The organism is Paenarthrobacter sp. CC6 (genome assembly GCF_040560085.1).
Classification (GTDB): Bacteria; Actinomycetota; Actinomycetes; order Actinomycetales; family Micrococcaceae; genus Arthrobacter; species Arthrobacter nicotinovorans.
Window position 1 is genome coordinate 115,344 of sequence record NZ_JARDAN010000010.1, and the last position, 56,291, is coordinate 171,634.

Sequence of the window (56,291 nt, forward strand, 5' to 3'; positions counted from 1 at the left end):
CGTCGGGTCGTTTGCGTCGTCAGCGGAACGCGATACGGCCGCTGGTCCGCTGGAGTTGGTGGAGTTCGTGTTGTTCTCCGAGGACACGACGGCGGTCTTCCGGTCCGTGTTCGACGCCTGACGCCGGCTGCCCCGGGTTGCTTTAAGAGGGGTGGGCTTCGCTGAGTTCCAGCTGGCTCCGGTATTCCACGGGCTGCTTGGTGATGGGGTCCACGAAGGTGATGCCGCGTGCCAGGAGTTGGAGCGGCTTGCTGTAGTCGTCCGGGGCTTTGTCCAGCAGGTCCGGATAGAAGGCGTCATTGACGATGCCCAGTCCGAGCGAAGCCATGTGTACCCGCAATTGGTGTGTCTTGCCGGTGTGCGGCTCCAGCCGGTACAGCGCGTGCTGCCGGGGGCCGGCGTCGAACGTCCTTACCTGCTCTATGCGCGTTTCCGCGTTCGGTTCGCCGTCGATGACTTCGGCCAGCAGGTAGCTGCGGGACTTGGTCATGCGGTTGCGGACGGTGGCGGGAAATTCGACGACGGGAAAACCTGCGGCAGGTGTCGCGGCGGACACGCACTCGTATTCCTTCCGGACCTGGCGCTTCTCGAAGAGGACCTGGTACTTGCCGCGCGTCTCCGGGTTGGTGGAGAGCAGGAGCAGGCCGGCAGTCATGCGATCCAGCCGGTGCATGGGGATGAGGTCCGGGAGATCCAGCAGGTTCCGCAGCCGGACCAGGGCGGATTCCTGGATGTAGGTTCCGCCGGGAGTGGTGGGGAGGAAGTGCGGTTTGTCCACCACCAGGATGTGCTCGTCCTGGTGGAGGATGCTGATCTCCACGGGCAGCCGGGTTTCCGGGGGCAGGGTGCGGTAGTACCAGACGAAGGTGTGGTCCTCCAGCTTGGTGCTGCGGGTCAGCGGTACGCCGCCTTCGCCCACGATTTCGCCGGCATCAAACCGGTCCTCGATGCCCTGGGGGTCGATGTGTCCCCAGCGGTGCATCATGTAGTCCATCGCGGTGACCCAGGGCCCTTCGTCCGGGAGGCGGAGGCGGGTCGCGTTCACGCCGTCGCGCACGGGGAGGGGGGATTGCATCACCGGGCAATTCTACTTTGCCTGCGTTGTGAGGCCTGCTTTGCGTCCAATTCGTGGCTGAAAGCGCGCAGAAGAGGCCCCACAACGGATGCAGCTTCCGAACATAAAAAAGTTCTTGACCATAAAAGTTGTCGGTGGTCATACTGTAAGCATGTTGGACATCGAAGTGATTGAGGACCCGGCGGCGGCGGAAGCTTCGCTGGACCCCATCCGGACGCGGATCCTCCGGGAACTCGTCGAGCCGGCGTCGGCCACGCAACTGGCTGCCAAAGTCGGGCTGCCCCGCCAGAAGGTGAACTACCACCTCAAAGCCCTGGAACGCCACGGCTTGGTGGAGCTGGTGGAGGAGCGGCGCAAAGGCAACGTCACGGAACGGGTCCTGCGCGCAACGGCGGCCTCCTACCTGATCTCGCCCGTTGCCCTGGCTTCCGTCGCACCGGACCCGCGGCGGTTCTCCGACCGCTTCTCGGCGTTCTGGCTGTTGGCGCTCGCCTCCCGCACCGTCCAGGAGATGGGCAAGCTCATCTCCGGTGCGGCCCTGGCAAGGAAGAAGCTGGCCAGCTTCGCCATCGACGGCGAAATCACTTTCCGCTCCGCCGCTGAACGCGCGGCGTTCGCGGAAGAACTTGGGGTGGCGGTGACGCGCCTCGTGGACAAGTACCACGACGGCGGTGCTGCCGCAGTGGCGGGCGGCGGGCGCAAGCACCGGCTCGTCGTCGTCCTCCACCCCGCACTGAAGACCCCCTCGCAAACGGAAAAACCGGCAGATAAGGACCAAAGCAATGACTGACAACCGTAAATTCGAAATCGTGGCGGACACCGAGCTGCCCGGCACGCCCGAACGCGTCTGGAACGCCGTCACTGCCGACACAGCGGCCTGGATGTTCCCCACGGACCAGTGGCCCGCGGAGAAAACGGTGGAGGAGTACCCCACTCATTTGGTGTCGCGGATGGAGGGCCCCGACGGCTGGTTCAACCAGTTGGAACACGTCCTGGAGCCGTTGGAAGGTGGCCGCGCCAAGCTGCACTACGTCCACAGCGGGATTTTCGCCGACAACTGGGATGAGCAGTACGACGGCGCCAGCAAGCACACCCGCTTCTACCTGCACACCCTGGGCCAGTACCTGCAGTACTTCGACGGCAAGCCGGTGACGTTCACGGACATCCAGGCGCCGGCGGCGTCGCAGGTGCCGGATGGTTTCGTGCAATTGAAGAAGGCCCTGGGAGTCGACGGCACCGCTGCCGGGACTGCTGTTGACCTGGAGCTCGACGGCGTTGGGCGGCTGAGCGGCGAGGTGGACTTCTCTGATGAGAACTTCCTCGGCCTGCGGACGGCGGATGCCATGTACCGGTTCTTCGGCCGCAACGTTTTCGGGGCCCCGGTGGGGATGACCGTGCACGATTTCAGTGGTTCCGGAGATGCGGAGCTGACCGCGAAAACCTGGGGCGCCTTCCTGGAGAAGGTGTACGCGTAGGGTTCCCCTGCCTGGGTGCCTGGGTTCCCCTGTCCGGGGACTAGGGGGCCCAGGCGCGGGCCACCGATTCCAGGGCGGCTTCGTAAATGCCGGCCCAGTCGGTTTCCGGCGCATTCATCCGGGCCAGTTCCAAGCCCACCAGGCCGTGGACCTGGCCCCAGATAGCCATCGCCACCACCGTAGGGTCTCCGGCCCGGAGCCTTCCCGCTTCCTGCGCGGAGGTGACTGCCTCCACCAGGGGAAGCATCGAGTCGGAGGCGACTTCCGGCGTCGGAGTGCATTCAACGTACGCCGCCAGCGCGCCGCCGAACATCAGCCGATACAGCGCCGGGTGGTCCAGGGCCCAGGTCCGGTAAGCCCGGCCAAGGTCCAGCAGGCCGCCCGGAGCTGCCTGGCGCTGTGATTCGCCAAAGGAGCGGAAGCCGTCGTCGATGGCGGCCTGCAGCAGCTGGGCCTTGCCGCCGAAAAGCGAGTAGATGGCCGATGTCGACGTTTCCGCTGCCGTGGCGACGTCGCGCAGGGTGACGCGGGCGGGGCCCTCGCGGTCGACGAGTTCGGCCGTGACGGCCAGGAGTCTTTGCTGGACCAGATGGTCATGAACGATGGGTCTTGCCATGCCTTCCATTGTTTCATAACATCGTTTCATAACATTGTTATGAAACCGGACCTGAGAGTCCACAAAGCGAAGGAATGTCATGGCACAAAAAGTCTTTCCCGGCCGCTTCACCGCAGACATCGGCCGCAGCGACGTCACGGTCTTCCTCATCGGCATGCGGGCCAACAAGTGGTGGAAGATGGGCCAGGTAGCCAAGGTTGCCTCGGCCATGCCCGCCATGATGCAACACCTGGCCACCAACCCCGACGCCGGCCTGCTCGGGAGCGAACAGTGGTTTGGGCGCACCACCATCATCCTGAGCTACTGGGAAAGCCCGGAACACCTGCGGCGGTTCGCGGCGGACCGGGACTCGCCCCACCTTGGGCCCTGGCGGAAGTTCATGAAGGAGATCGCGGGCAGCGGCGACGTTGGCGTTTGGCACGAGACGTACCAAGTTCCCGCGTCCGGCATCGAAGTGGTGTACAACGGCATGCCGCTGTTCGGCCTGGCCAAGGCGACAACGCAGGTTCCCATCGGCCCCGGCACGAACACGGCCAAGCAGCGGATGGGTTCAGCCAAGCTCGCGGGCCAGTCGTAATAGCCTGGCGTATCAGCGCTGCGTAGCGGGCCAGCGAATGAAACCAGGGATCCAGACGCCTGGCCCAATGCACTGGGTCAATCAGACGCTGTTCACTAGCTCCTGGCTGCTTGAAGTGCGCGAATGTCATCAGCGACCGGCGCGCCATCACAGTCAAGTCCTGCAGCGATCAGTTCCTGGTAATGCTGGATCTTGGCTTCCAACGCTGCTTGAGCTTGATCAATCTTGCGACGGCGCTCCTTCAGCAACTCCCGGGCGCGCTCCAACAAGTCGATTCTGCGGCCGTGGCTCGCTGCACCCTCCATGAGCAACTGAACGAAGGTTTTCATCTTGGACGTCGACATTCCAGTGTCGCGAAGGGAGGTCAGCAGCAACACGAGATCACGCTCCTGCGGCCCGTACTGCCGCCGCCCCGAGGAACCACGGCGCACTGTTGGCAGGATGCCAACACGTTCGTACCAGCGGAGAGTATCACTGCCCATCTCGCCCTCACCGCAGTTTCCAGGTTCTCTCCTGGCGAGAGCCTGCTCATCCACGCCGGCGTCGGCGGACTGGGATCCCAATTCGCGCAGGTTGCCCGCGCACTCGGCGCAGGCCGTGTCGATGCCGTTGTCGGTACGCCAGCCAAGCAGGACATCGCGCACGAGCTCGGCTACGACCATGCCTATCTGCGCAGTGATGTGGCATCAATGGACGCTGATACCTACGACATTGTTATCGATCCCGTCGGGGGTGCGGCGACAAAGGCCGGGTTCGGCGTTCTACGCGCAGGAGGACGTTTGGTTCGCGTCGGCAACGCATCGCAATCTCCGGATGTTGCACTCAGCTCCATGGCTCACTGGATCGAGAACAAAACCACTGCAGGGTTCAATGTTGGCGCGTGGCTGGCCGAGCGGCCGGAGGAGGGCGCAGCCTCACTCCGGTGGGCTCTCGAGGCCGCGGCCCGGGGCGAGATACGCGTCGATCTGACACGAGTGGGCGAGGTCAACGAGGTTCCGGATCTCCTGGCCGCCTTGGAGCGGGGCGATACCACCGGCAAACTCGCCGTCCGCATGGCGGTTGGCCGACACAGTGAGATCTTGCTTTAGTCCGATTGGGACCCCTAGCGCTGTGGGAAGTTCTCCCCATTTGCTCGGACGGTGATCTGTCTTACAGTCGGGGAAGCGTCCAAAAGAGGGCAACTCAACATCGTCGGCGAGGTTGCCCTCGGTTTCAAATCCCAGGCAATTGCAAAATCATACAAACCGCTTCAGGAGTGAATATGAACTTCAAAAAATCCTTGACCGCAACCGTTGTCGCGTTGGGACTTGCCACTGGGGCAGGCTTAAGTGCCGCAGCCTCAGCCAACGCTTCGTCTATGTGGCAAACCAGGCAGAGTACCTCCTCGGCCTGCTGGAGTAGCGTAAATGCCAAAGTCGTTGACCTGTTGCGGCGTGGCAACAAGGTCGAAATGACGAACTGCTCCGGTGTCTCCGCAGCCGCTGGCGGCGGCTACATGGGGATCATCCTCTATTCACGAAAGTAGTTAGCCCGCTGGCCACAGGTCAGGGACGTCACCCTGACTGTGGGTGCCCTCCCTGACCTGTTCATGCCTTAGGCGACGGCGGCCGGGCGCCCGGGTTTGAGGGTCCGGCGTAGTTGCGGGGAAGTGTCGAGCTTGTCCTGGGCGGCGCGCAGGGCACCGACGGCAATCTCCAACTGAGCCGGGGGCAAGGTGTAGGGCACGCGCAGGTAGTGCTCGAACGCGCCTCCCACGCCGAAGCGCGGACCGGCGGCCAGGCGCACGCCGAAGTCAGGTGCCAACACCGTCAGGGCGGTGCTGCATGGACTCGGCAGCCGGCACCAAACAGTCAATCCACCCTTGGGCGTTTCCACCTCCCACTCGGGCAATTGCTGCCCCAGGAGTCGCAACAGTGATTCCCGGTTATGGCGCAGCTCCTCGAGGCGTGCGTCCAGGGGATCGGAGAACGACCTGATCAGGCGCGCCGCCGCCAGTTGCTCAACCACGGGGCCACCCAGATCCATGACGGTACGGGTCGCTATGAACCGGGCGACGAGGTCCTCGTCCGCCCGGATCCAGCCGGTCCGCAGGCCCGCCCAATGGGACTTGCTGAGCGAGCCGATGGAAACCACGACGGGACTGAAGGCGGACATCGGAGCTGTGCGGACGCCGTCGAGGTTCAACCCGCGAAGCGTCTCATCAACAACCAGCACCGTCCCCGCGGACGCGGCCGCGCGGGCCAGTCGCCGGCGCTGCAGATCGGACATGATGCGCCCGGTCGGGTTGTGGAAGTCCGGAACGAGGTAGGCCATCGCGGGCCGTTGGTGGTTCATCATGGCCACCATGGCGTCGATGTCCCACGCCGGAGAGGTTCCCGCAGGCAAGGCGACCGGGAGGATCCGGCATCCTGCGGCACGGATGGCATCCAGGGCATTGGGGTAGCTGGGGTGTTCCACCATGACCCGGTCCTGCTTGCCCGCCAGGGTCCGCAGCACGATGTTCAGCGCATGCTGCGCCCCGGAAGTGACAAGGATCTGGTCAAGGGTGGTGGGCACGCCTTCTGCCGAGTATTTGTCCGCGATCGCCTCGCGAAGGGCCGCTACGCCCACGGCGTCGTAACCGAAGCCCGGCAGGAGCGCCGGTAGCTCGGTGAGTGCTTCCGCGAAGGACCGGTGTACTGCTTCACCCGCCGCGGGCAAGGAGGCGTAGGCCAAGTCGAGGATACCCTCCGGTGCGGCCAGGCCAGGCATGCTCGCCGGCGTCGAGCGGAAGGGGATGCAGGTCCGCCCGCGGCTGCCCTGCCCGGCCGTGAGGAATCCTTGTTCCCGGAGGCTCGCGTACGCGGCCGTCACGGTGGTGCGGCTGACGCCCAGCGACTGGGCCAGCGCCCGCTCGCTGGGCAGCGCGACGTCCAGCGGGATGCGACCGTCCATCACGAGTAAACGCACGACGTCGGCGAGCTCGCGGTAGGCGGGCAGGACGCCGGCGTTCCACTGCCCCAGGAGACGGAGGAGGGCGGTGGGATTCAGTGAGGGAGCCATAAGACCAGTATTCCAAACTGGCTATGGAATACAAGGCCAGTTTTCTTGGAGGATGGAGAACATGATGACCCGCAGAATCACTCAACTCCTGATCGGCCTGGCAATGTACGGCATTTCCCTGGCCATGTTCATCCGGGCCGGCCTTGGGCTGGACCCTTGGGATGTGTTCCACCAAGGCCTGTCCCAGAAGACCGGCTTCAGCATCGGCGTAGTGGTCATCGCGGTCAGCTTCCTGGTTCTCCTGCTCTGGATCCCGCTCCGGCAGATGCCCGGCATCGGTACCATCGCCAACGCGGTCCTGGTGGGCCTCTTCGCAGACCTTGGACTCTGGCTTATCCCGTCGTTCTCGCACCTCGGCGGGCAGATCGCCATGCTGGCCGGCGCCGTGATCCTCAACGGCATCGCCTCCGCCTGCTACATCGGAGCCCGCTTGGGTCCCGGGGCGCGTGACGGGCTCATGACGGGCCTTGTCCGGCGCACCGGGTGGTCCGTGCGACTGGTCCGCACCGGCATCGAAGTAGTGGTCCTGGCTGTGGGGTTCCTGCTGGGCGGCTCCGTGGGAGTGGGCACCGTGGTCTACGCCCTGGCCATCGGTCCGATCGTGCAGGTCCTGCTGCCGAAGTTCATGGTCCCGGAGCGGCCAAAGGCAACGGCCCCCACGGAAGCCGTGGAGGCCGCAGCCGCTGCGTGAGCCTAGTCCTCCCGCCTAGCGGCACGCCTCCAAGTCCTCGCCGTAGCGCAACCAGTCCGGCAGGTCCCGGGCCAGCGCGTCACGGATGGTGGGAGATCCTGCGCTCCTCCAGTCGACGTCGTCGTTAATCTCGATCTCGTACTTCTTCCACTCGAACCAGTTGATCATTTTCAACTGCGGATACTTTTGGTGGGTTTCGGCGGAGAAGACCTGGCGCCACCATGCCTGCTTGACGTCCAGCTCGGAGGCCCCGCTGCGGGCAGGAGTGAAGATCGCTGCGGTCTCCGGGATGGCCACAGGGCGGTTATGGTCCACACCGTATACCTGGTAGAAATCCGGCACGGCACTGTCGTTACCTGCTGTGCCGCTGTACGTGCCCGTGAGCATGGCCAGGAACTTGCCCGGTTCGGCAATGTCGTTGTTGCCCCAAGGCCGCTGGTTGCCCCAGTGGTAGAGCGAGACGCCCACCCAATCCACGGCGTCATCCCCCGGATAGTAGGGAGCGTAGGTGTCATCGGACATCGTGAGCGTGCCATCGTGGTCGGTGTCCAGCGCGGCAAAGTCCGGGGTGCCCGGACGGGCCGCGAACTGGCCACCCGTAAACGGATAGCCTCCGCCGTAGTTGGGTGCCCACATCATGGAGGTGCCGGGAGCTTGGGAATGAATGGCTGCCGCCACCTTCCGGAACACCTCCACGTAGCGGATCGGCTGCTGGCCCCACGAGTACCAGGAGCCGTTCATCTCATGCGCAAAACGCACGACGACGGGCGTCCCCTGATCGTTGATGGCCCGCAAGTCTGTGGCCAATTTCGCGATCACCTCATCGCTCATGGTCGCCAGGCCGCCGTGCGGCTCAAGGGTCAGGAGCAGCGCACCGCCCGTTGCCCGGACCTGGGTGACGGCGTTCGTGGTGTGGGACCACGTCTCGTCGTCGTAGGGGATGTCCGAGAACTGGACCACCACCGCGGGATCATGGCCGAGGTTTGCGCGGTGTTCGGCCAAGGTCTCTGAATCCCAATCCAGGTTGACCCCAAGAAGCACGCCATCTTTGGGAATGATGGATGCCGCATCCGCGGCCCTGCACAAGGACAACGCCTGGACGATGGGGACCACTTCCCTGGAAGCGAACCCCAAACCGGTGGCGGCCAGTGCTGTTACCACGACGGGAACAAGAAGGCTTGCACGCCTCCGTTTGCGGTCAGGATGGCCAGTGAAGGAAGGCGGAGCCGGCTTCTGGCGCGGCGGCCGTGGCGGAGACACTAATGTCCGGGCCATGTCAGCCCCAACCAAGAGTGCGTGGACGTCGGGTGAACACGTTGAGCCAGGCGAACCTGGACGTCAGGCGGCGTGCACGCACGAGTGTCCGACCACCGTCTACGGCTTCCTCGCGTGTCTCGTAGACACGGGCGACCTGCCCCAGATGGGCCTGGAGGCGGGTGGTTTCGAGCGCCAGGGAGTTACCGAAAAGGCGAAGATCTCCTCCGCGGGCGCGCAGGAAGTGCAGCACCTCCAGAAGACCGACGACGCCGGACGCGCCGATGGTGGTCACTGCGGTCACGTCGAGCAGGACCAGCACGGGCCCGTCGGTTGCTGCCTTGGCTGAGTCCTGCCGGATGGCCTGAACGGTTGCCGCGTTCAACGCACCGGTGAGGGTCAGGTCGACGTGCGCCAGTGATGTGGGGACGATGTTGTGGACACGGGAAAGTGTGGACATGGTGGTCGCTCCTGGCTGGGGGTTGGAACGGCGGTCGTGGGGAAAGGTAGCCGGTCAGCTCTCACTGTGCGGCGTTGTGATGTGCGGTGCTCAGGTGTGTGGCCCTGCGCTGTGCGGGGCTCCAGCGGAATCCGGCCCGAGGACCTCAACGAGTTCCCTGGGGACGGGCACGGGATCCTTCAGGTCATCTCCGGGACCCCGGTACCTTGCGGCGCCGATCACCACACTCAAAAGGGCCAGGTCCAAGGCCACCCAGGCAAGGGTGATGAGGGTGGGGTACAGGGGAGCTTCGCCGGTCGCTGCCCTGGCTATCCCTATGCCCGAACACAAAACCAGGACGGCCATGGCCCCGATCTGGAGCCGCACGTGCTGGAAACCGCGCCCAGTGGCCTGTTTGCTTTTGGCAGTGACCGAGAACGCCAGGTGTTTGCCCAGAAAGACGGCTGCCGCGCCGGAACATGTCGCCGCGATCCACGTGGGGAAGAGAGCAAAGGACCACTGCTGGCCGCGCCAGAGACCCTTGGCTCCGTTGCCCGCCACCTGGAAGAGCAGCTGGCAGGAAATGAAGAACGGCAGGAACAAACAGAAGAAGACCACGGGGCTCGCCGTGAGGGGGTAGGTTCCCGCGACCAGGAAAACCACCGGCGCCGCAATGTAGCTCAAGGCGGCGAAGCCGTTGAGGTAACTGGTCATGGTGCCCAGGTACATGAGGCGCTGTGCCAACGTCAGGCCGCGAAGGAACAGCGGATTGTCTTTGAAAAACACCTGCATGGTGCCGGCTGCCCAGCGGTGGCGCTGCGACAACATGGTGGACACGTCCTCCGGGGCCAGCCCGTGCACCAGCACTTCATGGTGGTAGACGCTTCCCCATCCCATGGCGTGAAGGTGCATGGCGGTTGCCATGTCTTCGGTGATGGTGGTGGTGTCCATCGGGTGGATGGCAAGTGCCTGGTCCGTGTGCGCCACATCCACCGATTCCAGCACCGCGTCAAGTTCAGGCACCACATCGTCCATGGCATCGGGGTTCCCCAACGCCGCAGCATGGAAGGAGACGCGGAGTTCGAAGGTGATTTCCGCCAGGACATCGCCCCTGCGGACCTGATGTTCCGCGCGGGTGATCGCCTCCAGCGCCTGCTCAACCACCGGCATGGCCGCCGGATGCCGCCTGCCCAGCTCGCCAAGGAGATCCTGCAACCGGGTGCGACCCCTGCGCAGGGCGCTCCATGTATGTTCGGTGGCGGTCCGGGTGTAACGCGTCAGGCCCAGGGCCATGAGGGCTTCCCTGCGCAGGACAGCATTGGAACCGCAGAAGAACGCCGCATCCCACCCGTCCTTGCCCTGCTGGATAGGTCCGTAGAACAGCTCCGCCTGGCTGCCCAGGGGATCACGGTCAGGAACATTCCAAAAGTGCTGCGGCGTCTGGACGAACGCCACCTCTCCGGCATCAAAGTAGCCAAGGACACGGTCCAGGAACCGGGGTTCCGGGACTTGGTCCGCGTCCAGAATGGCCACGAATTCACCGGTGGTCATGGAGAGGGCATTATTGACGTTGCCTGCCTTGGCGAACCGCTGCCGGCCATCCCATTCGGGGCCCCGCCTGATGTATCCGACGCCGATCTGCCGGGCTGCCGTGGCGAAGTCGCTGCGGTCGCCATCGTCCAGGATCCACGTTTCGTGCGGGTATTCCATGTCCCTGGCCGCGATGGCCGTCCTGAGGACGAGGTCGAGCGGCTCGTTATAGGTGGCGATGAAAACGTCCACGGTCCTGCCCGGCAGGGCAGGAGGGGGAGGCGGGCGCCGTCGTGCATTCCACATGGTGGCCGCGTATAACGCCGATTCGCCCAGGCTGTACGTTTCCGCCGCAACGAGGGGCAGGGAAATCCACCACGCGTCCCACGCAACGGTGCCCGACCAGCGCCAACTGATGTAGATCAATCCAAAGGAAACCACCAGGACGGCAAGGATCCTTACCAAAATCTGCTTACGAATGCCCATTTTTAGCCTCCGGGTAACTGCTGGGGAAAAGGCAAAGGCACGTCAGTCTGTCCGGACGCCGCTAGGCGAAAGTTGGGAAGACACGGCTGACGCGCCTGGAGCATGCATCGTCGATGCTCAGAGGAAGGAAACACGTTGCGAACGGAATTTACCTGTCCTTATCCCACTCTCGCCCGCTCACATTTCGTCGCCGTTACGGACTTGATAAGTAATTTCGCGCGGAATATTTCCTCGCAGTGACGTTTTGCGTGTCGCTACAAAAAGCCTTGCGTGCGTGGCGAAAAGGCGGTCAGAGTGGCAACCATGAAGCGAAGACTCATGCCTTTGGTGATGGTCATCGTCGGACTGGCCGTCTCAGCGACACTCATCGCTCCTGAACCGCCGGCGCTGGCAGCGGCCGGCATGCCGGCTCCCGGTGCGTTGGTGTGGAGCGATGAATTCAACGGACCAGCCGGAACAGCGCCCGACTCCGCCAAATGGGTCCACGACACCGGGGGATCGGGGTGGGGTAACGGCGAACTCCAGTACTACACCGCCAGCACGCGGAACGCCGCCGCCGACGGGCAAGGCAACCTTGCCATCACCGCGCGGCGGGAAAACCCGGCCGGAAATCAATGCCATTACGGGGCATGTCAGTACACCTCCGCGCGCCTCTTGACGGCGGGGAAGTTCAGCCGCACCCAGGGCCGGTTCGAAGCCCGGCTCAAACTGCCCAAAGGACAAGGAATGTGGCCCGCGTTCTGGATGTTGGGCGACAACGTTTTCACTGATGGCTGGCCCAACAGCGGCGAGCTCGACGTCATGGAAAACGTCGGCAAGGAACCCGGGACAACGTGGGGAAGCATCCACGGTCCCGGGTATTCAGGTGCAAACGCCGCCAACGCCAGCTACACCTTGCCGCACGGTGCCGCGTTGGGGGACGCTTTCCACACGTTCACCGTGGATTGGGCGGCGGATTCCATCACTTGGTACATCGACGGGGTCCCGTACTCACACAAGACCAAGGCCAACACACCCGGGCCATGGGTATTCGACCACAACTTTTTCCTGCTGCTGAACCTGGCCGTGGGTGGTTATTGGCCCGGAGCGCCGGATTCAGGCACCACTTTTCCGCAGGCGCTCCTGGTCGACTACGTCCGTGTGTACGAGCTCGCTGCGGCTCCGTCAGCGGCTCCCGCCAGTGCCAGGATCCAGGGCTACGCGGGCAAATGCATCGATGTTGCCGGACGCCAGGCCACCGACGGTGCCCAGCTGCAACTGTGGGACTGTGAGGCGGCTGCCTCCGAACAATGGACCTTCGCTTCCAACGGCACGGTGCAGTCGTTGGGCAAATGCATGGACGTGGCCTGGGGTTCCACCAGTAACGGCGCCCGCGTCCAGCTGGCCACGTGCAACGGAAACGCCGCGCAGCAGTTCGTGCTGAACTCTGCCGGAGATCTGGTACACCCCCAGGCGAACAAATGCGTGGACGTAGCCGACTGGTCGTGGTCGAATGGTTCACGCCTGCAGTTATGGGATTGCGCCGGGTCCGCCAACCAGAAATGGTGGCGGACGGTGTAGAAAACGTCCGACGGCGACGCGCAGCCAGCGCGGATCCGACGACTATTGCTGGGGCGGCTGGGGAGCTTCCTGGAGTAGTCGGCGCGGTTTGCATGGGGCGCGGCGCCGTCGCGGCGGTTGCCGCTGTGCCCGGCCGGGACGAATCCGACGTCTCGGCCGGGCCACGGTTTCACGGGTAGGTGTCCGGGAAGTGGGCTGGCAAGAGCCGGTCTCCAGGGACTTGGTCTCCAGGGATCCGGGGCTTCTAGGGAGCGGGTTGGCAGCGCGGGCAGAAGTAGATGTCGCGTTCTTCGGTTCCGTCCGGTCCTGCCAGCAGGCCACGGCGGATCGTGGCGCCGCATCGCCTGCAGGGTTGGCGTTCCCGGCCGTAAACCCAGTAACCGGGACGCAGGGCTCGTGGGCCCAAAGTGGTCCGGCGGCCAGGTCCAAGGTTTTCGCCGAGGAGGCGTTTGGCGTCGGTGACGGTCTTGGCCAGATCCGGGACTTCTCCGACAGGCAGGGCCGGGTGGATGCCCGAAAGGTAGCATGCCTCGCAGCGGTAAATGTTGCCGATCCCTGCCAGTTTCCGTTGGTCCAGCAAGGCGAAGCCGACCGTAACGTCCGGCTCGGCCTTCAGCCTGCGCAGGGCTTCTTCCTCGTCCCAGTCCGGCCCCAGGAGGTCGGGTCCGAGGTGTCCCACGATTTTGTCTTCCTCGGCGGTGGGCACGACTTCCAGGATGCCCAGGGAGAACCCGACCGCGTCGGCAGTTGCCGTGCGAAGGACGCAACGTGCCGTGTGGCCCGGCTTGGTCCATCGACCACCCGGCGGGTAAATCATCCAGTTACCCTCCATTTTGAGGTGGGAGTGGATGGTCAGTGCCCGGGGTTTCCTGCTGGCACCGGGCTCGTCGTCAACGGGGCCGGTCAAGCGCATGAGCAGGTGCTTGCCCCTGGGGACCACTTCGGTCATGGTCCAGCCAGTCAGGTTGAGGGTGGCGAAACGGGGCACACGGAAGTCGGAAGCTGTGATGACTTTGCCCGCCAAGGCCTCGTTGAGCCGGTTGGCGGCCCGCCAAATAGAATCGCCTTCAGGCACGGATCCGTAGTCCCTTCGGAGTGGAGTAGGCCCCGGCGGACGCCAAAGCAGCGGCAATCGGGGTGTCCAGGAGGTCGTGGCCGTTGACCTTCTCCATGAAGAGCTTGTCTACGGCTCCGCGACGCACCACATCAACCAGCGCCTGGGCGGCAACAGCCAACACGGGCTCTTCCTGGTTGAAGGTGAGCAGCGTCTTGCCGCCGCGTTCGACGTAAAGGACCAGGGCGCCGTCGACCATGACCACCAGCGCCCCCGCCTTGCGTCCGGGCCGGTGGCCGGACCCGGCGTCGACGGACAGGGCCGGCCAAGGGAGCGCTGCACCGTACGGGTTCGCGGGATCGGTTGCGGCCAGTGCAAGGGCAACGGGCTCCGCCTTGGAGATGCGGGCGTCTTCAGTGAATGACCTCAGCCGGTCCACCGTCGCGGGGACGGCGAACTGGGCCGCTCCGAGGTGCTCGATGAAGTAACCGCGGCGGCACCGCCCGGCTTCTTCGAGCCGTGCAAGGACTTTGTACATGAGGCCGAAGCCGCCGATGATGTTCTCCGCCATGACCGAACCGCGGGTCACCACACCGTACCTGTCCAGCAGCAGCTCAGCGGTGCCCCGGGCATGGATGGTGGGGTCCAGTTCGGGCGCAGGCAACGCCGACCACCGGCCCACAGCCGAGGGTGGTGCCGGTGCAACGCCGCCGCTAACCGAGCCGTAGCGTCCGCCGGTGAGACCGGGCGAGCCCAGCAGTCCGGTCCCGTGCGAGCGGCCAAGCCTGCTCATCCGCGGAGTCCTCGCCCTGGGGGCCTTGGCAACTTGCCGGTGGGCTGTCTTGCCGCCGGAGATCATGGCCCGCACGGGGGCGAAGGTATCGCCGGTGACGCGGCCGGCCCACACCAGGTCCCACAGGGCCGTCACGACGGCGTCGTCGCTGAGTACTGCGTCCATGCCGCCTGCCACTTCGGTAAGTTGCCGGAAGAAGTAGCCGCCTCCGGCGCTGAAGTGTTCCAGGAGCCGCTGCTGTGCGTCGCCCGGTTCAAAGTCAGGTGCGGGGTTGAGGGTCAGTTCTGCGGAATCGGCCACGTGCAGGCTGATCCAGCCGTCGTTTCCTGGCAGCGACCCGGCCCCGGACCAGAGGAGTTCCCCGGCCGCCATCAGTTCATCGAGCATGGCCGGTTTGTAGTCAGCCACGCGGCTCGCCAGCACCAGCGGTTCCCAGGCGGACGCGGGGATGGGTACTCCGGAGAGCTGGTCCACGGCCGTGATGATGCCGTCGAGTCCGCGGAGCGCCTGGCTGCGGGACTTTCCGGGGGTGGTCACGTTCTGCCATGCAGGAAGGAACCGTCCGTAGGCTGCTGTGTCCACGGGTTCCACTTCGGCCCGCAGCGCGGCGAGGGAACGACGCCGGAGCTTCCTGAGGACCTCGGCATCGCACCACTCGCTGGAGGGCGGTGCGTCAATGGTCATCAGTTCCGGTTCAACGGCTTCGGTGGGCTGCTCCGCCACAGCGTGCGGCCGGAACTCGCCTTCCACCACGCGGCCATCCCCGGCCAGGCGTTTCAGGGCGGTATTGACGACAGCGACGCCCAGCCCCAGCCTCGACGCTGCCTCCGCGGCAGTGAAGGGCCCATGGGTGCGGGCGTAGCGGGAAACGAGATCGCCCAGGGGATCGCTGACCGGTTCGATGAAGGCCAGCGGAACGCCCATGGGCAGCGGGACACCGATGGCGTCGCGGAGCCGGGCCGCGTCCTCTACCGCAGCAAAGCGTTCGACGCCGCCGATTGTCACTTTGAGTGCGCGGTTGGCTTTCTGCAGCGCAGCGAGGTGGGATTCGGCGTCGAACACTGTGCCGTGGGGAGCGGCCGGAGGTGTTTCCTCAACGTGGTCCGGATCGTCGGGGTCCAGCGGATGGTCCAGCGGCTGGTCCAGCGTGGCCGGTTGCAGGGCAGCCTCAGGCTGTTCCATCCCTTGCAGCCGCTCGGCCACCTCGTCGATGCTGAGTGGGCCGAGGAGTCGCAGCAGGTCAGCGGCTCCTTCCATCCCACGGACCCGGCGGTCCGGTGCAAGCCGTTGCAGCTCCATTTCGGTTGCGTCGATGACCGCGGCATCCAGGAGTTCGCGCAGTTCCACGCGGCCCAGGAGTTCATTGAGCAGCGTCGAGTCCAGTGCCAGGGCGGCAGCCCGCCGCTCTGCCAAGGGGGAGTCGCCCTCGTAGAGGAACTGGGCTACGTATCCGAACAGGAGTGACTTTGCGAAAGGCGAGGGCTGCTGGGTGGTGGTTTCCACGATCCGTAGTTCGCGGCGCTCCACGGATGCTGCGATGTCTTTCAGCGCGGGCAGATCGTAAACATCCTGCAGGCATTCCCGCACCGTTTCGAGCACGATGGGGAAAGAGGGGTACTTCCGGGCGACATCCAGCAACTGGGCCGAGCGCTGCCGTTGCTGCCACAGGGGTTGACGCTTTGCGGGATTCTGCCGGGGGAGGAGCAGGGCCCTGGCGGCGCATTCGCGGAATCGTGAGGCGAACAGTGCGCTGCCACCGACCTCTGCCGTGACAATCTGTTCAAGTTCTTCGGGGTCGAAGAGGAACAGCTCAGCTCCGGGTGGTTCGTCTTCCATCATGGGCACGCGGAGGACAATCCCGTCGTCAGCGGCCATGGCCGAGCCGTCCAGGCCGTAGCGTTGCTGCAGGCGTTGTCCGACGGCGAGGGCCCACGGGGCGTGGACCGGCATGCCGAAGGGACTGTGCAGGACCACCCGCCAGTCTCCGAGTTCGTCGTGGAAGCGCTCCACCACCAGGGTCCGGTCACTGGGAACGATTTCCGTGGCTTCCTTTTGTTCCCGGAGGTATTGCAGCAGGTTGCTGGCGGCAAAGGCATCCAGGCCGCTGGCTTGGCAGCGTTCCATGGCGGGGGCATCATCGGCAGCTGAGAGTTCCCGGATGAAGGCGCCCAGTGCTTTGCCCAAATCAACAGGACGGCCCAGGGAATCACCCTTCCAGAAAGGAAGCTTCCCGGGCTGGCCGAAAGCGGGGGAGACCAGCACGCGATCGTGGGTGATGTCCTCGATCTTCCAACTGGTGGCACCGAGGGCGAAGACATCGCCTACCCGGGACTCGTACACCATCTCTTCGTCGAGCTCGCCGACGCGGCGTCCGCCCTTCGCTGCGCGGGCAGAGGCCGTGGGTTCACTGCCGTCCGCACTGGCCGTGGAGGACGAGCCCTCAACTTCTGTGCCGATGATGTAGACGCCAAAGAGGCCACGGTCCGGGATGGTACCGCCGGAGGTTACCGCCAGGCGTTGGGCGCCGGGCCGGCCTTCGATGGTTCCTGCGTGCCGATCCCAGATGATGCGTGGCCGGAGCTCAGCAAATTCGTCCGAGGGGTAGCGGCCTGCCAACAGGTCCAAGGTGGCCTCGAACGCTGAGCGTGGAAGGCTGGCGAACGGCGCCGAACGACGCACTGTGCTGAACCACTCTTCGACGTCGATGCTTCCCAATGCCGTGGCTGCGACCGTCTGCTGGGCCAGGATGTCCAGGGGGTTGGTGGGTATGCTCAGCCGCTCGATCTGGCCACTGAGCATCCGCTCGACGGTGACGCTTGTGTGCAGGAGGTCAGCCCGGTGCTTGGGGAACAACACGCCTTCGGAGATCTCGCCCACCTGGTGGCCGGCACGTCCCACGCGCTGCAGTCCGCTGGCTACCGACGGCGGCGATTCCACCTGGATCACGAGGTCCACGGCACCCATGTCGATGCCCAGTTCCAAGGAGGACGTGGCAACGACGCAACGCAGCCTGCCCGACTTGAGGTCGTCCTCGATCATGGCGCGCTGGTCCTTGGAAACCGAGCCGTGGTGGGCGCGGGCGAGGACAGGATCCGCGCCGGTGGTACTGCCTGCCTGGGCCATCATGTGCGCGGGGGTTGACGTGGAGGCCGGAACGGCAGGGTTGGGCCCGCCCGCGTTGGACTCGGGGGCCGCCCATTCCCCACCTCCCACTGCCATCAACTGGCGTTCGGCATAGATCTCATTCAAGCGGGCCGTCAGGCGCTCCGAAAGGCGTCGGGAGTTCGCAAAGACAATGGTGGATTGCTTGGACAAAACCAGATCTACGATCTGTTCCTCCACATGCGGCCAGATCGACGCCTGCGGTTGCAGCCCTGACGCCGGGCCGGAATCGAACGCTCCGGCCGCACCCTGCAGGTCCGACATGTCCTCCACAGGCACAGTGACCGTGAGGTTCCAGTTCTTCTTTGACGGCGGCGCGACAATCTCCACTGGAGCCTGGCCGGCCAGGAACTGGGCCACCAACTCGCGGGGCTGGACCGTGGCAGAGAGCCCGATGCGCTGCGCGGGCTTGGGAAGCAACGCATCCAAGCGCTCAAGGGAGACAGCCAGGTGTGCCCCACGCTTGGTACCCGCAACGGCGTGCACTTCGTCAATGATGATGGTGTCCACTTCGCTGAGCGTCTCCCGGGCACGGGACGTCAGCATAAGGAACAGGGATTCCGGGGTGGTGATGAGGATGTCCGGAGGGTTGGTCAGCAGCGTGCGGCGATCCGCCGCCGTCGTATCTCCGGAGCGAACGCCCACCGTCACCAGTGGTGCCGGCAATCCCAAGCGCTTGGCGGTCTGCGTGATGCCGATCAGCGGTGACCGGAGGTTTCGTTCGACGTCGACACCCAGCGCCTTAAGCGGTGAGATATAGAGGACGCGTGTTTTGGTTTTCGGACGCTTGGCCCGCCCCTTGCCGTTCGCCGGCACGCTCTCCAGCCCGGGGAGCGTGTCAGTGGGGGTGGCGTGCAGTCTGTCCAGGGCCCACAGGAAGGCGGCGAGCGTTTTACCGGATCCGGTGGGCGCTACGACCAAGGCATGGGAGCCCGAAGAGATGGCATTCCAGGCGCCGTCCTGCGCAGGCGTGGGCTCGGAAAAAGCGCCGAGGAACCATTCCCTGGTTGCCTGGCTGAAACGGCTGATGGCGCCAACGGACGTCTGCGGCTCCTGCATTCATCCATCATGCCCCACGGCTCCGACAGAATAAGCCGGAACCGTGGGGGAGCGGTCAAACAGCCTGGAAGGCAGTGACTGTCAGCAGCTTGATCCCGGCGTTGCTGCACGCATCGTGCTGTTCGGCGACAAACAGCGAGGCAGTGTCATTCGGCGGGTAGATGCGCAGCCCGGCCGCAGGAACCTTGGTGCAGTCGCCGTAGTTGCCCGCCTGCGTGTAGCGGATTTCCGCCCACGCCGACTTGCCCGGAGCCAGCTCGATCTTGGTCACCGGGGTGGTGGTTTCGCGGGTTGCCGGTTCGCCGATCGGTTCGCCATTGGCGTCTGCCGTCAGGGATACCCCGGCGAAGCCCTCAACAATGCACGGAGCCGTTCCCGAGTTCGTCAGGATCAGCTTCTCGTAGACGCTGCCGGCTGCTCCGCCACCAGTGGCATCGGTGGCCGCAGTCAGGCTTGCGGCCTTGCACTGTCCAACGGCTGCAGGAGGCGCGGACGTGGTGGTCGGGGTGGGAGACTGCGAAGGCGTCGTGGAGGCCGTCGCGGAGGGGGAGGCCGACGTCGACGATGCCGAGGGTGTGGAAGAACTTGGCGGGGCACTGCTTGATTCCGCCGGGCTGGGGCTTGGCCCGCAAGCCGCAAGAAGCAGCAGCGAGGCGGCCGCCGTCGTCGTCACAAGACCGGTTTTGATGCGCTGAGTCCACATGGGCACCAGCCTTGCTTCGGCGGTGGCGCTAGTCAATTCAGCCACGGGTTACAGGGCAGATTGGCGCCCGGATCGTGATCTTCCGGGCGCCACCTGCACTGATTTACTTGGTGTCTGCCTTCACTGCGGCGGGCTTGGCCGAGCGGCTGCGGAAGAACGCCGCGCCACCGAGTCCGAGGCCCGCGATGCCTGCGATCAGGCCGGCCCAGCTCCGGGCCTGCGACCCGTCGTCGGTTACCGAGGACGCCTGCTCGGTGGAGACGCTGGCGGCAGCGTGGTGGTCTCCCGCAGCGTCCGCCGGGGTGATGGCGATGGCCGGAGCGGGCGACTTCAGGTCATCCTCGCTCTGGCCGTCCTTCGGAATCTCGATCCAGTCCGTCTTTCCCGTTTCGCACGTCTGGAACGTGGGGAAGTAGATGGTCTTGCCGGCAGCGTCAGGCAGCTTCACCGAGAGGACCAGGGCATCGCGCATGTGCGGATCCAGTGGCGCCTTGGCCGTGTACACGATCTGGCTGGTGCGCTTGGTGATGGACGTACCGTCGTCCAGCTTCTTGGGCTCGGCGAGGTTTTCCGTCACCTTCTCCACGTTCCAGTTCGGGTTGACGGTGGGGGTTGCGTCGGTCAGTTCCTCGGGGAGGCTGATGGCAATCTTGGTGGTGCCGGACGTGCCGCAACCGTGGGGAACGCTGAACGTCAACAGAGCGTAGGAGTTTGCCGCGGTCTTGTTGGGGTCGACGCCGACGTGGGCCGACGCCCCTGCGATACCGGCCATCATCAGGGCAGCGGTTCCACCGGCAACGGCGGTAGCGGACAGGGTACGGCGAAGCGAGGACTTCTTCATGGGGTTGCCTTTCGGGTGCGCCAAGTGAGGGGGCGCTGGGGTACGGGTTTGGGAGCCCGTCACCGTGCAAAGGCGTTTGCTGGCTTTGCAGCATTGGTGCTTTGCAGCTTGGGTGCCGGGCGGAACTAGCTAAGGACGACGACGGCGGGCGGGCCGCGGCGGCTGTCTTGCCTTAGGTTCCGCCAGGGGCGGGGGATGAAAACGTCAGGTGCGCCTACTGCGACAGGAGACGCACCGGCGTCGGGCCTGAACAGCAGCGTGGGCAGGGCAACCAGCGGTCGGAGCCACGCGGCCAGCTGCCAGAGCGCATCCTCGCCCTTGGCCAGGACCAGGGCAGACCCCAGGGTAGCCGCGACGTGCGCCATCAGCATCAGGACGCCCACGGTGGAACCAAGCTCGTGGGTATGTTCTGTCACCGTTTGCAGGGCAGGGTTCAGTGATTCGTTGCCGAGGTGGTGGGCTGTTCCTGGTGAGTCGGCAGCAACGGGCCCTAGGGCAGTGAAAGCCTCATGGAGTGCGAGTTGTCCTGCGCCGAGCAGCGCTGCCATGCTGACGGCGTTCAGCCGGAACCGGGTGGCCAGCGTGGTGGCCAGCGCCGTCAGCGCGAGCAAGGCCAGGAGCACCGGGGCCATCGGCAGCAATCCGCCGCCAATGACGTGGGCTCCGGCAGCCAAGCCAAGGATGACCAGCGCGATCGCGCCGGACCGCAAGGCGTGGAAGGGTGCCCGGGGCTGTGAAGTGCGCACGGGTCCTCCCTTTCTTCTTGCTCTTGTGTTCGCTTGTCGACGTGGACGGCAACGGCTTCGATTCTATCGGGAGTTCGGTGCCGGTCTGGTTCCGGATGGGTTCGCTGCCGCGTCTTGGGCGGCGGCTGCCGTCCGCCCCGCGATTGCACTGGCCGCAATGGTGATGAGCGCGCCCAAAAGCATCGCCGCGCCCTCGCCCGGTTGAAGAAGGTGCGACTGTGCGCCGATGGTCACGGCCGCTACGGGCACGCCGAGTTGGGATGCGGAGAGGACGGCCAGCGGCAGAGGCTGTCCAAGGAGCCGCATGGCGGCGTGAACCAAAAGGGTGCCCGCGCCAAGGCAGAGGCCCAGGAGAATCATTTGGGGGTTCGATCCGAGGTCGTTCAGGTTCAAGGACGCGCCAAGCCATACGAAGAAGACCGGTCCCAGGAAACCGTCACTCACTGCGAAAAGCTGATGGGCAAGCCGCCGGGGTTCACCCACGGCTGCCACGACAAGGCCAAAGGAGAACCCGGCCAGCATCACGGACACGTGCCCGAAAACGGCCAGACCTGCCAAGGCAAACAACAAGGTCAACTGGATTCGTAGCTCTAGCGCGAACTTTCTGTCTTCGGAGACGTCGTGCAGGCGGCCGCGTGTGCCGCGGCGTTCCAAGGCGCGAAGGATGACGTACAGGAGCAGCGCGCTGACTGCTACCGCGGCGGCGCCCAGAGCTGCGCGGCCCGCGTTGGGCGGATCGACCGCCAGGGGGAGTGCCACGATGCAGGCTATGTCGGCTATCGCCACCTGGGCGGTCATGGTCAGCACTTTGGGTCCGCGCAGTCCCAAGGAATCGACGATCGGCAGCACCAAGGCGGCCGAAGACGACGCCAGCAACACGATGTACACGGGCGCATGGCCGGTTCCGAAAACGGCAGCGATCCCCAAACCCGTCACGACGGCCAGTAGTGCCGCGGCCCCCGCTCTGGTCGCGCCGCCGCCCACGGCGGCCCTGATCGCTTTGTCCCGTATAGGGACGTGCGTGCCGGCAACGAACATGATCAGCGCGAAGCCGACATCGGCCATCAACGTAAACGCAGGGTCCCCGGGGTCCACTGCCTGCAGGCCTGTCCGGCCAATGACGATGCCCGCCAGCAGTTGGCCCAGGACAACAGGCAAATGCCATTTCCGTGGCAACGCGAGCAGCGGCCCCAAGAGGGCCGCTGCCGAGATCAGGGCGAGCTGAAAGAATGTCAACTGCTTTGCCCGGGCGTTGCTTTGCGCCGCGGAGTGAAGGTCGGACCCGGCGGTGCCGGTACGCGGGCCGGATCGGTTGTGGACCTACGACGGCGGAGCTCGAGTTTCAAGCTTTCCTCACCTCGGGCCATGGCCCAGTGATGGTTGGCGGAGAAGGCCGGTTTGAGGAGCCAGCTCAGCCTGCGTAGTAGCGGTTTGGCTGTGCTGACGCGCCAGTCGTAGGTGATGACAACTTCGGGGCCGTCGGTTTCGAACGTCCAGCGGCCGGTTCCATTCAGGTCGCCCTTGGCTGTGAGTGCGAAGCCGTCAAGGGTGACCGGTTCGGTGATGGTGAGCCGCCACCGCAAGGTGTAGGGGAGCCATCCCTTGGTGTGGAGGTCGAAGGAAGCACCCACGCCGTCGGGGCCGCCCGGGGTTACTCTCGTAACGTCCAGGTAGACCGATGGCCACCACTCCGTGAGGGTTCCGGCGTCGCCGAGGACGTCCACGACTTCCTCACGTGTGCCGGCCACTCGCCACACGGTGACGAACTCGTAGTCCGTGCTTTTGCCTTTTTGCTGTGATGACCTGGCCATTGCCGCCTCCACGGTCCGTGAGGTTCCGAGGGTGCCATGCGGCATCCGGCCTAAATCTACTCCTGGCCGCGGCGAAGGGTTAGATCCCGGCTCTTTGCCTTCGCGAAAGTCCCGAAACCTCGCCCCTCGACGCGCTATTTGCCGGTTTTCAGCAGTTTGTCCATGTCGAAGAGGGCTTCAAGGAGGCCCGCGGTCTCGGTCAAAGGCTGATCGGATCGGCCACCGCAGTTTTCAACTGACTTGGAGTAGCGTTCCCCGCCGCTGTCCCTGATGGTGATTTTCGATCCCGTGCCTCCCGTGCAACCGGGTTTGGGTTCGCTGATCTTGGCGGCACGGGAGGGCAGGGTTTTTGCCGAGTCCAAGACCTGGGTCCACGTATCGGCCGGCATGACACTGGTTTCCTGGCCCAGCACGTCGCCATATGAGTCCACGGTGATGGATGCCTCGTTTTTCGAAGCTTTGATCACGTAGCTGCGGTGGTACTGGGGCGGGACGGAGCTGTCGCGGAAGCTGTACTCGACAGTTGTGGTACCGGCATCCAACTGAAGAGGAGCGGAGCCGGCGCACGATGTGGCCATTCCCGCACAGAAGACCGCCAATGCGGCCAACACGATGCGTCGACGCATGTGGATTCCCCTTGTTTCGATGGCGGCAGTGGCCTTTCCGAAATGGCTTATTGGTGGACGACCACTGCTCGAAAAATACACCACAAAGACGCTGAGAATACAGAAAACCCCCGGTTTCCCGGGGGTTTTCATTGGCGGTGACGGTGGGATTTGAACCCACGTTGGCTTTTACACCAAACAACATTTCGAGTGTTGCACCTTCGGCCGCTCGGACACGTCACCAACTGAAATAGGGTACCGGAGTCGGGGCCGGTTCCCCAAAACGGGCCCGCGGGAAGCCGTCGGCAGAACCACCCCAAGCCCCGCGAAACAAGGTCAACTTCCATCCGAAGCGACCCACCGATAGATTCATAAGCATCATGACTATTCCTCACGATCAAGTGCACGAAGCCCACGCCTACTGGGTCACCAAGTCAGGCGATGGCGAACTACGCCCGGAGTCCCTGCCGCCGAGGCAAAAGGAAGAAGCCCTGGTCAGGACCCTGTACTCAGGAGTCAGCCGCGGAACCGAGCGCGTGGTCCATGAAGGCCGCGTCCCGGAGCGGGTCGCCGATCTGATGCAGGCCCCGCACCAGGAAGGCGACTTCCCCGGCCCGGTGAAGTACGGGTACCTGAGCGTTGGCACCGTCGAAGAGGGCCCGGAAGAATGGCGGGGAAAGACTGTCTTCAGCCTCCACCCGCACCAGGACTTTTACATCGTTCCCACCAGCCAGCTCACGGCTATCCCCGCGGACGTCCCGGCCCGCCGCGCCGTACTGACCGGTATCGTCGAGGTTGCCATCAATGCCCTCTGGGAAGCCGGACCGAGGCTGGGAGACCGGGTCGCCGTCGTCGGTGGTGGCTTGGTGGGTGGCGTCCTGGCGACGCTCCTGCGGAAGTATCCGCTGGGCCGTCTGCAATTGGTGGATGCCGACCCGGAGAAGCGCAACCTCGCCGAAAAGCTCAGCATCGAATTCGCCGAGCCTGAGGACGCAGCCAACGACAACGACATCGTCTTCCACTGCTCCGCCTCCAACGACGGCCTGAAGCTGAGCCTGCAACTGGCCGGTGATGATTCGGACGTCATCGAACTTTCCTGGTTCGCGGACAAGGAAGTGACGCTCCCGCTCGGCGAGGACTTCCACGCCCGCAGGCTGAACATCCGCTCCAGCCAGGTGGGCGCCGTCGCTCTCCCCAGGAGGCACCGGCGCACCAACGCCCAGCGGCTTCAGGAAGCGGTCAACCAGCTCAAGGATCCGCTGTTCGATACGTTCCTCAGCAGCGAATGCCAGTTCCAGAACCTGCCCACCACACTTGTTAAGTTGTTCGAACGGCCCGGCGGCTTCTGCCATGTGGTCGCGTACCCAAACCCGGAGGATTAGTACATGTTCAGCCTGACCGTCCGACGCCATTTCATGATCGCCCACAGCCTTCCCCGCGAAGCGTTCGGCCCCGCGCAGGGCCTCCACGGGGCCACGTTCGTTGCCGAAGTCAGCTTCCGCCGCCAGAACCTCAACGACGACGCAATCGTCCTTGACATCGGCGCAGCAGGCGGCATCCTCGAGGAAATCCTTGAAGACCTGAACTACAAGAACCTGGATGAACACCCCGCGTTCAAGGGCAAACTTTCCACTACCGAGGCGCTCGCAAAGCACATCGCAGACGCCATGGCCACCCGGATCCAGGACACCGAAGACGGGCCTGCGCTCGCCGGCATCGACGTCGTCCTCCGCGAGAACCCCGACGCCTGGGCCGGCTACTCGCTGGAGCTCCCGGCCAAGTAAGTGCACATCCGCTTCCTGGTTCCGGGGAACGTCAGGCACGGCTCCGGCGGCAACAAATACAACGCCAAACTCGCCGAGCACCTGACGGCCCTCGGCGCCTCCGTTGAGACGGTAACCGTCGACGGCGACTGGCCGGTTGGCAGCCCGGCGGACCGGCAGCGGTTCGCGCAAGCGCTCGACGCCGGCACCACCGTGATTGCCGACGGCTTGGTAGCGAGTGGGGCTCCGGAGGAGATCGCCGGCGCGGTCAAGGCCGGAACCAAGATCTGGATCCTCTCGCACATGGCATTGGCGGAGCATGGTGACCTTGAGTCGAAGGCGTTGGCGGCCGCGACCGGTATTATCTGCCCGAGCGTCCACTCCGCCGCTGAATTGCAGGCTAAACACGGCTCCCTGGACATAGCGGTGGCCACCCCCGGCGCCGAACCAGCAGACCTCAGCGCGGGTTCACAGCCCAAGCACATCGTTGCTGTCGCGGCGTTGCTGCCCAACAAGGACCAAGCACACTTGGTAGAGGCCCTGAGCCAGATAAAGGACCTGCCCTGGACCGCAGCGCTCATCGGTTCGGAGGAAGCTGACCCGGCGTACGCGGCCGAGGTGAGGGCCGCCGTCGAACATCACGCGCTGCAAAACCGCATCCGTGTCACCGGCGAGCTGACCGGCACCCCACTCGAAGAGCAGTGGCACCAAGCCGACCTCAGCGTCCTGCTTTCGCACTCCGAGTCCTTTGGGATGGTGGTGACCGAATCGTTGGCCCATGGTGTCCCGGTCCTTGTCCGGCAAGGGACAGGTGCGGTGGAGGCGCTGGGCGGTACTGGAGCGGGCGCGGTGTGGGATATCCGGGAAGCTCTCGCGGACACCCTCCGGAGCTGGCTGACGGACGTCGAAATCCAAGGGTCCTGGCATGAAAACGCCATCCTGGCCCGCGACAACCTTTCGGGCTGGGACAACACTGCGGCGATTGTTTTTAAAGCCGTGACAGCTTCGCCCTAATAACCGGGTGCAGAATGGGGCCATGACCAGCATCGCGCCTGCCGCAGACACCCTGACCCCTGAACGGCTCCGGGCCTGGGCCTGGCACAAGCAGGGCCTGGACGGTTCGCTCCAAGGCAAAACCTCAGAGGAAGTCTTGGACCACGCCGGTTGGGCCCGATCCGTAGGCGGCGCCAACCCGTACCTGACTCTGTTCGCCAGGGCAGGAACCAGTCGCGAACAAGCTGACAAGGACGTCAGAGCGCTCAGAATCCACGAACTCCCGACCGCCCGCGGATGCACGTACGTCCTGGGCCAAAGTGACTACCCGTGGGCTCTCCAGATCGGCCGCGACGCCGCGATTGCCCCGTTCAAGGTGCTGGCACGGCTCGGCGTGGAACGCGGCGAGATCACCCTCCTGGAGGGCGAAGTGGAACACGCCCTCAAAGAGTCCAGTGAGCCAATGGACCCCAAACAACTCAGGGACGTGCTGGGCGATTCGGTCCGCAGCCTGGGTGAGGAAGGCAAGAAGAAGGGCGCCTCCACCACGCTGCCCACCGCCCTGGGACTACTGCAGGCGGAAGGCCGCATCCGTCGCGTCCCGGTCAACGGCCGCCTGGACCAACAGCGCTACGCCTACACGAATTGGGGCCTGCCGCCCAGCGATATGGACGACGACGGCGCCCGCCGCCTGCTGCTGGAACGGTACTTGCGCTGGACCGGGGGAGCGACGTTCAAGCAGACCCAGTGGTTCACTGCCTTTACGGTGGCCCAGAGCAAGGCAGCGCTCGCCTCCATTGGTGCCATGGAGGTGACCACAGCCAGTGGAGATGTGCTCTGGATGCTGCCTTCGGACGTCGAGCGTTTGGCGGACTTCGAAGAGCCGGGTGACGAACAAATCCAGCTGTTGGCAGGCACAGATTCATTGGTCCTCCACAGGCGCAATTCGGGGGACATGTTCGCCGATGAGGACAAGGGAAAGAAGGTCCTGGACACCACGCTGGCACTTCAGGCCGACCTGCCGGACCACCCCATCCTGGATCGTGGGCGGATCATCGGACTATGGCAATACGATCCCGGTAAGGAACGGATCGCGGCGTGGACTTTTGACGCTCCCACTGCAGCTGTGAGCCAACGGATCGCCGAGGTGGAGGCCTGGATCCGCGATGAACTCGGCGATTTCCGTTCGTTCAGCCTGGACTCCCAGGCATCACGCCAGGTGCGGATCGACGCGTTGGACGCGGCGGCAGGGCGGTAGGGCGCGATCAGCCCGAACCGTACGGCCGGGTGATCGCCTCCAGAAAGTGTCCGTCGGGGTCCGTGAAATAGATGCCGCGGCCGCCGTCGTTGTGGTTGATCTGTTGCCCGCGGGAACGTGCAGGGTCGGCCCAGTAGGGCACGTGTTCTGAGGTGATCCTGAGGAAGATCTGGTCGAACTCTTCTTCACTGACCAGGAAGGCGTAGTGCTGCGGTGTGATGTCCCCGTCCGCGCCCAGGAAATCCAGTGTTACGCCGTTCTCGAAGGACACCGTGACGAAGGACCACATGGGCTTCGGTGCCGGGAGACCGAAGATCCGGGCAAGGAACTCTGCGGATCGCTGCTTGTCCGTGGCGTAGACGATGGTGTGATTGAACGAAACTGTCATGGCTTGCTCCCGTGAAGGAAGGGATCAGGATGGGCGGTGCTCTACAGCGTGTTCCGCCGGAGCGTGTCCTGCCGGAGCGCGATGTGAGGCGAAGAAGTCCTTGAGGAGCGCTGAACACTCGCCTTCCCGGACCCCGGCGTAGACCTCTACCCAGTGATTGAGGCGGCGCTCGCGGAGGATATCGAACACGGATCCTGCTGCTCCTGCTTTCTCGTCCCACGCGCCGAAAACGACGCGGGGAATACGGGCCAGGACAATGGCCCCGGCACACATGGCGCACGGCTCCAGGGTGACCACCAGGGTGCAGTCCTCGAGCCGCCAACCGTCGCCGCCTTCGCCCAATTCAAGCGCGTGCCGTTGCAGCGCGGCGGCCGCCTGGCGGATCGCCACCACCTCGGCATGGGCGGTCGGGTCACCGTGCGCCTCCCGTTCGTTGCGTCCGGAACCCAGCACGCCGCCGTCGGGCCCCAGCACCACGGCGCCGATCGGGACGTCGTCGGTTTTCAACGCCAACCGGGCTTCGTCCAGGGCAAGGCCCATCCAGGCCAGGTGTTCTGCGTGATACGGCTCGGTGGCGCTCATGTCTCAATGATAGTTTTGGGGGATGCGCACACTCGTCGTGGACCACCCGCTGGTCGCTCACAAGCTCACCGTTCTGCGGGACAAGAACACCCCTTCACCGGTCTTCCGGCAACTCACCGAAGAACTGGTCACCTTGCTGGCTTATGAAGCCACCCGCGAGGTCAAGGTCCAGCCAGTAGAGATCGAGACCCCCGTCACCAAGACCATCGGCACGGCTTTCACCAAGCCCACGCCGCTGGTGGTCCCCATCCTGCGCGCAGGGCTGGGCATGCTGGAGGGCATGACCAAGCTGGTTCCCACGGCCGAGGTCGGCTTCCTGGGCATGGCCCGCGACGAAGAGACGCTGGACATCATCACCTACGCCGAGCGCCTCCCCGAGGACCTTACCGGCCGGCAGATCTTCGTCCTGGATCCCATGCTCGCCACCGGCGGCACCCTGCGCGAGGCCATCAAATTCCTCTTCAAGCGCGGCGCCTCGGATGTCACGTGCATCTGCCTCCTCGCAGCCCCCGAAGGCCTGTCCAAGCTGGAAGAAGAGCTGTCTGACGCCAACGTGAAGATCGTCCTGGCCTCGATCGACGAGAAACTCAACGAAAAGTCTTACATCGTGCCCGGCCTGGGCGATGCCGGCGACCGCCTCTACGGCGTGGCTGGCTGACTCACACCCCTACCGGTTTCCCGGCGGCCCCGTTAGCCTGTGGCGCATGGACTGGAAACTTGAACTGGTATTTGTCCCTGTGTCCGACGTCGACCGCGCGAAGGACTTCTACGTCAACAAGGTCGGTTTCAACGCCGACTTTGACGAGCGTCCCATGGACGGCATCCGCTTCGTGCAACTGACCCCGCCGGGTTCGGCCTGCTCCATCGCTATCGGCGAGGGCTTGTCAGATGCTCCTCCAGGTACCGCCCCTAACCTGCAGGTGGTGGTGAGCGACATCAACAAAGCCCACGATCAGCTCAAGGCAAACGGCGTGGACGTCAGCGATGTCGACATCCAGGACTGGGGCCACTTTGTGTACTTCGCCGACCCCGACGGAAACAAGTGGGCCCTCCAGTACTTGCCGCAGCGGCCGAACGGCTAAGTCACACAGCAGCACCGCGTCCCGCGGGTGCGGCAGGATGGAACCATGAGCCATCCTGCCGAGCCTGCCTCCCCGCCGGTGCTGAATGCACGCGCCGTCCTTTTCGACATGGACGGCACCCTGGTCGATTCCACGGCCATCGTGGAACAGGTGTGGCTGGAGTTCGCCCAACGCTATGGCCTGGACTTCGACGAGATCCTCCGCACGTCCCACGGCGTCCAAGCAGGCGATACTGTTCGCCGCTATGCTCCCGCGGGTTCCGACATGGAGGCGCTGACTGCCGAGCTCGGTGAAATGGAGCGGTCCCGGACGGACGGTGTGATCGCGCTGCCCGGCGCCGAAGCGCTCTTGGCTGGCCTGCCGGACGAGGCCATTGCGTTGGTTACCTCCGCAGACCGCATCCTGGCAGAAATCCGCATGCAGGCCGCCGGGCTCCCCATGCCGTCCACCACCGTCACCGCAGAGTCCGTCACCCGGGGCAAGCCGCATCCGGAGGGCTACCTCAAAGCGGCCGCGCTGCTGGGAGCCGAGCCGGCCGACGTCGTGGTTTTCGAAGACGCACCGGCAGGTATCGCGGCTGCGCGGGCCGCGGGGATGCGGACTGTTGTGGTGGGCGACGCCGGCAGCGGCCTTGAGCCTGGCATGTGGCGGATCCCGGACTACTCAGCCGTGACGGTCACCGTCGTGAAGGATGACGACGGCGGCCACCTCCTGACGCTGACCCTCTAGCTTTCAATTCGTACTGTTCCAGCCCGTTAACCGGGCGTAGGCTGTGCGCATGTCTGCGATGCCGGAGGCTTACGGTGCTGCATTGGAACGGGCCATGGTCCATGCCGGTGCTTGGCTCACGTCAGTGCCTACCCGCCCTGTCCGTCCTTCGTCCGACGCCGACCAGGTGGCTAAAAGCATCCTGCCGCGGCTGCCTGATGAGGCCACCGATGCCGCCGAGGTAGTGGATGAACTCGCCGCTTTGGCTGAGCCCGGCCTCATGGCCATCCAGTCCGGCCGGTTCTTCGGATGGGTCATGGGCGGGACCCTGCCCGCAGCCATGGCCGCCGATTGGCTCGTGTCGGCATGGGACCAGAACACCGGACTCCGCTTCGCCACACCGGCGGCGGCCGCCATCGAGGAATCCGCGGCTGCCTGGCTGCTGGACCTTCTCCACCTTCCGGCAACGTCCGACGTCGGATTCACTACCGGTGCCACCACCGCCAACTTCGTGGGCCTGGCAGCGGGACGACAGTTTTTGATGGATGAGGCAGGCTGGGACCTGGAATCGTTGGGACTCAACGGCGGGCCGCGCATCACCACTTTTGCCGGCAGGGAGCGCCACGCCGCCGTGGACCTGGCGCTGCGGTACCTGGGTTTGGGAGCATGCGTCCCTGTTGAAGCGGACCGGCAGGGAAGGATCATTCCCGAAGCTTTGGCTGCGGCCATGGATGAGCAGCCCGGACCGTCGCTGGTCTGCCTGCAGGCGGGCAACCTGCACTCCGGCGCTTTCGACCCGATGGAAGAAGCCATCGCGGTGGCCCACGACCGCGGAGCGTGGGTCCATGTTGATGGTGCTTTTGGTTTGTGGGCAGCCGTCAGCCCCACCCTGAGGCCGAGGCTGGCCGGCGTCGAGGAGGCAGATTCCTGGGCCACGGATGCCCACAAAACCCTGAACGTTCCCTATGACTGCGGATTGGCGATCGTTTCGCGGCCGGAATCCCTCCGCCGCGCGTTCAGTGTCCACACCAGCTACCTGATCGCCACGGAAACAGGCCTGGGGGATCCGTTGGAGAAGGTTCCTGAGATGTCCCGGCGTGCACGCGGCATCCCCGTGTGGGCTGCGTTGCGGCAGCTGGGCCGCTCCGGTGTGATCGCCATGGTGGAGAGGCTCGCAGCGAACGCACGGGCGTTGGCGGAAGGCCTGGCCGCTATCCCTGGGGTTGAGATCCTCAATGATGTGGTGTTCACCCAGGTCTCAGTGAGCTTCGGCAGCGATAACCGGACCCACAGGATCACGCAGCGGCTCATGTCCGAGGGGGCGGTGTGGATGTCCGGATCTTCCTGGCGCGGCCGGGAAATCCTCAGGATCTCGGTGAGCAACTGGACCACGAACGCCGGGGACGTTGCAGCGTCCATCGCAGCCGTCCGTGGCGCGGTTGAGGCGGAACCTGAAGAATAGACGCCCGTTACTGTGCCCTGGCCTGCGGCAGCTCAATGCTGTGGGGACGGTGGGCGGACTTCTTCCCGCGCAGGACGACGCGTAACCCTGCGGCCACCCGGGCGGCCGATCCCGTCAGAACCAGCGCGGTCAGGGCGCCCGGCAATAAACCGAGGGGATTGGACGTCAGCAGGACCACAACGACGAAGACCGCAGCCCACCCCAGGGCGCGAAGTACTCTGCCGGGAATACCGCTTCCCGTTTCCGCCACCGCACCGAGCTCCCTCCTAAGCTCACGGACGGGGACCCGTCCCCGGGCGAGGTCGCGCATCAACCGCGCCATACCGCGCAGATCGGCAAAGGCTGTCCGTACGACGTCGACGCTTGAGTTGGGATCGTCAGTCCAGTCCACGGGGACCTCGTGGACGCGCAAACCGCAGAGCTCGGCGTCGATCATGAGTTCAGTGTCAAAGAACCAGCGGTCGTCTTTGATGTAGGGGAGGAGCTTGCGTGCTGCGTCGGCCCGGATGGCTTTGAAAGCGCACTGGGCATCGGAGACGTGGGCGCCCATGAGGGTCCGCAGCAGGGCGTTGTAGCTGCGGGAAATGATCTGCCGCTGCGGGCTCAGGTTCGTGTGCGAGGCCGGTGACAGCCGGGTGCCGACAGCGACATCCGAGTGCCCGGAGAGCAGCGGGGCCAGCAAGGGTGCCAAGGCGGAAAGGTCGGCCGGCAGCTCGGCTTCCATGTAGGCCAGAATGGGCGACGGCGAGTTTTGCCAGACCTGGCGGAGCGCGTTCCCACGGCCTCTGTCCTGGAAACGGACGACGAGAAGTTCGGGCAGTTCCCGGGCCAGGCGCTCGGCTATCCGAAGCGTACCGTCCGTACTGGCGTTGTCGGCAACAGTGATCCGGAACGCGTGCGGCAGTGACTCCATGAGGTGGCCGTGCAACCGGCGGAGGTTCGCCTCGAGCCGCGCTTCCTCGTTGCAGACGGGCACGGTGAGGTCCAGGACAGGAACCCGGGCGGGGACGCCCGCGCCCGGGTCCTGCGGGTGGTGGACTACGGTCCCTGGATCCGTGATGGTCATGGATCCAGAATGAAGGATCAGATTATGAACGCTTTAGGCGGAAGCTGTGACACTACTGTGAGCCCCGGCAAGCACCTGTGAAAACGAAAGAAGCCGCCCCGGTTCCCGCCATCCGCTCCAGTAAGAACTGAGGCAAACGGCGGAAGCCGGGGCGGCAATCAAACAGCTTGGCTTAGTACCAGTTGTTGGCCAAGTGGAAGGCCAGGGCAGCTGACGGGGATCCGTAGCGTTCCTTGATGTAGTTCAGGCCCCACTTGATCTGGGTCTGGTAGTTGGTCTGCCAGTCAGCGCCGGCAGAAGCCATCTTGCCGGCCGGAAGGGACTGGACAATGCCGTAGGCGCCGCTGGAGGCGTTGGTGGCAGTGGTCTTCCAGTTGGATTCCTTCTCCCACAGCGTGTTCAGGGCAGTCATTTCGGCGGCGCTCCAGCCGTAGCTGCCAAGAATGCTGGCTGCGTAGGCCTTGGCAGCAGCGGGGTCATCCACAGCCTTGGGAGCAGCTGCGGCGGCTGCGGCTTCTGCGGCGGCGGCAGCAGCGGCGTCGGCTGCCTGCTTTGCGGCAGCGTCAGCGGCGGCCTTTTCGGCGGCAGCCTTTTCTGCGGCGGCCTGGTCGGCTGCTGCTTGCGCGGCGGCCGCCTGATCTGCAGCGGCTTTATCGGCGGCAGCCTTGTCAGCTGCGGCCTTTTCGGCGGCGGCTTTGTCAGCTGCGGCCTTGTCGGCGGCAGCCTTCTCAGCTGCGGCCTTCTTGGCTGCTGCGGCTTCCTCAGCGGCCTTGTTGTTGCTGGCCTCGGCGGCGGTCCGGGCTTCGGCCACGCGGCTTGCCTCAGGGAGAGTAAGAGCTGCGTTGGCGGCGGTTCCGAGCGATGCAACGCCCAGTGCAGCGGCGATAACGCCGGCTACTACGGACATGCGTGCACCGGACTTGCCGTCACGGGCTGCCTTCTTGAGGACTGACTGCGACTTGGTCGACGGGTTGTCGTTATGGTCGCGGTGACGCGCGGAAGGGCGCGTCTGATCGTTAAATTCAGACATGTGTGATTACCTCTCAGCGCCTGCGGAGTTAGCTGTCGGGTTCGGATGAGGTCATCCGGCCGCGCATCACGCTGCGGCTTCACCCCAAGGGCCGGCAATAAATGCCTGGGCCCGGAGACTCTGGGTCCCCCGTCTCTGCCTCGGAGAAAGTACGGACTCCGGGAAGTGGCAGAGCTCGGCGCATCCCGGATGTGGGCCAGTTGGGGCGACCCACCCTTTCGACGGTACAGGAGGTTTCTGCAGAAGTCACATTTAGGTAACAGAGATCACGACGACGGTGAGTCGCCTTGCCGGGATCGTTACAGTTGTCCGCCGCTCACGGTTGGAAGCCTCACGGCGAATTCAGTACGACCCGGACGGGAGGTCACTTCGACGCTTCCGCCATGCGCTTCAACTATGGATTCCACGATCGAAAGGCCCAGGCCTGACGTTCCTTCCGACCCCGACCGCGCTGCGTCGGCCCGGGCAAAGCGGGAGAAGATCCGGCCTTGGAAATCGTCCGGAATGCCGGGCCCGTTGTCCGTCACGGTCACCACTGCACTGCCGTCGGCCGAGAGCATCACGCCGGTGACAACCGTAGTTCCGGGATCTGTGTGCTTCCTGGCGTTCGAGAGCAGATTGGCCAGCACCTGGTGGAGCTGCGTGGCATCGCCGCGGACGGTGATGGGTTCATCAGGCAACGAGAGCTGCCAAATGTGGTCCGGGGCCATGACCTTCTCGTCGCTCACTGTCTCAACCACAAGCTGGGTCAGGTCCACATCGGTGACCTTGACCGGTTGGCCTTCATCCAGCCGTGCAAGCAACAGGAGGTCCTCCACCAGCGTGGTCATGCGCTCGGACTGGCTTTGGACCCTGGCCAGCGACTTCCTGCCGTCGTCCGTGAAGTTTTCGGTCATCCGCAGCAACTCGGTGTAGCCGCGGATGGCGGTTAGCGGGGTACGCAGTTCATGGGAGGCGTCCGCTACGAACTGCCGCACCTTGGTTTCGCTTTCCTGCCGGGCTTCCAGTGCGCTGGATACGTTGTTCAGCATCTGATTCAGGGCGTAGCCGACGCTCCCTACTTCAGTGCCGGGATGGGAAGCCGACGCCGGGACCCGCACCGCAAGTGCCACCTCGCCGGCGTCGAGAGGGAGGCGTGAAACCTTGGTGGCGACTTCGGAGAGCTGCTCAAGCGGCCGCATGGTTCGCCGGATAATCACCGTGCCAACCAGGCCGATCACCACCAGACCGCCCAGCGATACCAGCACCATGGTCCAGACCAGGGACGCCTCGGCGGTCTGCTTGTCCGCCAGCGGCAGACCCGTCACGATCACGTCGTCGTAGTTTGTTGTCACGGCCACCAGACGGTAGTCGCCGTTGGACAGGGAACGGTCCACAGGGCGGCTGTCCCGGGGGAGTGTCAGAAGTACCTGCTCGTCAGCGTCCGAAAGGGAGACCCTCTTGCCCTGGGCGTCGATCAGGCCTGAACTCCGAACAGTTGATCCGTCGATCCGGGCGTTCAGCGTCCCGGCGGCCTGGCCGCGGGCCTCCAGCGGATCCGGCCTCCCGGACGGTGCGTTCGGAAAGCTCGACGGCGGCCTACCGAACTCGTTCGCGCGGCTGGAGGCCTGTTGAAGCTGTTGGTCCAGTTGCTTGTTGAACACCGCGTCCATGGAGGCGTAGCTGACGATTCCGACGGCGCTGCAGATTGCTACCAGCAAGGCCATGGCTACCAGCACCAGGCGGGTGCGCAAATGCCAGGTGGAGGGATTGAGCCAGCTGCGCCGGGAGCTCCTGGCAACTCCTGAAAGGGTGCCCAATGCCTAGTCCGCGGGTTTGATGACGTAGCCGGCACCACGGATGGTGTGGATCATGGGTGGGTGGTTCGCCTCGATCTTCTTGCGGAGATATGAAATGTAGAGCTCCACGATGTTGGCCTGGCCGCCAAAGTCGTAGTCCCAGACGCGGTCCAGGATCTGGGCCTTGCTGACGACGCGCTTGGGATTTTCCATGAGGTAGCGCAGGAGTTCGAACTGCGTGGCGGTGAGGGTGATGTCCTCGCCGGCCCTGGTCACCTCGCGGGTATCCACGTTCAGGGTCAGGTCTCCCACCACCAGTTCGGCGGTGTCCATGGCGGCAACGCCGGAACGCTGGACCAGCCGGTGGAGGCGGAGGAGGACTTCTTCCATGCTGAAAGGTTTGGTGACGTAGTCATCGCCGCCGGCCGCCAGGCCCACAATGCGGTCCTGGACGGCGTCTTTTGCGGTGAGGAACAGGGCGGGAACTTCCGGGGCGAAAGCACGGATGCGGTTGAGGACCTCGACGCCGTCGAAACCGGGCAGCATGACATCGAGCACCAGCACGTCGGGTCGGAATTCTTTGGCAAGCTTCACCGCCCCGGGACCGTCTGCGGCCACAGCTACGGACCAGCCGGCCATGCGGAGACCCATGCTCATGAGTTCGGCAAGGCTGGGTTCGTCGTCCACGACCAGTGCACGGATGGGGGACCCGTCAGGATGGGTGAGCTGGGGAAGGTTGTTGGTCATGGAGTGCGAGGAGGCCATGGGACAACTCTCTGTTCTGCTGGTTTGCCAGCGCTTTGCCGGTCCTGTGAAGACGCTGTGAACTCAACACTAGCGAGGTGGGACCCAGGCCGGGGTGGCACTTGGTCCTGAAACGGGGGACGATTTCGCCGTCTCTACCAGATTCCGGACAAAAAATTCGAGAAGTTGCCGGCCGACGATTGGACAACGAGTGTTTCAGAACGTGAGATTCCGAATCAGCTGCGATCGCGAACACGAGAGTGCGAATCATGCCCGATCAGCCGAAGAAAATTCACTGGAAGGCTAATATTTCTTCCTCGCAACGAATGAAATGGCGTTCATTTTAGGGGTCCACGGAATTGTGATTTGCAGCACAATAGACCTCTACGTCTCAAAATGTGGACGGTTCGGCGCTTTGTTACTTGCGTGTTGCCATTGTTACGTTGCACACTTCCAATGTGAACAAGAACTCAACAGCACCTGCAGCCGCAGCAACCTGGTCCAGCACACCCGCTGGCCATGATGACCGCTGTTGTCGAATGCAAGCCTAACTTTCCACCCCAAGAAGTTTCAGGCATTCGCCCCCTAGCCCAGCGTTGGGCGCCCCTCCCCAAACTCATTGCGGGGACATTCAGCATTCGAAGCCGCGATGACGGCTATTCACTTTTGAGGTAAGCACTCCATGTCAGTTGCATCTGGATACGTCCACATCTCCGTCCGTAACGCCAACAAGGCCGCGTCGAACGCAGGGCTCCGCCCCGGTTTTGGCAACCGCCCCGGCTACGCTCCCGCCCAGCAAGGCGCCGGCCAGCAGGCTCCCGGGTACGTGCCGCAGGGCTACAACCCCAACTCCTACGGCCAGTTGCGTGCAGTACCTGCCGCCGAGCCGGCACCCATGACTGCGCCCACGCCGGTGATCGCCCAGTCGGACAGGCTGCGCCCCGTCGCCAACGACAACGTGGCCCGCGGTTTCGTGCTCTACATGGGTATTGACGAAGAGACCGCAGCTGCGGCTGGAACCTCCATTGCCAAGTTGGCCCAGGAAATCCGTGCCTACGCGCAGTCCTTGGTGACCGGTGCCGAGAGCTACGCGGCAGTGGCCGTCGCTCCCGCCGGGGCACCCGGGTCCGCGCTCGACGTCGTGCGTTCCACCTTCGGCGACCCCACCGTAGCCTCCCGCCAGCGTGCGGAAGCGGCGCGTCCGGCACCGCAACAGGAAGCCCGCCCCTCAGGCGTGCTGATCGATCTTGCCCGTCGCGAAGTGCACCTGGATGGCGAGTCGTTGAACCTGACGTTCAAGGAGTTCGAGCTTCTCAACTACCTCGTCGAAAACGGCACCCGCACCGTGGGCCGCGACGAGCTGCTGGAAGGCCTATGGCGCAACGCCGAAGAGGTGCCGAACGAGCGCACCATCGACGTCCACATCCGCCGCCTCCGCTCCAAGCTGGGCCGCCTGGCGAACACCGTGCGTACCGTCCGTGGACAGGGTTACCGCTTCTACGAGCACCCCGAGGTCATCGTCTGGGCCGCTCCGGAATACTCGATCTAATCTTTTGACTGCGAAAGCGTCCGCCCTCCAGGGCGGGCGCTTTCGCGTTGTCCGGCCAGTGAGAATTGGCCTCCACGGTCAAGGGGACGGATAGGGTTGATCTATGAGTGACCATCACATCAAGCGGCTTGTGATCATGCGCCATGCCAAGGCCGACTGGCCCACGGGTGTGCCGGATCATGAGCGTCCACTGGAGGAACGCGGACACCGCGAGGCGCCGCTGGCCGGCAAGTGGTTGCTCGAAAACGGTGTTGTTCCGGACTTCATCCTCTGTTCCTCAGCCCTGAGGACGCGCCAGACCTGTACCTGGGTGTGCGACGAGCTCGGGGAGAAGGCGCCCACGCCCAAACTTGAGGACGGCCTGTATTCCGCCTCGGCCAACCGCATGCTGACGGTCATCAACCACGTGCCGGACACGGTGACAACGCTCATGGTTATCTCGCACATGCCGGGGGTGCAGGATCTTGCCATGCACCTGGCCTCCCGGGGTTCGGATCACGACGCCTACATGGATGCCGCCACCCGCTACCCAACCAGCGCGCTGACGGTCATGGAAACGGAAAAGTCCTGGGCTGAGCTCGACGGGCAGGATGCGCGGCTGACGCACTTCACGGTGCCCCGCCACTAGCTGCTGCTATTCAGTCAATTCCTCAGCGGCCACTTCACGCAGCAGGCGGACAACGTGCCGGATATTGGGGCTGGCAGTCATGGTCTTCCTGTACACGATTCCCACGGATCGCTGCTGGGCAGGCCTGACCACGGGAATGGCCACCACGCCGGGCGGCAGGGTAGGCCTGCCCAGGCGGGGGACCAGTGCAATCGCCACCCCCTGTTCGACCATGGCGATGTGGGTAGAGAAATCGGGATCGTAAACGCGAATGTCCGGGACGCGGCCCAGTCCGGCGAAGATCTGCAAAAGAGCCTCATTGCAGATGGCTCCTGCCGGGGTGCTGATCCACGTCTCGTCCAGCAGGTCCTCACGCTCGACGGCGGTACGCGCCGCAAGCGGGTGCGTGCTGTTGACCAGGACATCGGCCTGGTCGATGCAGAGGTCCTCGTGCACGACGTTATCCGGTATCACCAGCGGAACGGAGTTCCAGTTGTGGACCACCGCCAGTTCGGCTTCGCCTGACGCCACGCGCTGCACAGCTTCGCGCGGATCCTCCGCCAGGACGGTGATGTCCAGCGCGGAATGTGCGGCTGCCATTCGTCCGAGGACCGGTCCCACCAGGCCCCGGCAGGCCGTGGAGAAAGCCACCAACCGCAGCAGCCCAGACGGTTTGGCGGGATCGGCGAGGAGGGTTGCCTGGAGTTCCTCAAGTTCGCCCATGATCCGCCGGCCGTACCCTGCCAGCGCCAGCCCCCGCTCAGTCAGCAGCACTCCACGGCCGTTCCGCTCCAGGACGGCCACGCCTGTCTGCTTCTCCAATTTCTTGATCTGCTGGGAAACCGCTGAGGGGCTGTAGCCCATGACGTCCGAGGCAGCCACTACGGAACCGTGCTGTTCCACGGCGACCAGTGCGCGCAAAGCCGAGATATCGATCATGAAGCAAATCTACTTGGTTTGTTGCTGAATTCAACGCTGGTGCTTCAAGGAAAAGGGCGTCAGAGTGTACTTGTGAACCTTCGCCACTCCTTCCTTGCCGTGCTTGTCGCCGTCCTCTGGGGCGTCAACTTCGTCGCAATCGACCTCGGACTCCACACGAACGGCCGGGACGTCCCGCCGCTGCTCTTCGTGGCCATGCGCTTCCTCCTGGTGGTCTTTCCTTTCATCTTCTTCATCCGGAAACCGGACGTCGGCTGGAAGGCGATTATCGGCGTCGGACTCTTCATGAGTGCCGGGCAGTTCGGTCTGCTGTACCTCGGCATGGCGCTGGGGATGCCTGCAGGCCTGGCGTCCCTGGTACTGCAGGCGCAGGTGCTGTTTACGGTGCTGCTCGCCGCGCGTTTCCTCGGCGAGAAGCCAAGCCGGAGGCAACTGGTCGGCGTGGCGCTCGGTATCGCAGGCTTGGCCGTCGTGGCGCTGGGACGCAGTGCCGTGGCGCCCGTGCTGCCGCTCATGATTGTGCTCGCGGCGGCATTGTCCTGGGCCGTGGGGAACGTGGTGGCGCGTCATTCCAAAGCTGCATCGGGCCTGGGGCTGGTGGTGTGGTCCGGCGCTGTGGTGCCGCTGCCGTTGGCGGGGTTGTCGCTGCTGGTGGACGGGCCCGGGGTCGTGTGGGGCACGCTCACGGATCTGCAGCCGGCCACCGTCCTGAGCGCGGTCTACACGGCGGTGTTTGCCTCGTTGGTGGGTTACGGCATCTGGAACCGGCTGTTGTCGCTGTACCCGAGCTCCGACGTCGTGCCTTTTACGCTGCTGGTTCCGGTGGTGGGCATGACGGCTGCGTGGCTGGTCCTGAACGAAATTCCCACGCCCGCCGAAGTCATGGGTGGCCTGATCCTGCTGCTCGGCGTTGCGACGGCGGTGCTGGGAATCCCAAGGAAGCGCCCGGATGTTCCCGTTGTGGGGCCCGCTCTGCGCGTCTAAACCTGGCGTAAGCGCGTAGAGCAGGCCTCGCAACGCAGGGGCGTTAGCGTTTGGGCGCTGCCTTGCGTTGGTTTGGAGCGTTCGACGCCGGCCGCTTGGCTGCCGTGGTCTGCGTGCGGGATGGGGCGGGGCGCTTCGCAGCAGCCGGCTTTGCAGTGCCCGCGGGGCGTTGGGCCGGCGCAACCGGACGCTTGGACTGCGTCGCCTTGCGGGTAGTTGGCGTGCGCGCTGCCGGCCGTTTCCTTGCCGCAGGGACGGGCCGTTTCGCGGGAGCTGCAGCCCGCGAACCAAACGAAGGCACCACGGCTCCGAGGAACATGACGGCCAGTGTTCCCACCCCGGCGGCCACCGCTAAGTAGAAATAGATGTCAGAGTCCTTGGTGCTCACCGCACTGCCCAAAGCGTTGGCATCCTGGGTGAACGCGATGCCCCACATCCGCAGGAAGGCGATGCTGCAGCCGATGAACAGGCTCGTTCCGATGGCGCCGAGCAGGATCACAAAGTACCGCCGCCGGTTGAAGACCTGGACCAGGGACGCCAGGTAGCAAAGCAGCACGCTGCCCAGGAACAGGTACAGCACCAATTCCTCGAGCACGACGGCGGCCATGACCAAGAGTCCGAGGGACACAAAGGCGGCTACCACCGCAAGCTTCCCGCTGTTCCCCATGTGACGCATGAGGTTAATCATCGCCGACCATGTGGCCGCGCCACGCCGTCGTACATTGCAGTTGCATACCGTTGCGGGGCCTGCTGAGCAGGCTATGAGCGCGTCATGCCACGCAGACCGGGCCTCACAACGTGCTTGAAGCTACTTGATCACGTAGCCGTGCATGATGGTCATCACTGCGGCCACGCTTTGCTCGCGGGTCCGCTCCGGGTTGTACGTTTGCCGGTCCAGGCCCACCACGAAGATGGCCCCGAAGATGGCTGCTTCCAGGCTGCCTCGGACAATGCTTTGGTCAACCTTGTAGCCGGCGGCGACGCGCTCAACTGCGGAACCGATCACGGCCAGCAGCTCTGCGCGGAGTTCGGTGAACACAGCGCTCCACTCGCCGGGTGTCCGCCAGTTTTCGCTGACCCACAGCCGGGCGAAGGACGGGTAGTCGTCCATGAATTCCATGGCCTGTGCCACCATGTTCTTCATGGATTCCAGCGGATCACTGCTTTGCCCCTGGACGTCCTGGAGCCTGACCAGCATGATGTCCACGCCGTGCCGCAGGAGCTGCGCGATCAGGTCCGACTTGCTGCCGAAGTTGTAATACACAGTCCCCTTGGACACTCCTGCGGCGGCCGCGATCTCGTCAACCGTCACTCCCGCTGCACCACGTTCGCCGATCAGCTCCATGGACGCTTCGAACAGGCGCTGCTTGGTGGCGTTGGTGCGACCCGGTCGCAGTTTCTTTCCGGTATCGCCGGAATCGGATGGCTGGGTGGTGCTCATACTGCGATCTCCGGCTTCAGGGTCTTCAGGGTCCACATCTTGTGCTTGCGGACTGCCAGCGTGGACAGCGCCGCTCCGAGCAAAGTGTATCCAAGCAGGCCCAGAACCGTCGGCCAGATCATGCTGAGTTCACCGCCATAGATCAGGTGCCGCATGCCAGTGACGACGTAACCCATGGGCAGGACCTCATGCACCACATGAAGCGGCATGGGGGTGGTCTGCCAGGGGAAGGTACCACCGGAGGAGACCAGCTGCAGGACCAGCAGGATCAGCACAACGAACTTGCCGGGCGTACCCATCAGCGCCACGATGCCCTGGATGATGGCACTGAACGCCATCACCGCGGCCAGCATGAACAGCCACATCCCGATCGGATGGGCCGGATTCAAGCCAAGTCCGAGGTCCACCACCAGGGTGAGGATGGTGGCCTGCAGCACCGAGACCACGAAGAACGGCAGCCAGCCTCCGACGGCGATTTTCCAGGCGGGGGCGTTCGACGCCAGGGCCCGCTGGGTGATTGGCCGCATGGCCTGGACCAGCATGAAGACACCGATCCACAGGGCCAAGGTCAGGAAGAAGGGCGCCAATCCAGCGCCGTAGGAACCTGCCTTCGCCTGGGAGACGTTGTTCACCGAAACGGGGTCGGCGATGACCTTGGAGACGTTGCTCTTTTGTTCATCGTTCGGGTTGGGGATCTCACCCGCACCCTTCGCGAGCTCCGTGGCCAGCGTGTGCGAGCCATCGGAAGCGGTCACTGCACCACTGGCAAGTTGTCCCGCGCCGTCGTCCAGTTGGCGGGCGCCGTCGTCGAGCTTTACTGCGCCGTCCAAAGCGGTCTGCTGGCCGGCGGCCAGGGTTGCTGCGCCGGAATTCAGCTGCCCGGCACCAGCCGCAGCCTGCGAGATGGCATCGGTCAGCGTCGGCGTGGCGCCTGCAAGCTTCTGGGCGCCTGCGCTCACTGCTGCCGAACCGTCCGAGAGCTGCTGGATCTTGGCCGCATCACCGGAGATCTTCGCCTTGGCATCGGTGACCGGGCTGGATGCTGCGGCGGCATCGAAATCTGCCAGGACCTTATCGGCCTGCTCCTGTGTCAGCACGCCCGCCGTGACGAGCCGTGCGTTCGACTCCACGACGCGGTTGCGCAGGCCCTTGTCGGCGGCGTCCAACTGTCCGACGACCTCCTGGACCTTGGCGTTCAGCTCCGCATTTCCAGCGGCCACCTGGGCTGCACCGTCCGCGAGTTTCTGCGAATCGGCAGGCAAAGTGGCGGTTTTGTTCTTCAATTCCGTGAGGCCGGAACTCAGCTGGCCGGCACCCGTGTTCAGTTGCACGGCGCCATCCCGCAGCTGGGTTTGGCCGGACACGAGCTGATCCGCGCCGGTGACCAGCTGGCCGGTGCCCGTGTGGAGGGTCGCGGCGCCGTCGCTGAGTTTTCCGACGCCCGTGGCCAGCTCGGACGCGCCGTCGGCTGCCTTCACGATCGACGCGTGAATGGTGCCGAAACCGGTGAGGAGCTGGTTGGCCGTTTCCTCGCCTACTTCCTTGGCCACCGTCGAGTGCACGGCAGTGGTGAGTTTGTCCACGATGGTGCTCAGGAGGTAGTTGTTGGCGTCGTTGGTGGTGACGTGCAGCATGGCCTGGTTTGCGGCGTCGAAGCTGCCGGGCGAGACCAGGTTTGCTGAGAAATCCTTGGGGATCCGCAATGCGAAGGCGTATTCGCCCGTCCGGACGCCGGCGTCTGCTTCTTCCGCGCTGGAGACCTGCTTCCAGTTGAAGACATGGCCTTCTTCCAGGCTGTCGGCCACCTTCTTGCCGGCCTGCAGCTCGGTGCCGTCCTTCGACGTCGCTCCGGTATCTTCGACCACCAAGGCAGCGTCGATCTGGTTCAGGTTGCCGTACGGATCCCAGTTCGCGTACAGGTACACGGCGCCGTACAGCAACGGAACCATGGTCAGGGCGAGGATGGTCAGCTTGGGCAGGAGCCCGCCGGTCATGCGCTTGAGTTCGGAGCGGGCAAGCCGCAGAACAGTCACTTTGCAGTCCTTTGGAGGTTTTCGGTTTCAGGTTCTTCGGTCACGTCCGGCGTTGCGCCGGCGGCGTGCTTGGCTTTGGGTTCGACCGCCGGTTCGACGACGGCGGCCGGCTCGGCCGGTGCCGGCGCGGGCTCCGCTTCCCGTTCAGGGGGATGGGTCACTGAGTTGCCGATCACGGCTGCGGCGCCCGTCCAGTTGTCCGGGAGGGCACCGACGACGGCGACGACGGCAAGCGGCCGCCCGGCGTCGGACGCCAATGCCTGGAGCCGGGGCAACCAGGTCTCAGGATCCGCGCTGTGTCGGTCGGGGGAGTCGATGACCAGGAGGTCCGTGGCAGGGTCTGCCAGGGCGAGGGCCGTCAGCAGTTCAAGGCGTCGGCCGGCGGGAAGTTGTTCGATCCAGAGGCCGGCGATGTCCTCGAAGCTGTTCACTTTGAGCCAGGGTTTGCTCAGCAGCGCACCGCGGTAGCGTCGCGGGATAAGGGAAAGGTCTTCGGTGACGAGGTCGCGGACGCTGAGGTGCTGCTCCGGTTCGTTGACTCCGGGGGAGTCCACCAGGGCGCTGGCAAGCCTGATCTTCTTTGTTTTGGTGGTGTTGTCCCAGCTGAGGACGCCGTTGCTGGGCTTCATGCGGCCGCTCAGGGCCAAAGCGAGGGCGGTCCGCTGGTCCTGGCCTTCCCCTGCAACCAGGAGGAGTTCGCCGCGGTGCACCTGGAGCGAGGTTGCCGGGAGGAGATCGTCCCGGCGGCCGTTGATCTGGAGTTGCTGTACGGACAGCACAATGAAGCCTTTCGCAGAACTGTTGTCTGCTGAAAGTCTAACTGAACTGACTGGTCAGTTCAAATAAGAATCAGAGGCCATACTTTTCCATAAGCCGCAGCCATACCTCGCTGATGGTCGGATACGACGGAACCGCATGCCAGAGCCGGTCAAGCGGCACCTCCCCAACGATGGCGATCGTCGCCGAATGGAGGAGTTCGGCGACGCCCGGACCTGCGAACGTCGCTCCCAGGATCACCTTCCTGTCCTCATCCACCACAATCTGGGCCCACCCCTTGTAGTCCGGGGAGTACAACTGTGAGCCGCTGACGTTGATGGGAAGTTCTACCCCCGTAACGTTCTTGCCCTGCAGGAGTGCCTGCTCAAGGCCCTGACCCACGGACGCAACCTCGGGGTCGGTGAAGACGACGCTGGGCACCGCGTGATCATTGGCGGTATGCGCCCAGGGGCTCCACGGCTGCGGACTGCCTTTCAGTTCGCCCTTGGCCCGGGCCACGATGGCGTCCCCTGTTGCCCTCGCTTCGTATTTGCCTTGGTGTGTCAGGAGCACCTTTCCGGCAGCGTCTCCGGCGGCATAGAGCCACGGTCCGTTGCTTTCGCCGCCGGATGGGCCCTCGACGAGCCCGCTGGCATCCGTCGTGAGCCGGAGCGCTTTGCCGTCCCGGGCTTCAAGGCCAACGCTTTCCAAGCCCAGACTGGCCAGGGCGGGATGCCGTCCAGAGGCGACCAGCAGCTGGTCGGCAACGAGTGTTTTGCCGTCGAGCGCCACGGTGATGGAACCGTCGTCGTTCTTCTCCACCTTGTGGACGTCGCTATGGAGGTGGACCGCGACGCCATCGGCGCGAAGGCCGGCCAGGACCAGGTTCGCTGCTTCCTCCGCATAGCTGCTCAGCAACCGCCCCCGCGCCACCAGCGTGACGTTGGAACCCAAGCGGGCGAATGCCTGGGCCAGTTCGACACCGGCCACGCCGCCGCCGAGGACGACGAACCGCTTCGGGACTTCCTTGGCTGCTGTGGCCTCCCTGGTGGTCCAGAAAGGTACGTCCTGCAGGCCTTCGATGCCCGGGACGGTGGGCTTCGAGCCGGTGGCGACCACTACGGCGTGGTGGGCCTTGAGGGCGTAGCTGTTGCCGTCAAGCCCATCCACGTGAACCTCGCGGGGGCCGGTTATCCGGCCGCGCCCGCGAATCAGGTCAATGCCGGCGCTGTCCAGCCATTCAACCTGGCTGCCATCCTGCCAATTGTTGGTGAACCAGTCCCGGTGCTTCAAAGCTGCGTTGGCATCAATTGTCCCGGTAACGGCCTCCGTCGCACCCGGAATTCCCTGGGCGGCATGGAGGACGCTGCCGGGGCGGAGAAGTGCCTTGGAGGGGATGCAGGCCCAATACGAGCATTCGCCGCCAACCAATTCGCTTTCAATGATCACTGCCGAGAGGCCGCCCCGAACCACCCGGTCCGCCACGTTTTCCCCAACGGCGCCTGCGCCGATCACTATTACGTCGTATTCGCGGGAGCTCTCGGCAGTCATGGGGAAAGCCTACAACCGCTCCGCTGGCGTTGTGAGGGCAGGAGTTTTGCATTGTCCATATATTGATATCCATATCTCAAAATATGGATTGATTGATTAGGCTGCCGAACATGAACGAACACCCGAGGCCGTTTGTTGATTGGAAGTGGTGTGCGGGGCGCCGTGAGGGCATCGTCCTGGCGGACACCCGATGGTATCTCGACGGCTCGTCCGGGCGTGACGAGTACCTGCGCGGGCATCTCCCTGGCGCGGTGTTCATCGATCTGGACCGCTGGCTATCCGGTCCGGCGTCCCCTGAGGCCGGGCGGAACCCGCTGCCCGATCCCGAAGTGTTCGCCGAGGGGATGCGGGCCGCCGGTATCAATGACGCGGACACAGTAGTTGCCTACGACGACGCCGGTGGAGTCATCGCGGCCAGGCTCGTGTGGATGCTCAGGTCGACGGGGCACAAGGCAGCGGTCCTGCAGGGAGGGATGGACTCCCATCCAGGCCGACTCACCGATGAAACCGCGCCAAGGCCGCGAGGGAACTTCACGGCCCGGGCATGGCCGGCGGGCCATCTCGCCGATATCTCGGACGCTGCTTCCGGGAGGTACGTGACGGTGGATGCCAGGAACCGTGACCGTTTCGAGGGCAAACAGGACCCCATCGATCCTCGTCCGGGCCACATTCCCGGAGCCGTCAACGTCCCTTGCCGCGGCAACCTCGACCCATCCGGGCAGTTGCTGCCCGAACTCCGGATCCGTACAAACTTCGAACGGGCAGGCATCAACTCCGCAGACAACACCATTTCCTACTGCGGCTCCGGGGTGACTGCCTGCCACAACCTGCTGATGATGGAGCACCTGGGAATGGGCCGCGGCAAGCTGTTTGTCGGCGGGTGGTCCCAGTACGGACAGGCGCTGGACAGGCCGGTGGAGACGTCCTGGGGACAGGTCCGTGGAGATTCTGCTGGATCATCGCCGTCCCGAGCGGGGTAACCCGCGCCATGCGGGGCACACACAGGGTGGGTCCACGGAATGATCCAGCAGAAAATGCAGCTACGCGTGCATCGCACCCTTGAACCAGCCCGTGATGCTGGCCGGGTGGGTGATGGCGGTCCCGACAACCACGGCGAAGGCGCCGGCGTCGAGGGCTTGGCGGGCTTGGGCGGGGGTGTGGATGCGGCCCTCGGCGATCAAGGGCTTTCCCAAGCCGGCAGAAGCGATCCGTTGCAGGAGCTCCAGGTCCGGCCCGTCGGTCTTGGGGCGCTCGCCGGTGTAGCCGGCCAAGGTGGTCCCGATCAGGTCCGCGCCCGCCTCAACGGCGGCGACGGCGTCGTCGAACGAACCGCAATCAGCCATGACCAAAGCATGGGATTCCGCATGGATTCCGGCAACGGTCCCGGCGAGGGAAAGCCCATCCGGTCGGGAACGCCGTGTCCCGTCAATGGCTACAACGTGTGCACCGGCATTGGCCACAGCGAGGGCGTGCCGCAGTGTGGGAGTGATGAAGACACCGTCGTGTCCGTCCTTCCACAAGCCAATGACAGGGACCTCGACGGCGGTGCGCGTGAACTGCACGTCGGCCAACCCCTGGACACGGATCGCCGCAGCCCCGCCGATCACGGCCGAAGCGGCCACCTGCCCGGTGGTCCGGGGATCGCGCATGGGCTCGCCCGGGTAGGCCTGGCAGGAGACGATCAGTTGGGCACGGAGGCCTTCGAGGCCTGCTGGAGTGAGGATCAAGATGTCTTCCTTACTGAAGGACGAGTTTCGCAGCACCAACAATGGCAGCGCTGTTGCCGAGGGTTGCCCGGACTACCGGCACGGAAAGCAGCGGCGAGAGCAGTTCCCGGCGCAAGGCAATCTCCATGGGCTTCCACCAGAGGCCGCCCGCGTCGGCAAGGCCGCCGGAGACCACGACGGTTTCAGGGTCCAGGATATTGATGAGGCCACCGACGGCTTGCCCGGCGGCGGCAGCGCCGAGTTCAACGGCTCGGGCCGCGGCGAGAGTGCTCGCGGTGGCTCCCTCGGAGTTGCTGTCAGGTTCGGCCAGCGCGAACACGCCACGGGTGTCAGCGGCATCCAGGGCAGAACCTCCCAAGCGGAGGTAGGACTCGTGGATGGCAGGTCCGGAAGCGATCGCCTCCACGTGCCCGGCAGAGCCACAGACGCAGGCCAGGGGAACGCCGTCGAACGTGGCGTAAGGCGAAGCGAAGTGCCCTACATGCCCGCCGACAAACCGGTGGCCAAGAACAGGGGTGCCGTCCAGGACAAAGCTGCCTCCGACGCCGGTCCCGAAGGCCACCATGAGGGAACTCGACGATCCCGCGGCGGCACCCAGCCAGGCTTCGCCGAGGGCATGGGCGTGGACGTCGTTGACGGCACGCACGCCCAGGCCGAGGCGCGCCGACAAGCCTGCGGCAAGCGCCGTCCCGGCCCAGCCGAGGATGGCATCCGTCGCCGACACCACGGTCCCGGAAGCGGCGTCGATAACCCCTGCGGAGCCCACACCGACGCCGGACACGGTATGTCCGGCGTCGGCAGCGCGCTCCACCAAGCCCGCGATCAGCGCAGCGGTGGCGTCGAGGATCGCTTCACCACCTGCCCGGTTCAATGTCGGAATGGTCTCCGACATCAGCACAACACCAGTGGAGTCAACAACCCCGGCAGCGGTTTTGGTGCCGCCGAGGTCAACGCCGATCACGTGGGTCGCTTGGGCTAGGGGAGCGGTCATGAATGCTTAGACCAGCCCGTTCCGTTCAAGGATTTCGCGGATCGCAGCAGTCTCGGATTCATTCAGGGACAGCATGGGCGAGCTCATGGTGTTGGACTCGATCACGCCCATCACCTGCAGCGCGGTCTTGAAGGCACCCAGGCCGGCGGCACCGCCGGAGACACGTCCGTTGGGGGTGTAGACGATCTCGAAGACGTCGGCCAAGCGGTCCTGCTCGCGGGCCGCACCTGCCCAGTCGCCTGCCTGCGCGGCGTCGAACAGGCGGCGGTAGCCTGCCGGGTCAACGTTGCCAAGGCCCGGAACAACGCCCTGCGCGCCGCCCAGGAGGGCGCCGTCCACCACAACTTCGTGACCGGTGAAGATGTCGAAGTCGGGGATGTCCTTGGCTGCGAGGAGCAGCTGGCGGAAGGAAACGTCGTCGCCCGAGGAATCCTTGACACCGGCAATGACGCCGTCACGGCCGAGGCGGACCAGGAGGTCGGTGGGCAGCTTGAAATGCGTGCGGACCGGGACGTCGTAAGCGAAAATCGGCTTGTCGATGGCGGCGTGGATGCTGCGGAAGTGCGTTTCGGTTTCCGCTGCGTTGCCGATTGCGTAGTACATGGAGGTGACTACGATCGCGTCAGCGCCCAGGTCAACCACCTTGCGCGCTTCTTCGATCACGCGGTTGGTGGTCTGCTCGTTGGCGCCCACGATCAGCGGAACCGCGCCGGCGTTGGCGTTGGCGATGGTGGAGACCACCAGCTCACGCTCGTCGTTGCTGAGGTACGGGACTTCGCCGGAGGAGCCCAGGACGAAGAGGCCGGACACGCCGCCGTCGATCAGGTGCTTGGTGACGTTTTTCAGCGACGCGGTGTCGATGCTGCCGTCAGCGTGGCGGGGGGTGATGACCGGGGGGATGACGCCCTGGAACTGAGTGGACACAGAATTCTCCGTTGTTTGTAACTTGTGAAGGGAAAAACTAGATGTGAAGCAGGCTCGGCGCGGCGCCCAGCAGTTTCTTGGTGTAGTCGTTGCTCGGGTTGTCGAAGACCTGCGCGGCTGTGCCTTGTTCGACGATCTTGCCGAAGTACATGACGCAGATGCGGTCCGAGACGTACCGGACGGTTTGGATGTCGTGCGAAATGAACACCATGCCGAGGTTCAGCTGGGTCTTCAGGTCGGACAGCAGGTTCAGGACCTGCGCACGGACTGAAACGTCCAAGGCCGACGTCGGCTCATCCGCCACGATGATGTCCGGGTCCAGGGCCAGTGCGCGGGCGATCGCCACACGCTGGCGCTGGCCGCCGGAAACCTGCGACGGCGTTACTTCGGCCGCCGATTGCGGCAAGCCAACCAGCGCCAACAGTTCCTTGACCTTGGCGGCGCGTGATGACGCGTTACCGATGCCGTGGATCTGCAAAGGATCCGTGAGGATGTCCTGGATGGTCATGCGCGGGTTCAGTGCCGTTGCCGGGTCCTGGAAGACCACGGAGACGGAGCGGCCGAACTGCTTGCGCATGGCGGCGTTCCGTTTGATGGCAGGCTTTCCGTGGAACATGACCTGGCCCGACGTCGGCGGCTGCAGTCCCACGAGCACTGACGCGAGCGTGGACTTGCCGCAGCCGGACTCACCGACGATGCCCACGGTTTCGCCGCGGCTGATGGTGAAGTCCACGCCGTCCACGGCTTTGACGATGTTCGGCCGGAACAGGCCACCGGTCCGTGCGTGGTGGTAGACCTTGACGTCCTTGAGTTCGATGACCGGCTTGCCGGTTGACTCGCTCATTTCGCGTCCTCCTTCAAGTGGCTGGCCCAGTAGTGGTCGGCATCGTCACCGTTTGCGGAGTCATCCGAAGAAACCGTGGTGAGGACCAGCTTCTGGTGGGGATCGGCGTCGGGTCGCAGTGAGCGGGCCGCGAAGCGGTCGCCCGTTGCGAAGTCCCGGGGCGACGGGACGGTGCCGGGAATCTGATGGAGACGGACGGCGTCGGCTTCGATGGAAAGGACGGCGCCCAGCAGACCCCGGGTGTACTCGTGCTTGGGGTTTTGCAGGAGTTCGGAGGCTCGTGCGGATTCCACCACCTGGCCGGCGTACATGACGGTGATGCGGTGCGCCAAGGAAGCCACCAGCGCGAGGTCGTGGCTGACGAATACCATCGCGAAGCCGAGCTGTTCGCGCAGTTCGTTGAGGAGATCCACAACCTGCTTCTGGACGGTGACATCCAAGGCTGTCGTGGGCTCGTCGGCAACCACGATCTTCGGCGAACGGGACAGGGCCATGGCGATCAGCACACGCTGACGCTGGCCGCCGGAGAGCTCATGCGGGTAGCTGGCGAGGGTCCGGACAGGGTCCAGTTTCACCATTTCAAGGAGCTCGGTGGGCGTCTTCCGTCCGCCGCGTTTGGTGAGCTGCTCCAGCTGGTCCTTGATCTTCATGGACGGGTTCAGGGAGCTCAAGGCGTCCTGGTAGACCATGGCAATCTGCTCACCGCGGAGGCCCTCGTACGCCTTGGGATTGCTGTGCTGCGTCTTGGCGTCCAGGAGTTCCTTACCGTCGAACATGATGGAACCGGTGACCTGGGCTGTTTTGGGAAGAAGGCCCATGACGGCCAGCGAGGTGATGGACTTGCCGCAACCGGATTCGCCCACCAGGCCCATCGTTTCGCCTTCGCGGACGGTGAAGGACACGTTGTCCACGATCGCGATGTCGCCGAAGCGGCCCGGGAAACGGATGGACAGGTTCTTCACTTCAAGGACGTTGCGTGCGCCGGCCGAAACCTGGGGGAGGCGGTCGGTGCGCTTCGCTTCGATGGCTGCGAGCAGTTCCAGCTCACGGTCCAGCAGGAGGTGTGGATTCGCGGCAGCGAGTCGGACGTCGGTGAGCACGGCTGAAGTGGCCACATCAGAAGCGGATCCGTCACCGGAAGCCGCAAGGACGCCGTCGAGCTCATGTTCCTCAACCACCGAAGGCTGGGCAACTGAGGTTGCCACCTCAGTGTCAACGGCCACAACTGCGGCGGATCCGTCGTCGTCCTTTACTACGGGCGCACGGCGGAGTTTCGGGTTCACCATCGCATCCGTGAGGCCCTCGGCGAGGATGTTCAGGGACAGAACTGTCAGGAGGATGGTCAGGCCGGCGAAGGTGGTGGCCCACCAGCCGCCGGACAGCACCAGATTGCGTCCATAGGAGATCACGTTGCCCCAGGACGGGGCGGGATCCTGCACGCCGGCGCCGAGGAAGGACAGGGAAGCTTCCAGGATGATGGCGTCTGCCACCATGACCGTAGCGAACACCAGCACCGGAGCGGCGGTGTTGCGGACGATGTGCTTGACCAGGATGTAGAAGCGTCCGGCACCGATCACTCGTTCGGCTCGGACGTAGTCTTCGCCGTACTGTGCCAGCACGTTGGCGCGGACCACGCGGGCCAGCTGCGGGGTGTAGATGATGGCGATCGCGATGATGATGGTCGGGACCGAGTTGCCGAATGCTGCCAGCAGCACGGCGGCCAGGGCGATGCCCGGGAACGCCATGAGGATGTCCATGAGCCGCATGATGATTTCATTCACGGACTTGCTGGAGGTCGCCGCGAAGGAGCCCAGGAGCGCCCCGGCGAGGATGGCCAGGGCCACCGCACCGAGGCCGATCATCAGCGACGATTGTGCGCCGAACAGGAGCCGGGAGAAGATGTCTCGGCCCAAACGGTCGGTACCGAAGAAGTGCTCGGCGCCGGGCGGGGTGGCTGGAATGAAGGTTTCCAGCGGATCGTGCGGGGCAATGACCGGCGCGAAGACCGCGGCCAGGACAATCACGATGAGGAAGAGCAGGGCGATACGGGAGCCCCAGGGCAGGGCCTTGAAACGAATGCCCGGGGCACTTAGCCGTTCTGCGAGCTTGCTGCGCATGAGCTATACCGTCCTGATTCGGGGGTTGATGAGCAGGTAAAGAAGGTCCACCACGATGTTCACCAGAACGAAGGTGACGGAGATGGTGAGCACCACGCCCTGGACCAGGTTGACGTCCAGGTTGGTGATGCCGTTGAGGATCAGCTGGCCCATGCCGGGCAGGGCGAAGATCATTTCAATCACGACGGCGCCGCCCAGCAGGTAGCCGACGCGCAGTCCCAGCACGGTCACCGGGGTGACGAGTGCGTTGCGGAGGACGTTCTTGGAGACGACCTCACGGTAGGGGACACCATTGCCGATGGCGGTTCGGACGTAGTCGCGGTCCAGTTCTTCCACCATCGAGGTGCGGACCACGCGGATCAGCGAGGCGGACACGGGAATGCCGAGGGCGAGGGCCGGGAGGGCCATCGAGTTGAGCCAACCGCCGAAGCCGGATTCCGGCGTCGCAATTCCGCCCGAGGGGAACATCGGGTTCTCGCCGAGCGCGAACCACTGGATGAGCAGGATGCCCAACCAGAACGACGGCGTGGCGATCGCGGCGATGGAGAAGACGCGGACCAACTGGTCCTGCCACTTGTCGCGGTAGAGCGCGCCGAGGATGCCGAACGCCAGCGAAAGCACGATGGCGATGAGGACGCCCAGGAAAGTGAGCTGGAGCGTCAGTGGGAAAGCCGAGCCGATCATGGAAGCCACGGACTTGGCCGGCGGGGTGGTGGTGCCAAGGTCGAACTGCAGGAGCTTGCCGAGGAATCGGAAGTACTGCAGGACCAGGGGATCGTTGAGGCCATTGTCCTGGCGGTACTGCTGCTTCGCTTCTTCGCTGGCGCCGTCACCGAGGGCGGAGCTTGCCTGGTCTCCGGGAGCGGCCTGCAGGACGAGGAAGACGAGCAACGTGATGCCCAGGATCATCAATGGCAATGCTGCAAGCCTGCGGCCAAGCAGACGCAATATCGTGACCAATTTGTTCTCCGGTTGGTTGGTGGTGCTGGTTGCGGGGCCTGCTCTGCGGGCTCTGTGGGGGTTTCAGGCCGCAGAGCAGGCCCCGCAACGCGAGGGGTGCTTAGGCCGTGCGTCCGACGTCGATGAAGGACAGGCCGGTGGTGGGCAGAGGCTGGAAGCCGTTGAGCTTCTTCTCGTCCCAGGCGCTGGGGAGCTGGCGGTGGAAGACCGGGTACAGGGGGACTTCGTCCGAGACCATGTCCACGATTTCGCCCACGATCTTCTTGGCTGCATCACCGGAGGCCTGGGAGCCCTTGTCCATGAGGTCCTGGAGTTTGGTGCGTTCCGGGGTGGTCCAGAAGGCGCGCTTGTCCATCCAGGTTGCGCCGGAGTAGAACCAGCTCAGGAGGAGGTCCGCGTCGTTGCCGAAGACTGAGGGGTCGCCGGGTGCTGCGACCACGGAGTAGTCGCCCTTGCCCACGCGGTCGCTGTACAAAGCACCGGACTGGAGGCTCTTGACCGTCACCTTGACACCGGGGATCTTGTTCCAGGATTCGAGGATCAGCGGGGCCACATCCTTGACCCAGGCGGTGTCCGTGGTGAGCAGCTCGAATTCCAGGTTGGTGACGCCGGCCTGCTTCAGGAGGTCCGCGGCCTTGGAGGTATCAAAGCCATAGACGTTCTTGGCCTTGACGTAATCCGGGTGGCCTTCCTGGAAGTAGGACGTGGCTGCCTTGGCGTTGCCGAACAGTGCCTTCTTGATGATGGCTTCCTTGTCCAGGCCATAGTGCAGGGCCTGGCGGACCAGCTTGTTGTCGAACGGTGCTTTGGCGCAGTTGAACATGAGGAACAGCAGGCCGAAGGACTGGACGGATTCGACCTTCACCTTGGACTTCAAACCGTCGACATCCAGGTACGGAACGTCCTCGATTGCCTGGACGCGGCCGGACTGGACGGCGGTGACGCGTGCTGCTGCGTCGGAAAGGAGAAGCCAGGTCATGCCCTTTGCCAGGGCGGGCTTGGGGCCGTTGTAGTCGGCAAATGCCTCGAAGACGATCTTGTCGTCCTTGACGGCGGAGACCAGCTTGTAGGGGCCCGAGCCCACCGGCTTGGCGTCGAAGGCCTTCAGGTCGGTGGCGAGGGCCTTGGGGACGATCTTCACTACGGAGATGCGTGGACCGAAGCCCGGGAAAGCGTACTTGAGCGTGAATTCAACCGTCTTCTCATCCAGCGGCTTCACGGCCTGGATGAAGGGGATGAACTGGGAGAAGAGGGACTTGTTCGCCGGGTCCATGACGCGGGTGAAGGAGAAGGCAACGTCTTCGGTGGTGACGGGGGAGCCGTCGTGGAATTTCGCGCCGTCGCGGATGGTCACCTGGTAGGTGGTGTCGTTGACCTTCTTCGGGTCCGCTGCCGCCAGGGCGTTGTACGGCTGGCGGGTAGCCGGGTGCAGCTCGATGAGCCCTTCGAAGATGTGCAGGTTGGCTGCCATCGGGGTCGCACCCGAGGAGCTCAGGGGGTCGAAGCCTGTGGAGAGTGCATAGGAAATGCCTGCCTCGATGATGAGGTCCTTGTTCACTGCAGCTGTGTTCGTTGCGTTGCCGGTCGTGGTGCTGGCAGCGCCGCCGCACGCAGAAAGGGTTGCCGTGAAGGCGGCTGCTGCACCAACTGCGCCGCTCAGCTTCAGGAAGTTCCGGCGGCTGGCATCGTTGACCAGCGGCAGGCTTTGGATCGTCTTGCTCATAGGGTGCCTCACCATTCGAGTTTCGTGGGTTATCGGATGTAGGACGTCCGATGCTCGTATGGAAACTGTAAGGGCGGTCACAGCGGAACGTCAAGTGAGATTGAGCGGCCGGGGCGCAGTCCGCGCGCCTTGCGGTTATCCGGCTGCGGCCGGTTCGTGGCGGAAATCTCAGGGATATCCGGGGAAATCGCACTCCATGTCTATCAGGGAGGTGGGACATCCGATATTGTATGTTGCGAGCTACTCATTCTGTGGTGAGCGCTAAGCTCGCCTCAATATTAACACCGCACCACTTCAAACCCTTGGGGCCGGTGCACGGCAAGGAGAAAGCCATGACAACTTCCGGTGTGGTTCCGCAGGCGCGGTTCAGCGCACAGGCCCGGCTGCGCGCATTGCAGTCGGACATTATGGAATTGATCCTTGAGCGCGAGCTTGAGGCCGGCGATCCCTTGCCCACGGAAAGCGAACTGTCCGTAGCTCTCGGCGTAGGGCGCAACACCCTCCGTGAGTCACTGAAGGTGCTCCAGGCGTTGGGCGTCATCGAAATCCGCCACGGGTTCGGGATGTTCGTCGCGCCGAGCAACTTCGATGCGCTCGCCGACGGGCTGACCTTCCGTGGCAGGCTCTCGCTGCGTCACCAGGGACTCGAAGCGCTGCAGTTGGTGGACGTACGCCAGGCCCTTGAGTCTGGACTGATTGGTTCCTCCATGGACGTGATGACCAAGGAGCAGTTGGCGTCCATCGAAGAATCGGTCAAGCAGATGGAGGAATT

55 protein-coding genes, 1 tRNA gene and 1 riboswitch (2 of these 57 cut by a window edge) are annotated in these 56,291 nt (G+C 64.5%); of the genes, 21 read left to right on the forward strand and 35 right to left on the reverse strand.

Annotated features, from left to right (window positions below):
• Positions 1-121: the 3' end of an O-acetyl-ADP-ribose deacetylase gene (locus PV760_RS12375; protein WP_193590870.1), read on the forward strand. The gene continues 416 nt to the left of window position 1, outside the view; the window shows 121 of its 537 coding nt (coding positions 417-537); the start codon falls outside the window, past its left edge; it ends in the stop codon at positions 119-121.
• A gap of 21 nt (positions 122-142) precedes the next feature.
• Here PV760_RS12375 and PV760_RS12380 read toward each other — a convergent pair whose 3' ends face one another.
• The gene (locus PV760_RS12380) at positions 143-1,075 is read right to left on the reverse strand and encodes an RluA family pseudouridine synthase (protein WP_354627914.1); all 933 of its coding nucleotides are present in this window, start codon (positions 1,073-1,075) and stop codon (positions 143-145) included.
• A 151-nt stretch (positions 1,076-1,226) separates the two neighbouring features.
• Between PV760_RS12380 and PV760_RS12385 the strand changes: the two genes are divergently transcribed.
• A complete protein-coding gene (locus PV760_RS12385) occupies positions 1,227-1,865 on the forward strand; it encodes an ArsR/SmtB family transcription factor (protein ID WP_018778001.1) in 639 nt (212 codons plus the stop codon).
• Positions 1,858-2,550 carry an SRPBCC family protein gene (locus PV760_RS12390; RefSeq protein WP_055976859.1) on the forward strand — a complete coding sequence of 231 codons (693 nt, stop codon included), beginning with the start codon at positions 1,858-1,860 and terminating at the stop codon, positions 2,548-2,550. The genes PV760_RS12385 and PV760_RS12390 overlap by 8 nt, the downstream gene beginning before the upstream one ends.
• Before the next feature lie 40 nt (positions 2,551-2,590).
• On the opposite strand, the gene PV760_RS12395 is transcribed toward PV760_RS12390, so the two are convergent.
• Positions 2,591-3,166 carry a TetR/AcrR family transcriptional regulator gene (locus PV760_RS12395; protein ID WP_231949127.1) on the reverse strand — a complete coding sequence of 192 codons (576 nt, stop codon included), beginning with the start codon at positions 3,164-3,166 and terminating at the stop codon, positions 2,591-2,593.
• A 79-nt stretch (positions 3,167-3,245) separates the two neighbouring features.
• Between PV760_RS12395 and PV760_RS12400 the strand changes: the two genes are divergently transcribed.
• Positions 3,246-3,743 (forward strand): DUF4188 domain-containing protein, encoded by a 498-nt coding sequence (locus tag PV760_RS12400; RefSeq protein WP_354627865.1) that lies wholly within the window; start codon positions 3,246-3,248, stop codon positions 3,741-3,743.
• A gap of 95 nt (positions 3,744-3,838) precedes the next feature.
• On the opposite strand, the gene PV760_RS12405 is transcribed toward PV760_RS12400, so the two are convergent.
• Positions 3,839-4,405, reverse strand: a complete 567-nt coding sequence (locus tag PV760_RS12405) for a MerR family transcriptional regulator (RefSeq protein ID WP_354627915.1) — start codon at positions 4,403-4,405, stop codon at positions 3,839-3,841.
• Here PV760_RS12405 and PV760_RS12410 point away from each other — a divergent pair.
• Both PV760_RS12410 and PV760_RS12415 read left to right on the forward strand, forming a co-directional pair.
• Positions 4,295-4,831, forward strand: coding sequence for a zinc-binding dehydrogenase (locus PV760_RS12410; RefSeq protein ID WP_354627916.1), 537 nt, complete (start codon positions 4,295-4,297; stop codon positions 4,829-4,831). The genes PV760_RS12405 and PV760_RS12410 overlap by 111 nt on opposite strands.
• Before the next feature lie 173 nt (positions 4,832-5,004).
• Entirely contained in the window at positions 5,005-5,268 is a 264-nt protein-coding gene (locus PV760_RS12415) for a hypothetical protein (RefSeq protein ID WP_354627866.1), read from the forward strand.
• A 68-nt stretch (positions 5,269-5,336) separates the two neighbouring features.
• Here PV760_RS12415 and yczR read toward each other — a convergent pair whose 3' ends face one another.
• Positions 5,337-6,785, reverse strand: a complete 1,449-nt coding sequence (gene yczR / locus PV760_RS12420) for a MocR-like transcription factor YczR (protein WP_354627867.1) — start codon at positions 6,783-6,785, stop codon at positions 5,337-5,339.
• Positions 6,786-6,846: 61 nt separating this feature from the next.
• Here yczR and yczE point away from each other — a divergent pair, with 61 nt between their 5' ends.
• On the forward strand, positions 6,847-7,476 hold the full coding sequence (yczE, locus tag PV760_RS12425; RefSeq protein WP_026267203.1) for a membrane protein YczE: 630 nt from the start codon (positions 6,847-6,849) through the stop codon (positions 7,474-7,476).
• A 15-nt stretch (positions 7,477-7,491) separates the two neighbouring features.
• Here the strand turns inward: yczE and PV760_RS12430 are convergent, their stop codons facing one another.
• The 3 genes from PV760_RS12430 to PV760_RS12440 all read right to left on the reverse strand — a co-directional run bounded on the left by PV760_RS12430 (position 7,492) and on the right by PV760_RS12440 (position 11,185).
• Entirely contained in the window at positions 7,492-8,751 is a 1,260-nt protein-coding gene (locus tag PV760_RS12430; protein ID WP_502921439.1) for a glycoside hydrolase family 26 protein, read from the reverse strand.
• 1 nt (position 8,752) lies between these two features.
• The gene (locus PV760_RS12435; protein WP_354627869.1) at positions 8,753-9,190 is read right to left on the reverse strand and encodes an STAS domain-containing protein; all 438 of its coding nucleotides are present in this window, start codon (positions 9,188-9,190) and stop codon (positions 8,753-8,755) included.
• A gap of 90 nt (positions 9,191-9,280) precedes the next feature.
• Entirely contained in the window at positions 9,281-11,185 is a 1,905-nt protein-coding gene (locus tag PV760_RS12440; protein ID WP_354627870.1) for a glycosyltransferase family 2 protein, read from the reverse strand.
• A 303-nt stretch (positions 11,186-11,488) separates the two neighbouring features.
• On the opposite strand from PV760_RS12440, the gene PV760_RS12445 reads away from it, so the two are divergent.
• On the forward strand, positions 11,489-12,745 hold the full coding sequence (locus tag PV760_RS12445; protein WP_354627871.1) for a ricin-type beta-trefoil lectin domain protein: 1,257 nt from the start codon (positions 11,489-11,491) through the stop codon (positions 12,743-12,745).
• Positions 12,746-12,989: 244 nt separating this feature from the next.
• On the opposite strand, the gene PV760_RS12450 is transcribed toward PV760_RS12445, so the two are convergent.
• From PV760_RS12450 to PV760_RS12490, 9 genes are all read right to left on the reverse strand, one after another.
• Positions 12,990-13,820, reverse strand: a complete 831-nt coding sequence (locus PV760_RS12450; RefSeq protein ID WP_354627872.1) for a DNA-formamidopyrimidine glycosylase family protein — start codon at positions 13,818-13,820, stop codon at positions 12,990-12,992.
• On the reverse strand, positions 13,813-18,813 hold the full coding sequence (locus PV760_RS12455; RefSeq protein ID WP_354627873.1) for an Lhr family helicase: 5,001 nt from the start codon (positions 18,811-18,813) through the stop codon (positions 13,813-13,815). Before PV760_RS12455 ends, PV760_RS12450 begins: the two co-directional genes overlap by 8 nt.
• A gap of 55 nt (positions 18,814-18,868) precedes the next feature.
• Positions 18,869-19,516 carry a DUF4232 domain-containing protein gene (locus tag PV760_RS12460; RefSeq protein WP_193591151.1) on the reverse strand — a complete coding sequence of 216 codons (648 nt, stop codon included), beginning with the start codon at positions 19,514-19,516 and terminating at the stop codon, positions 18,869-18,871.
• Between the two features lie 103 nt (positions 19,517-19,619).
• On the reverse strand, positions 19,620-20,357 hold the full coding sequence (locus PV760_RS12465; protein WP_018777984.1) for a YcnI family copper-binding membrane protein: 738 nt from the start codon (positions 20,355-20,357) through the stop codon (positions 19,620-19,622).
• 125 nt (positions 20,358-20,482) lie between these two features.
• Positions 20,483-21,103: a hypothetical protein gene (locus PV760_RS12470; protein WP_354627874.1), complete on the reverse strand. Its 621-nt coding sequence runs from the start codon at positions 21,101-21,103 to the stop codon at positions 20,483-20,485.
• Positions 21,104-21,166: 63 nt separating this feature from the next.
• Positions 21,167-22,339: a cation:proton antiporter gene (locus PV760_RS12475; protein WP_055976840.1), complete on the reverse strand. Its 1,173-nt coding sequence runs from the start codon at positions 22,337-22,339 to the stop codon at positions 21,167-21,169.
• A complete protein-coding gene (locus PV760_RS12480; RefSeq protein WP_354627875.1) occupies positions 22,336-22,914 on the reverse strand; it encodes an SRPBCC family protein in 579 nt (192 codons plus the stop codon). Before PV760_RS12480 ends, PV760_RS12475 begins: the two co-directional genes overlap by 4 nt.
• 134 nt (positions 22,915-23,048) lie before the next feature.
• Complete coding sequence (locus PV760_RS12485) at positions 23,049-23,540, reverse strand: hypothetical protein (RefSeq protein ID WP_055976837.1); 492 nt, start codon at positions 23,538-23,540, stop codon at positions 23,049-23,051.
• Positions 23,541-23,672: 132 nt separating this feature from the next.
• A tRNA-Ser gene (locus PV760_RS12490) sits at positions 23,673-23,762 on the reverse strand.
• Positions 23,763-23,899: 137 nt separating this feature from the next.
• Here PV760_RS12490 and PV760_RS12495 point away from each other — a divergent pair.
• From PV760_RS12495 to PV760_RS12510, 4 genes are read left to right on the forward strand one after another with little or no spacing between them, the layout of a single operon-like run.
• Positions 23,900-24,901 carry a zinc-dependent alcohol dehydrogenase gene (locus PV760_RS12495; RefSeq protein WP_354627876.1) on the forward strand — a complete coding sequence of 334 codons (1,002 nt, stop codon included), beginning with the start codon at positions 23,900-23,902 and terminating at the stop codon, positions 24,899-24,901.
• A gap of 3 nt (positions 24,902-24,904) precedes the next feature.
• Positions 24,905-25,303, forward strand: a complete 399-nt coding sequence (locus tag PV760_RS12500) for a 6-pyruvoyl trahydropterin synthase family protein (RefSeq protein WP_018777978.1) — start codon at positions 24,905-24,907, stop codon at positions 25,301-25,303.
• The gene (locus PV760_RS12505; RefSeq protein WP_354627877.1) at positions 25,304-26,296 is read left to right on the forward strand and encodes a glycosyltransferase family 4 protein; all 993 of its coding nucleotides are present in this window, start codon (positions 25,304-25,306) and stop codon (positions 26,294-26,296) included.
• Positions 26,297-26,318: 22 nt separating this feature from the next.
• Positions 26,319-27,533 carry a DNA glycosylase AlkZ-like family protein gene (locus PV760_RS12510; RefSeq protein ID WP_275777939.1) on the forward strand — a complete coding sequence of 405 codons (1,215 nt, stop codon included), beginning with the start codon at positions 26,319-26,321 and terminating at the stop codon, positions 27,531-27,533.
• A gap of 7 nt (positions 27,534-27,540) precedes the next feature.
• On the opposite strand, the gene PV760_RS12515 is transcribed toward PV760_RS12510, so the two are convergent.
• Both PV760_RS12515 and PV760_RS12520 read right to left on the reverse strand, forming a co-directional pair.
• Complete coding sequence (locus PV760_RS12515) at positions 27,541-27,921, reverse strand: VOC family protein (protein WP_354627878.1); 381 nt, start codon at positions 27,919-27,921, stop codon at positions 27,541-27,543.
• A gap of 24 nt (positions 27,922-27,945) precedes the next feature.
• A complete protein-coding gene (locus tag PV760_RS12520) occupies positions 27,946-28,503 on the reverse strand; it encodes a nucleoside deaminase (RefSeq protein ID WP_210077487.1) in 558 nt (185 codons plus the stop codon).
• A gap of 22 nt (positions 28,504-28,525) precedes the next feature.
• Here PV760_RS12520 and upp point away from each other — a divergent pair, with 22 nt between their 5' ends.
• From upp to PV760_RS12540, 4 genes are read left to right on the forward strand one after another with little or no spacing between them, the layout of a single operon-like run.
• Positions 28,526-29,161 (forward strand): uracil phosphoribosyltransferase, encoded by a 636-nt coding sequence (upp, locus tag PV760_RS12525; protein WP_018777973.1) that lies wholly within the window; start codon positions 28,526-28,528, stop codon positions 29,159-29,161.
• A 46-nt stretch (positions 29,162-29,207) separates the two neighbouring features.
• Positions 29,208-29,585, forward strand: coding sequence for a VOC family protein (locus PV760_RS12530; RefSeq protein ID WP_018777972.1), 378 nt, complete (start codon positions 29,208-29,210; stop codon positions 29,583-29,585).
• 45 nt (positions 29,586-29,630) lie between these two features.
• Positions 29,631-30,314 carry an HAD-IA family hydrolase gene (locus tag PV760_RS12535; protein ID WP_064722615.1) on the forward strand — a complete coding sequence of 228 codons (684 nt, stop codon included), beginning with the start codon at positions 29,631-29,633 and terminating at the stop codon, positions 30,312-30,314.
• A gap of 49 nt (positions 30,315-30,363) precedes the next feature.
• On the forward strand, positions 30,364-31,755 hold the full coding sequence (locus PV760_RS12540; RefSeq protein ID WP_110505004.1) for a pyridoxal phosphate-dependent decarboxylase family protein: 1,392 nt from the start codon (positions 30,364-30,366) through the stop codon (positions 31,753-31,755).
• 7 nt (positions 31,756-31,762) lie between these two features.
• Here the strand turns inward: PV760_RS12540 and PV760_RS12545 are convergent, their stop codons facing one another.
• The 4 genes from PV760_RS12545 to PV760_RS12560 all read right to left on the reverse strand — a co-directional run bounded on the left by PV760_RS12545 (position 31,763) and on the right by PV760_RS12560 (position 36,394).
• On the reverse strand, positions 31,763-32,821 hold the full coding sequence (locus PV760_RS12545; RefSeq protein ID WP_354627879.1) for a glycosyltransferase: 1,059 nt from the start codon (positions 32,819-32,821) through the stop codon (positions 31,763-31,765).
• Positions 32,822-32,993: 172 nt separating this feature from the next.
• Positions 32,994-33,851 (reverse strand): aggregation-promoting factor C-terminal-like domain-containing protein, encoded by an 858-nt coding sequence (locus tag PV760_RS12550; protein ID WP_018777968.1) that lies wholly within the window; start codon positions 33,849-33,851, stop codon positions 32,994-32,996.
• A gap of 5 nt (positions 33,852-33,856) precedes the next feature.
• A riboswitch (cyclic di-AMP (ydaO/yuaA leader) is annotated at positions 33,857-34,018 on the reverse strand.
• A gap of 132 nt (positions 34,019-34,150) precedes the next feature.
• A complete protein-coding gene (locus tag PV760_RS12555) occupies positions 34,151-35,650 on the reverse strand; it encodes a sensor histidine kinase (protein ID WP_039239705.1) in 1,500 nt (499 codons plus the stop codon).
• Between the two features lie 3 nt (positions 35,651-35,653).
• On the reverse strand, positions 35,654-36,394 hold the full coding sequence (locus PV760_RS12560) for a response regulator transcription factor (protein ID WP_018777966.1): 741 nt from the start codon (positions 36,392-36,394) through the stop codon (positions 35,654-35,656).
• 661 nt (positions 36,395-37,055) lie between these two features.
• On the opposite strand from PV760_RS12560, the gene PV760_RS12565 reads away from it, so the two are divergent.
• On the forward strand, positions 37,056-37,922 hold the full coding sequence (locus PV760_RS12565) for a winged helix-turn-helix domain-containing protein (RefSeq protein WP_018777965.1): 867 nt from the start codon (positions 37,056-37,058) through the stop codon (positions 37,920-37,922).
• Positions 37,923-38,025: 103 nt separating this feature from the next.
• Positions 38,026-38,550, forward strand: a complete 525-nt coding sequence (locus tag PV760_RS12570) for a SixA phosphatase family protein (protein WP_354627880.1) — start codon at positions 38,026-38,028, stop codon at positions 38,548-38,550.
• A gap of 6 nt (positions 38,551-38,556) precedes the next feature.
• Here PV760_RS12570 and PV760_RS12575 read toward each other — a convergent pair whose 3' ends face one another.
• Positions 38,557-39,468, reverse strand: coding sequence for a LysR family transcriptional regulator (locus tag PV760_RS12575; RefSeq protein ID WP_354627881.1), 912 nt, complete (start codon positions 39,466-39,468; stop codon positions 38,557-38,559).
• A gap of 72 nt (positions 39,469-39,540) precedes the next feature.
• Between PV760_RS12575 and PV760_RS12580 the strand changes: the two genes are divergently transcribed.
• Positions 39,541-40,452 carry an EamA family transporter gene (locus tag PV760_RS12580; RefSeq protein ID WP_354627882.1) on the forward strand — a complete coding sequence of 304 codons (912 nt, stop codon included), beginning with the start codon at positions 39,541-39,543 and terminating at the stop codon, positions 40,450-40,452.
• Positions 40,453-40,495: 43 nt separating this feature from the next.
• Here the strand turns inward: PV760_RS12580 and PV760_RS12585 are convergent, their stop codons facing one another.
• The 5 genes from PV760_RS12585 to PV760_RS12605 form a co-directional block, all read right to left on the reverse strand.
• Positions 40,496-41,119 (reverse strand): NADH-quinone oxidoreductase subunit E, encoded by a 624-nt coding sequence (locus tag PV760_RS12585; RefSeq protein ID WP_354627883.1) that lies wholly within the window; start codon positions 41,117-41,119, stop codon positions 40,496-40,498.
• A 141-nt stretch (positions 41,120-41,260) separates the two neighbouring features.
• A complete protein-coding gene (locus PV760_RS12590; RefSeq protein ID WP_018777961.1) occupies positions 41,261-41,893 on the reverse strand; it encodes a TetR/AcrR family transcriptional regulator in 633 nt (210 codons plus the stop codon).
• Complete coding sequence (locus PV760_RS12595) at positions 41,890-43,926, reverse strand: YhgE/Pip domain-containing protein (protein ID WP_018777960.1); 2,037 nt, start codon at positions 43,924-43,926, stop codon at positions 41,890-41,892. Before PV760_RS12595 ends, PV760_RS12590 begins: the two co-directional genes overlap by 4 nt.
• A complete protein-coding gene (locus PV760_RS12600; protein ID WP_193590896.1) occupies positions 43,923-44,705 on the reverse strand; it encodes a P-loop NTPase family protein in 783 nt (260 codons plus the stop codon). Before PV760_RS12600 ends, PV760_RS12595 begins: the two co-directional genes overlap by 4 nt.
• A 70-nt stretch (positions 44,706-44,775) precedes the next feature.
• A complete protein-coding gene (locus tag PV760_RS12605; RefSeq protein ID WP_193590897.1) occupies positions 44,776-46,233 on the reverse strand; it encodes a dihydrolipoyl dehydrogenase family protein in 1,458 nt (485 codons plus the stop codon).
• Positions 46,234-46,343: 110 nt separating this feature from the next.
• Between PV760_RS12605 and PV760_RS12610 the strand changes: the two genes are divergently transcribed.
• Positions 46,344-47,213, forward strand: a complete 870-nt coding sequence (locus PV760_RS12610; RefSeq protein ID WP_354627884.1) for a sulfurtransferase — start codon at positions 46,344-46,346, stop codon at positions 47,211-47,213.
• A 60-nt stretch (positions 47,214-47,273) separates the two neighbouring features.
• Here PV760_RS12610 and PV760_RS12615 read toward each other — a convergent pair whose 3' ends face one another.
• The 7 genes from PV760_RS12615 to PV760_RS12645 all read right to left on the reverse strand — a co-directional run bounded on the left by PV760_RS12615 (position 47,274) and on the right by PV760_RS12645 (position 55,519).
• Entirely contained in the window at positions 47,274-47,960 is a 687-nt protein-coding gene (locus PV760_RS12615) for an N-acetylmannosamine-6-phosphate 2-epimerase (RefSeq protein ID WP_110505024.1), read from the reverse strand.
• Positions 47,961-47,970: 10 nt separating this feature from the next.
• On the reverse strand, positions 47,971-48,951 hold the full coding sequence (locus PV760_RS12620) for an ROK family protein (protein WP_354627885.1): 981 nt from the start codon (positions 48,949-48,951) through the stop codon (positions 47,971-47,973).
• A 6-nt stretch (positions 48,952-48,957) separates the two neighbouring features.
• The gene (locus PV760_RS12625) at positions 48,958-49,875 is read right to left on the reverse strand and encodes a dihydrodipicolinate synthase family protein (protein ID WP_354627886.1); all 918 of its coding nucleotides are present in this window, start codon (positions 49,873-49,875) and stop codon (positions 48,958-48,960) included.
• A 37-nt stretch (positions 49,876-49,912) separates the two neighbouring features.
• A complete protein-coding gene (locus PV760_RS12630) occupies positions 49,913-50,719 on the reverse strand; it encodes an ABC transporter ATP-binding protein (RefSeq protein WP_018777953.1) in 807 nt (268 codons plus the stop codon).
• Positions 50,716-52,836 carry a dipeptide/oligopeptide/nickel ABC transporter permease/ATP-binding protein gene (locus PV760_RS12635; RefSeq protein ID WP_354627887.1) on the reverse strand — a complete coding sequence of 707 codons (2,121 nt, stop codon included), beginning with the start codon at positions 52,834-52,836 and terminating at the stop codon, positions 50,716-50,718. Before PV760_RS12635 ends, PV760_RS12630 begins: the two co-directional genes overlap by 4 nt.
• 3 nt (positions 52,837-52,839) lie before the next feature.
• Positions 52,840-53,796: an ABC transporter permease gene (locus PV760_RS12640; protein WP_035733684.1), complete on the reverse strand. Its 957-nt coding sequence runs from the start codon at positions 53,794-53,796 to the stop codon at positions 52,840-52,842.
• Between the two features lie 100 nt (positions 53,797-53,896).
• Complete coding sequence (locus tag PV760_RS12645; RefSeq protein ID WP_374757515.1) at positions 53,897-55,519, reverse strand: ABC transporter substrate-binding protein; 1,623 nt, start codon at positions 55,517-55,519, stop codon at positions 53,897-53,899.
• A gap of 332 nt (positions 55,520-55,851) precedes the next feature.
• Between PV760_RS12645 and PV760_RS12650 the strand changes: the two genes are divergently transcribed.
• Positions 55,852-56,291: the 5' portion of a FadR/GntR family transcriptional regulator gene (locus PV760_RS12650; RefSeq protein WP_018777949.1), read on the forward strand. 289 nt of this gene lie beyond the right edge of the window; 440 of the gene's 729 nt are visible here — the first part of the coding sequence; it begins with the start codon at positions 55,852-55,854; its stop codon lies off the right edge, out of view.

Coding starts and splice junctions, on each gene's coding strand:
- PV760_RS12585 (WP_354627883.1), bottom strand. CDS start 41,119: ATGGGGAACAGCGGGAAGCTTGCGGTGGTAGCCGCCTTTGTGTCCCTC.
- PV760_RS12500 (WP_018777978.1), top strand. CDS start 24,905: ATGTTCAGCCTGACCGTCCGACGCCATTTCATGATCGCCCACAGCCTT.
- PV760_RS12405 (WP_354627915.1), bottom strand. CDS start 4,405: ATGGTCGTAGCCGAGCTCGTGCGCGATGTCCTGCTTGGCTGGCGTACC.
- yczR (WP_354627867.1), bottom strand. CDS start 6,785: ATGGCTCCCTCACTGAATCCCACCGCCCTCCTCCGTCTCCTGGGGCAG.
- PV760_RS12415 (WP_354627866.1), top strand. CDS start 5,005: ATGAACTTCAAAAAATCCTTGACCGCAACCGTTGTCGCGTTGGGACTT.
- PV760_RS12380 (WP_354627914.1), bottom strand. CDS start 1,075: ATGCAATCCCCCCTCCCCGTGCGCGACGGCGTGAACGCGACCCGCCTC.
- PV760_RS12635 (WP_354627887.1), bottom strand. CDS start 52,836: ATGCGCAGCAAGCTCGCAGAACGGCTAAGTGCCCCGGGCATTCGTTTC.
- yczE (WP_026267203.1), top strand. CDS start 6,847: ATGATGACCCGCAGAATCACTCAACTCCTGATCGGCCTGGCAATGTAC.
- PV760_RS12645 (WP_374757515.1), bottom strand. CDS start 55,519: ATGAGCAAGACGATCCAAAGCCTGCCGCTGGTCAACGATGCCAGCCGC.
- PV760_RS12435 (WP_354627869.1), bottom strand. CDS start 9,190: ATGTCCACACTTTCCCGTGTCCACAACATCGTCCCCACATCACTGGCG.
- PV760_RS12535 (WP_064722615.1), top strand. CDS start 29,631: ATGAGCCATCCTGCCGAGCCTGCCTCCCCGCCGGTGCTGAATGCACGC.
- PV760_RS12510 (WP_275777939.1), top strand. CDS start 26,319: ATGACCAGCATCGCGCCTGCCGCAGACACCCTGACCCCTGAACGGCTC.
- PV760_RS12540 (WP_110505004.1), top strand. CDS start 30,364: ATGTCTGCGATGCCGGAGGCTTACGGTGCTGCATTGGAACGGGCCATG.
- PV760_RS12590 (WP_018777961.1), bottom strand. CDS start 41,893: ATGAGCACCACCCAGCCATCCGATTCCGGCGATACCGGAAAGAAACTG.
- PV760_RS12400 (WP_354627865.1), top strand. CDS start 3,246: ATGGCACAAAAAGTCTTTCCCGGCCGCTTCACCGCAGACATCGGCCGC.
- PV760_RS12465 (WP_018777984.1), bottom strand. CDS start 20,357: ATGAAGAAGTCCTCGCTTCGCCGTACCCTGTCCGCTACCGCCGTTGCC.
- PV760_RS12440 (WP_354627870.1), bottom strand. CDS start 11,185: ATGGGCATTCGTAAGCAGATTTTGGTAAGGATCCTTGCCGTCCTGGTG.
- PV760_RS12495 (WP_354627876.1), top strand. CDS start 23,900: ATGACTATTCCTCACGATCAAGTGCACGAAGCCCACGCCTACTGGGTC.
- PV760_RS12550 (WP_018777968.1), bottom strand. CDS start 33,851: ATGTCTGAATTTAACGATCAGACGCGCCCTTCCGCGCGTCACCGCGAC.
- PV760_RS12610 (WP_354627884.1), top strand. CDS start 46,344: ATGAACGAACACCCGAGGCCGTTTGTTGATTGGAAGTGGTGTGCGGGG.
- PV760_RS12570 (WP_354627880.1), top strand. CDS start 38,026: ATGAGTGACCATCACATCAAGCGGCTTGTGATCATGCGCCATGCCAAG.
- PV760_RS12630 (WP_018777953.1), bottom strand. CDS start 50,719: ATGAGCGAGTCAACCGGCAAGCCGGTCATCGAACTCAAGGACGTCAAG.
- PV760_RS12385 (WP_018778001.1), top strand. CDS start 1,227: ATGTTGGACATCGAAGTGATTGAGGACCCGGCGGCGGCGGAAGCTTCG.
- PV760_RS12430 (WP_502921439.1), bottom strand. CDS start 8,751: ATGGCCCGGACATTAGTGTCTCCGCCACGGCCGCCGCGCCAGAAGCCG.
- PV760_RS12545 (WP_354627879.1), bottom strand. CDS start 32,821: ATGACCATCACGGATCCAGGGACCGTAGTCCACCACCCGCAGGACCCG.
- PV760_RS12620 (WP_354627885.1), bottom strand. CDS start 48,951: ATGACCGCTCCCCTAGCCCAAGCGACCCACGTGATCGGCGTTGACCTC.
- PV760_RS12485 (WP_055976837.1), bottom strand. CDS start 23,540: ATGCGTCGACGCATCGTGTTGGCCGCATTGGCGGTCTTCTGTGCGGGA.
- upp (WP_018777973.1), top strand. CDS start 28,526: ATGCGCACACTCGTCGTGGACCACCCGCTGGTCGCTCACAAGCTCACC.
- PV760_RS12530 (WP_018777972.1), top strand. CDS start 29,208: ATGGACTGGAAACTTGAACTGGTATTTGTCCCTGTGTCCGACGTCGAC.
- PV760_RS12395 (WP_231949127.1), bottom strand. CDS start 3,166: ATGGCAAGACCCATCGTTCATGACCATCTGGTCCAGCAAAGACTCCTG.
- PV760_RS12565 (WP_018777965.1), top strand. CDS start 37,056: ATGTCAGTTGCATCTGGATACGTCCACATCTCCGTCCGTAACGCCAAC.
- PV760_RS12455 (WP_354627873.1), bottom strand. CDS start 18,813: ATGCAGGAGCCGCAGACGTCCGTTGGCGCCATCAGCCGTTTCAGCCAG.
- PV760_RS12560 (WP_018777966.1), bottom strand. CDS start 36,394: ATGGCCTCCTCGCACTCCATGACCAACAACCTTCCCCAGCTCACCCAT.
- PV760_RS12605 (WP_193590897.1), bottom strand. CDS start 46,233: ATGACTGCCGAGAGCTCCCGCGAATACGACGTAATAGTGATCGGCGCA.
- PV760_RS12480 (WP_354627875.1), bottom strand. CDS start 22,914: ATGGCCAGGTCATCACAGCAAAAAGGCAAAAGCACGGACTACGAGTTC.
- PV760_RS12445 (WP_354627871.1), top strand. CDS start 11,489: ATGAAGCGAAGACTCATGCCTTTGGTGATGGTCATCGTCGGACTGGCC.
- PV760_RS12460 (WP_193591151.1), bottom strand. CDS start 19,516: ATGTGGACTCAGCGCATCAAAACCGGTCTTGTGACGACGACGGCGGCC.
- PV760_RS12390 (WP_055976859.1), top strand. CDS start 1,858: ATGACTGACAACCGTAAATTCGAAATCGTGGCGGACACCGAGCTGCCC.
- PV760_RS12575 (WP_354627881.1), bottom strand. CDS start 39,468: ATGATCGATATCTCGGCTTTGCGCGCACTGGTCGCCGTGGAACAGCAC.
- PV760_RS12520 (WP_210077487.1), bottom strand. CDS start 28,503: ATGAGCGCCACCGAGCCGTATCACGCAGAACACCTGGCCTGGATGGGC.
- PV760_RS12515 (WP_354627878.1), bottom strand. CDS start 27,921: ATGACAGTTTCGTTCAATCACACCATCGTCTACGCCACGGACAAGCAG.